This window comes from Rhodococcus sp. C26F, assembly GCF_053345925.1.
Genome location: NZ_JBKFBA010000036.1, coordinates 1 through 57,671 on the forward strand (window position 1 = coordinate 1; position 57,671 = coordinate 57,671).

The 57,671-nt window shown below is 63.0% G+C and carries 42 protein-coding genes and 1 pseudogene; 28 read left to right on the top strand and 15 right to left on the bottom strand.

Translation table 11 applies throughout. The features are described 5' to 3' along the window. Positions 1-348: 348 nt before the first annotated feature. Positions 349-621, bottom strand: a complete 273-nt coding sequence (locus tag ACLBYD_RS24825) for a hypothetical protein (RefSeq protein ID WP_447818509.1) — start codon at positions 619-621, stop codon at positions 349-351. A gap of 151 nt (positions 622-772) precedes the next feature. Further along, positions 773-1,840, bottom strand: a complete 1,068-nt coding sequence (locus ACLBYD_RS24830; protein WP_447818510.1) for a potassium channel family protein — start codon at positions 1,838-1,840, stop codon at positions 773-775. An 896-nt stretch (positions 1,841-2,736) separates the two neighbouring features. Between ACLBYD_RS24830 and ACLBYD_RS24835 the strand changes: the two genes are divergently transcribed. Continuing rightward, positions 2,737-3,096, top strand: a complete 360-nt coding sequence (locus ACLBYD_RS24835) for an amphi-Trp domain-containing protein (protein WP_447818511.1) — start codon at positions 2,737-2,739, stop codon at positions 3,094-3,096. 258 nt (positions 3,097-3,354) lie between these two features. Here ACLBYD_RS24835 and ACLBYD_RS24840 read toward each other — a convergent pair whose 3' ends face one another. After that, positions 3,355-5,340 carry a cutinase family protein gene (locus ACLBYD_RS24840; protein ID WP_447818512.1) on the bottom strand — a complete coding sequence of 662 codons (1,986 nt, stop codon included), beginning with the start codon at positions 5,338-5,340 and terminating at the stop codon, positions 3,355-3,357. A gap of 1,218 nt (positions 5,341-6,558) precedes the next feature. Here ACLBYD_RS24840 and ACLBYD_RS24845 point away from each other — a divergent pair. Further along, positions 6,559-9,072 (top strand): LuxR C-terminal-related transcriptional regulator, encoded by a 2,514-nt coding sequence (locus tag ACLBYD_RS24845; RefSeq protein ID WP_447818513.1) that lies wholly within the window; start codon positions 6,559-6,561, stop codon positions 9,070-9,072. A 734-nt stretch (positions 9,073-9,806) separates the two neighbouring features. Here the strand turns inward: ACLBYD_RS24845 and ACLBYD_RS24850 are convergent. The 3 genes and pseudogenes from ACLBYD_RS24850 to ACLBYD_RS24860 all read right to left on the bottom strand — a co-directional run bounded on the left by ACLBYD_RS24850 (position 9,807) and on the right by ACLBYD_RS24860 (position 12,948). Then, positions 9,807-10,133: a hypothetical protein gene (locus ACLBYD_RS24850; protein ID WP_447818514.1), complete on the bottom strand. Its 327-nt coding sequence runs from the start codon at positions 10,131-10,133 to the stop codon at positions 9,807-9,809. 2,058 nt (positions 10,134-12,191) lie between these two features. After that, positions 12,192-12,479: pseudogene (locus ACLBYD_RS24855) on the bottom strand (IS5/IS1182 family transposase); the annotation flags it as partial. Positions 12,480-12,609: 130 nt separating this feature from the next. Further along, positions 12,610-12,948, bottom strand: a complete 339-nt coding sequence (locus ACLBYD_RS24860; RefSeq protein ID WP_447818515.1) for a histone-like nucleoid-structuring protein Lsr2 — start codon at positions 12,946-12,948, stop codon at positions 12,610-12,612. A gap of 6,461 nt (positions 12,949-19,409) precedes the next feature. On the opposite strand from ACLBYD_RS24860, the gene ACLBYD_RS24865 reads away from it, so the two are divergent. The 7 genes from ACLBYD_RS24865 to ACLBYD_RS24895 all read left to right on the top strand — a co-directional run bounded on the left by ACLBYD_RS24865 (position 19,410) and on the right by ACLBYD_RS24895 (position 26,615). After that, positions 19,410-20,105: a nucleotide-binding protein gene (locus ACLBYD_RS24865; protein WP_085470918.1), complete on the top strand. Its 696-nt coding sequence runs from the start codon at positions 19,410-19,412 to the stop codon at positions 20,103-20,105. Beyond that, positions 20,105-21,031 (top strand): ParB/RepB/Spo0J family partition protein, encoded by a 927-nt coding sequence (locus tag ACLBYD_RS24870; protein ID WP_447818516.1) that lies wholly within the window; start codon positions 20,105-20,107, stop codon positions 21,029-21,031. Before ACLBYD_RS24865 ends, ACLBYD_RS24870 begins: the two co-directional genes overlap by 1 nt. Before the next feature lie 54 nt (positions 21,032-21,085). After that, positions 21,086-22,897, top strand: coding sequence for a hypothetical protein (locus tag ACLBYD_RS24875; RefSeq protein ID WP_447818517.1), 1,812 nt, complete (start codon positions 21,086-21,088; stop codon positions 22,895-22,897). Further along, positions 22,898-23,692 carry a hypothetical protein gene (locus ACLBYD_RS24880; protein ID WP_447818518.1) on the top strand — a complete coding sequence of 265 codons (795 nt, stop codon included), beginning with the start codon at positions 22,898-22,900 and terminating at the stop codon, positions 23,690-23,692. 381 nt (positions 23,693-24,073) lie between these two features. Beyond that, positions 24,074-25,252 (top strand): site-specific integrase, encoded by a 1,179-nt coding sequence (locus ACLBYD_RS24885; RefSeq protein WP_447818519.1) that lies wholly within the window; start codon positions 24,074-24,076, stop codon positions 25,250-25,252. Between the two features lie 5 nt (positions 25,253-25,257). Further along, the gene (locus ACLBYD_RS24890; protein WP_447818520.1) at positions 25,258-26,271 is read left to right on the top strand and encodes a hypothetical protein; all 1,014 of its coding nucleotides are present in this window, start codon (positions 25,258-25,260) and stop codon (positions 26,269-26,271) included. 113 nt (positions 26,272-26,384) lie between these two features. Beyond that, complete coding sequence (locus ACLBYD_RS24895) at positions 26,385-26,615, top strand: DUF2188 domain-containing protein (RefSeq protein WP_447818521.1); 231 nt, start codon at positions 26,385-26,387, stop codon at positions 26,613-26,615. A 212-nt stretch (positions 26,616-26,827) separates the two neighbouring features. Here ACLBYD_RS24895 and ACLBYD_RS24900 read toward each other — a convergent pair whose 3' ends face one another. Next, entirely contained in the window at positions 26,828-27,481 is a 654-nt protein-coding gene (locus ACLBYD_RS24900) for a DUF6338 family protein (protein WP_447818522.1), read from the bottom strand. A 532-nt stretch (positions 27,482-28,013) separates the two neighbouring features. On the opposite strand from ACLBYD_RS24900, the gene ACLBYD_RS24905 reads away from it, so the two are divergent. From ACLBYD_RS24905 to ACLBYD_RS24915, 3 genes are read left to right on the top strand one after another with little or no spacing between them, the layout of a single operon-like run. After that, positions 28,014-28,280: a hypothetical protein gene (locus ACLBYD_RS24905; RefSeq protein WP_447818523.1), complete on the top strand. Its 267-nt coding sequence runs from the start codon at positions 28,014-28,016 to the stop codon at positions 28,278-28,280. A gap of 54 nt (positions 28,281-28,334) precedes the next feature. Then, positions 28,335-28,943 carry a helix-turn-helix transcriptional regulator gene (locus tag ACLBYD_RS24910; RefSeq protein ID WP_447818524.1) on the top strand — a complete coding sequence of 203 codons (609 nt, stop codon included), beginning with the start codon at positions 28,335-28,337 and terminating at the stop codon, positions 28,941-28,943. Then, positions 28,940-29,380: a hypothetical protein gene (locus ACLBYD_RS24915; protein WP_447818525.1), complete on the top strand. Its 441-nt coding sequence runs from the start codon at positions 28,940-28,942 to the stop codon at positions 29,378-29,380. The genes ACLBYD_RS24910 and ACLBYD_RS24915 overlap by 4 nt, the downstream gene beginning before the upstream one ends. Before the next feature lie 647 nt (positions 29,381-30,027). On the opposite strand, the gene ACLBYD_RS24920 is transcribed toward ACLBYD_RS24915, so the two are convergent. Together ACLBYD_RS24920 and ACLBYD_RS24925 are read right to left on the bottom strand one after the other, a co-directional pair. Continuing rightward, a complete protein-coding gene (locus tag ACLBYD_RS24920; RefSeq protein ID WP_447818526.1) occupies positions 30,028-30,972 on the bottom strand; it encodes an amidohydrolase family protein in 945 nt (314 codons plus the stop codon). A gap of 1 nt (position 30,973) precedes the next feature. Beyond that, complete coding sequence (locus tag ACLBYD_RS24925) at positions 30,974-31,618, bottom strand: TetR/AcrR family transcriptional regulator (protein WP_447818527.1); 645 nt, start codon at positions 31,616-31,618, stop codon at positions 30,974-30,976. Between the two features lie 129 nt (positions 31,619-31,747). On the opposite strand from ACLBYD_RS24925, the gene ACLBYD_RS24930 reads away from it, so the two are divergent. The 8 genes from ACLBYD_RS24930 (at position 31,748) to ACLBYD_RS24965 (ending at position 42,378) form a co-directional block, all read left to right on the top strand. Then, the gene (locus ACLBYD_RS24930) at positions 31,748-33,358 is read left to right on the top strand and encodes a bifunctional 3-(3-hydroxy-phenyl)propionate/3-hydroxycinnamic acid hydroxylase (protein WP_447818528.1); all 1,611 of its coding nucleotides are present in this window, start codon (positions 31,748-31,750) and stop codon (positions 33,356-33,358) included. Beyond that, a complete protein-coding gene (locus tag ACLBYD_RS24935; RefSeq protein WP_447818529.1) occupies positions 33,355-34,218 on the top strand; it encodes an alpha/beta fold hydrolase in 864 nt (287 codons plus the stop codon). The genes ACLBYD_RS24930 and ACLBYD_RS24935 overlap by 4 nt, the downstream gene beginning before the upstream one ends. Beyond that, a complete protein-coding gene (locus ACLBYD_RS24940; RefSeq protein ID WP_447818530.1) occupies positions 34,215-35,222 on the top strand; it encodes a VOC family protein in 1,008 nt (335 codons plus the stop codon). The genes ACLBYD_RS24935 and ACLBYD_RS24940 overlap by 4 nt, the downstream gene beginning before the upstream one ends. A 70-nt stretch (positions 35,223-35,292) precedes the next feature. Further along, entirely contained in the window at positions 35,293-36,429 is a 1,137-nt protein-coding gene (locus ACLBYD_RS24945; RefSeq protein ID WP_447818531.1) for an amidohydrolase family protein, read from the top strand. A 39-nt stretch (positions 36,430-36,468) separates the two neighbouring features. Beyond that, positions 36,469-36,849 carry a hypothetical protein gene (locus ACLBYD_RS24950; RefSeq protein WP_447818532.1) on the top strand — a complete coding sequence of 127 codons (381 nt, stop codon included), beginning with the start codon at positions 36,469-36,471 and terminating at the stop codon, positions 36,847-36,849. An 83-nt stretch (positions 36,850-36,932) separates the two neighbouring features. Continuing rightward, positions 36,933-38,765 (top strand): acyl-CoA dehydrogenase, encoded by a 1,833-nt coding sequence (locus ACLBYD_RS24955; RefSeq protein WP_447818533.1) that lies wholly within the window; start codon positions 36,933-36,935, stop codon positions 38,763-38,765. A gap of 156 nt (positions 38,766-38,921) precedes the next feature. After that, entirely contained in the window at positions 38,922-40,541 is a 1,620-nt protein-coding gene (locus tag ACLBYD_RS24960) for an MFS transporter (RefSeq protein WP_447818534.1), read from the top strand. A 601-nt stretch (positions 40,542-41,142) separates the two neighbouring features. Next, positions 41,143-42,378, top strand: coding sequence for a YhgE/Pip domain-containing protein (locus tag ACLBYD_RS24965; protein WP_447818548.1), 1,236 nt, complete (start codon positions 41,143-41,145; stop codon positions 42,376-42,378). Between the two features lie 283 nt (positions 42,379-42,661). Here ACLBYD_RS24965 and ACLBYD_RS24970 read toward each other — a convergent pair whose 3' ends face one another. From ACLBYD_RS24970 to ACLBYD_RS24985, 4 genes are all read right to left on the bottom strand, one after another. Beyond that, positions 42,662-43,603 carry a 3-carboxyethylcatechol 2,3-dioxygenase gene (locus ACLBYD_RS24970; protein WP_447818535.1) on the bottom strand — a complete coding sequence of 314 codons (942 nt, stop codon included), beginning with the start codon at positions 43,601-43,603 and terminating at the stop codon, positions 42,662-42,664. Positions 43,604-43,607: 4 nt separating this feature from the next. Then, positions 43,608-44,480, bottom strand: coding sequence for an alpha/beta fold hydrolase (locus ACLBYD_RS24975; RefSeq protein WP_447818536.1), 873 nt, complete (start codon positions 44,478-44,480; stop codon positions 43,608-43,610). Further along, positions 44,477-46,372 (bottom strand): bifunctional 3-(3-hydroxy-phenyl)propionate/3-hydroxycinnamic acid hydroxylase, encoded by a 1,896-nt coding sequence (locus ACLBYD_RS24980; RefSeq protein ID WP_447818549.1) that lies wholly within the window; start codon positions 46,370-46,372, stop codon positions 44,477-44,479. Before ACLBYD_RS24980 ends, ACLBYD_RS24975 begins: the two co-directional genes overlap by 4 nt. Before the next feature lie 89 nt (positions 46,373-46,461). Then, on the bottom strand, positions 46,462-47,163 hold the full coding sequence (locus tag ACLBYD_RS24985; protein WP_447818537.1) for an IclR family transcriptional regulator domain-containing protein: 702 nt from the start codon (positions 47,161-47,163) through the stop codon (positions 46,462-46,464). A gap of 215 nt (positions 47,164-47,378) precedes the next feature. On the opposite strand from ACLBYD_RS24985, the gene ACLBYD_RS24990 reads away from it, so the two are divergent. From ACLBYD_RS24990 to ACLBYD_RS25005, 4 genes are all read left to right on the top strand, one after another. Then, on the top strand, positions 47,379-48,818 hold the full coding sequence (locus ACLBYD_RS24990) for an MFS transporter (RefSeq protein WP_447818538.1): 1,440 nt from the start codon (positions 47,379-47,381) through the stop codon (positions 48,816-48,818). Between the two features lie 32 nt (positions 48,819-48,850). Further along, on the top strand, positions 48,851-49,789 hold the full coding sequence (locus ACLBYD_RS24995) for an amidohydrolase family protein (RefSeq protein WP_447818539.1): 939 nt from the start codon (positions 48,851-48,853) through the stop codon (positions 49,787-49,789). A 13-nt stretch (positions 49,790-49,802) separates the two neighbouring features. Beyond that, positions 49,803-51,362 carry an acyl-CoA synthetase gene (locus tag ACLBYD_RS25000; protein ID WP_447818540.1) on the top strand — a complete coding sequence of 520 codons (1,560 nt, stop codon included), beginning with the start codon at positions 49,803-49,805 and terminating at the stop codon, positions 51,360-51,362. 107 nt (positions 51,363-51,469) lie between these two features. Further along, complete coding sequence (locus ACLBYD_RS25005) at positions 51,470-52,042, top strand: MarR family winged helix-turn-helix transcriptional regulator (RefSeq protein ID WP_447818541.1); 573 nt, start codon at positions 51,470-51,472, stop codon at positions 52,040-52,042. Positions 52,043-52,084: 42 nt separating this feature from the next. Here ACLBYD_RS25005 and paaI read toward each other — a convergent pair whose 3' ends face one another. Then, positions 52,085-52,522 (bottom strand): hydroxyphenylacetyl-CoA thioesterase PaaI, encoded by a 438-nt coding sequence (gene paaI / locus ACLBYD_RS25010; RefSeq protein ID WP_447818542.1) that lies wholly within the window; start codon positions 52,520-52,522, stop codon positions 52,085-52,087. 330 nt (positions 52,523-52,852) lie between these two features. Here paaI and ACLBYD_RS25015 point away from each other — a divergent pair, with 330 nt between their 5' ends. From ACLBYD_RS25015 to ACLBYD_RS25030, 4 genes are read left to right on the top strand one after another with little or no spacing between them, the layout of a single operon-like run. Next, positions 52,853-53,758, top strand: coding sequence for a VOC family protein (locus ACLBYD_RS25015; protein ID WP_447818543.1), 906 nt, complete (start codon positions 52,853-52,855; stop codon positions 53,756-53,758). Next, positions 53,755-54,264: a flavin reductase family protein gene (locus ACLBYD_RS25020; RefSeq protein ID WP_447818544.1), complete on the top strand. Its 510-nt coding sequence runs from the start codon at positions 53,755-53,757 to the stop codon at positions 54,262-54,264. Before ACLBYD_RS25015 ends, ACLBYD_RS25020 begins: the two co-directional genes overlap by 4 nt. Before the next feature lie 40 nt (positions 54,265-54,304). After that, on the top strand, positions 54,305-55,195 hold the full coding sequence (locus tag ACLBYD_RS25025; RefSeq protein WP_447818545.1) for an alpha/beta fold hydrolase: 891 nt from the start codon (positions 54,305-54,307) through the stop codon (positions 55,193-55,195). Next, positions 55,192-56,361 carry a hydroxylase gene (locus tag ACLBYD_RS25030; protein WP_447818546.1) on the top strand — a complete coding sequence of 390 codons (1,170 nt, stop codon included), beginning with the start codon at positions 55,192-55,194 and terminating at the stop codon, positions 56,359-56,361. The genes ACLBYD_RS25025 and ACLBYD_RS25030 overlap by 4 nt, the downstream gene beginning before the upstream one ends. Before the next feature lie 648 nt (positions 56,362-57,009). Here ACLBYD_RS25030 and ACLBYD_RS25035 read toward each other — a convergent pair. Further along, positions 57,010-57,147: a hypothetical protein gene (locus ACLBYD_RS25035; RefSeq protein ID WP_447818547.1), complete on the bottom strand. Its 138-nt coding sequence runs from the start codon at positions 57,145-57,147 to the stop codon at positions 57,010-57,012. Between the last annotated feature and the right edge of the window lie 524 nt (positions 57,148-57,671).

The following is a 57,671-nucleotide window of genomic DNA, read 5'->3' on the forward strand; positions in this document are numbered from 1 at the left end:
CGCCCCGTCCTCCCTCGAGGGAGAACGGGGCGCCCCAGAATGGTCCGAATCGCAGGGGTGCATCGGACCGCACCCAGAATATCGCATACCGCTACTCGGAGTTACAGCAACTCTCCCTGGCAGACAATGTCGCCGCCGCGATCCTCGCAGTAGTGTTCGGATGCGCCAGGAGCATGTACCACCAACGCGAGGTGCGCCCGGTCGCAACAGAAGTCGTTCCGAACCTCCCTCCGTGTACCTGCTAGCCGGATGGAGCGTGAACAATGGCCGGACCACCGCCAGGTTCGTCGGAACACCACTGACCGCCCGCTCACACTTCTCGGGCTCTCCCCTACCCCACCAGCGGCATCACGCCATCAAAGATGCGGCGAACATCAGAAACACCACGAACAACGCTGCCATCCCCAGACCCGCACCGAGCACCGCGTCACGCTGATTGGACGCCACACCCTTCTCCACGCGGCCCACGCCGATCCACCCACAGACCACCGCGACCAGGCCGGCAGGGATAGTGACGACATCTCCGACGAACGGAACGAGGGCAAAAACCACTGCGATGATCCCGGCGATCAATGCCGCGCTACCGGCCCCATTTCGAAAAACAAAGCCGTCGTCGGTCATTGCGCCTCCCGTTGCACGACGATCAGATGGTCACAATCAGTCCCATGACAGCTGTGAGCCCCGAATGAGTCACATACGGCCGGGAACCGAGCGCACACCTCGAGCTGGCTTCGACACAGCGCGGTGACCGGCCGGCAGACCGACAAGGACATCACGTGGACACCAGACGCAGATACAACAGCTTGTCGTCGGCGGCGATGACACCGAGCTCAGCAGAATCCACCCGAATCAACTGTCCGTCACGGACGACTCCGAGCACGATGACGGGTAGCTCCCGCGGCAGGAGACCGACCTCGTGTGGTTCGACACCGCGTTCGGAGACAACGAAGCCGTCCTCGGGGGTCAACAGGTCCTCGATCATCTCCACCACAGTGGGAGTGGCAGGGGCCAGCCCCAGCAACCGGCCCGCCGTCTCGGCGGAAACCACGACCGTATCGGCACCGGACTGGCGCAACACATGGGTGTTCTCCGACTCGCGCACCGCGACGGCGATGCGCGACTGCGGCGCAAGCTGGCGGGCGGTGAGGGTGACCAGCACGGCGGCGTCGTCACTGTTCACGGCCACGATGATCGAGCCGGCATGCCGGGCTCCGGCCAGTTGCAGCACGTCCGACTTTGTGGCCGAGCCCTGCACGGTCACCAGACCCTGACGCGACGCGATGTCCAGACTCATCGGATCGGTATCGACCACCACGATCTCCGACGGAGCGAGTCCGTCGGCGAGCAGCGCATCGACAGCGCTACGGCCCTTGGTGCCGTACCCGACGACCACGGTGTGACTGCGGGTGCGGCGACGCCACCGCTGGATCTTGAATGCTTGCCGGGAGCTTTCGGTCAACGCCGACAAGGTGGTGCCGACCAGCACAATGAGGAAGAACACCCGCAGCGGCGTGATGACCAGGACATTGACCAGCCGGGCCTGCGGTGTCAGGGGAGTGATGTCGCCGTACCCGGTGGTCGACAGCGACACGGTGGCGTAGTAGATGCAGTCCAACAGCGACAACGGGTTGTCCTGTACGTCACGGTAACCGTCCCGACCCAGATACACCACGATCACCGCCACCATCAGCGTGGCAAGGGCGTAACCGATCCGGCGGACGATCGCCCGGCCCGGGCTGGTCTGCTCCTCCGGTACCCGCAGGACCCCGACCAGGGCGAAGTCGGGACGATCGGTGAGAGTATCCGAGCGCCGCAGCGGCACCCGCAACTTCCCTGCCATCACGACATCCCTGACTCAGCAGCAGTGCCACAGCATCGGCAACTACGGCGTCGAGCGCCCACAGCCGCCTTCGGACCGGCAGCACCTTTGCACCGGTCCATCGTGACACCGACTGCGGAGTTGTAGTCGGCAATCAACTCGGTCCCGGGAAACGCCGAGCCGGCGAGAATGACGCGCATAGTCGTACACCGCTGCGCGAAGCGCTCACACCACCGTGACGTCGGTAACAGCCCTCGTCGTGCTCGCCCGGGTCTATTCGCCCTCACCGCGATGTACGGTGACGACGCGTCGTATCGGGTGTGTCGGATTTCCCGGACGGTCCTGCAGCTCCCCGACTGTTTCCTCGCTCGACAGCATCTGCGTCCGTAGGTCGGCCGGTCAGCGCTTGCACCACCATTTCGAGGTCGTGCGCGGTCACCTCATCAGCCGACGAGCCACCCTCATCTCGAATGGAACGGGCCATGACAACTCCTGACGAAAGAACCGGCGACCGCACTCGACGTCGCAACACGAACAAACCCATCACCGCACACGAACCGGCGCCGGCAGGCACCGGGACCCGACATCATCGGCGGGCCTGCGGCAACAGCGAGTCTAATGCCTGCTCGGAGGTACGTTCGGCAGCGACCAATCGGCCGCACGTAACTCACATCAAGCGACGGAACCCGAACTCGACCAAGCCACAGGCGGCCGCACTCGGCAGGAGGTGCACGTGCGGCGGCTACCGGCATACTCCCCATGTGCGGTCGGCGACACTCTCCGACGAACGCGTCGGGAGGCCCAGCGATCGACCATCTCACCGCACAAGCTTGTCGTCGAGACACCCTCGTTCGTGACACCTACCCACACCGCCGCGGATCCCGTAGATGCATACTGCATCGAGGTCAGGAGTCGCTGTGCCGAAGGTGCAAATCAAGCAGAAGTCACAACTCTCCCGCCCGCAGGTGTCCGAGCGGTTGATTTCGCTCGGACGTGCCTTGGCGACGGGCTCCGAAGTGGACCTGAGGTCGGACGGCGACTCGATTTCGGTCGTTGTCGCCGACCAGCTTCGGTCGGAACTCGAGATAGAGGTGGACGGCGACCAGGGCGAAAAGAAGGCACGGCGTGGCCGGTCCGCACTAGCGCGCCGCCGACTGATCTACTCGCAGCACCCAGTACCGCCTCTGTCACCTGACGTCGATCTCAGTGCTCGACTTTGCCACGACGCCCATTCCGGAACTCGACGATTCGATATGACACGCAACAGAATTGAATAATTTCACCCCGTCAGATTCCTACCGTTCGCACGGCATGTGAACGAAGACGGCTCCGGTCGATCTCCCCGATGCTCGAGGCATCAGCCCGGTGGCCGATATGGAACAAACCCTCGGTGTGGGGGCAGGCGAAGACCGCCATGCCCTTCACTCCCCGGTGGCGTTTACGGACCGTCTTCGCGTCTCCGCGGGTCAGATATCCCCGGTGCTGACAACGACCGCACCAGATCCAGCGGGTAGACGGGTTGTGGGCACGGGGATTCATACGGCACGTCCGATCTGGAGGTCGAGCCAATCCGACAGCCATCGGATGGCGCTGCGGCCGGCATTGTCGACCACGAGGGTGTTGTAGTTGGTGTGAGCATTGGAAGTGAGGAAACTTGCCGCGCTGAGGCCTTCGCTGACCAGCATGGCCAGATCTTCGGCGCCTCGAGACTGTGAGAGCGTGACGAGCGAATCCGACAGTTGGGGCAGATCCGGGTTCGCAGCCTGGCTCGTGATGTTCGTCTGTGTGGCGTTCGTGTGCTTGCCCAGCAGCTCGGGAGCGGTCTTGGTGGCTTTGCCCGAGAGCATGTCGGCGGCCACCGATGCCAGATCCGATCCGACCGGTAGCAGACCGGTCATCGCCGCAGCAGCCCCTACCGGATCGGGAGCCACACCGGGAGGGGGAAGCAACTTCTCCGCGGCCGACCATGCGATCTCCTGAATCCGACCGACGATGTCGGCCAGCCTGATCACGTCGACCTTCGCCAGGATCGAGGCCGCCAATGCGGCGATCTGCGTGGCGCCGGACGGATCCGGGATCACGGCGAGCATCTGGGACACCCACCCCAAGTCCACGGCTGCGGCCATTTCGACCAGGGGCGAGAACTGATTGTTCAACTCGCCTGCAACCTGATGCGCGCCGTGTGCGTCGAGCGCGGCCACCTTCTGCGGTAACACCGTCAGGTTGTGCAGGATGCCCGGCATATCCAGTGAACTCATGCCGGTCGCGACGTTGAGGACCTGGTCGATCATCACCGTCGGTTTGAGCACCGACAACACCCCCGTTGCCGAACCGAGCACGTCGACGGGGGTCGATGCCAGGGGCGCGATCTGCCCGATCAAAGCGTCCGCATCCGCGGCGAGGGCGCGCACCTCCGGAGCAGTAACCGGCAGGTTCAGCGAATCACCTCCGGCCAGCCCGTTTGCTCGGTCGGCAATCTCGCGTGCAGCATCCAACGCGCCCTGAAGGCCGGATTCGCCTGCCCGGCTGAGCACTTCGGCGGCGTTACGTTCCGCTGATCCGTAGGGTGCGCCACCGAGTTGCCCGCTTGCCGCCGGGTTCACGGCGCCGGAGCCGAGGAGGTCGGCTACCGGAACGAGAGTCATAGCGATCGTCTGTGAAGTAGCAGCGACCTGCCCGACGTCGATGTTCGGGGCGGTGAGTTCCCGCCCGAGAGCGTCGACATGGGCGCCCAGTCCCGGTAGGTCCGCTTCGGAAAAGTCGACTGTCAGTGAACCGGCAAGCTGCGTGGTGCTATCGGACACAGAGGCATCGACCGCGCTGGGGGTTCTGCTCAGGATCGAGCCGAGTGAACCAATAAGTGGGTTCGAGCCCTTGTCGATCGAGCAATACAGATCGCCTGGGTCACAGATCGACGCGACCCGCCCGGACAAAACACCCATTCCTTGGGGCCGTGGATCGGCGATGCCCTGTCCGGACGTACGTGGCCCGACCGTAGCCACTCCTTCCGTTCCGGCGCCGGGATCGGCCAGCAACCCCACCGCGAGCACACGGCTCGCGTCGATCGGCCCGTTGCCGTTACCGATATCAGAGGCGATGTCCCCTGCAGCATCAGCGCCCTGCGAGTAACCGATCATCGTGAATTTCGTACCGGGGCACGAATTCGCGACATCCTCGAGTACCCGTTCGGCCTTGGACACTGCGTCAGCCTTGCTGTCCGCGTAGGTGTGGCCGTTGTCGAAGGCCCGGGCCATGTACGGCAACGTGTAGACCTCTACCGCGCTGCCGTGAACGCTCCTCAGTGCGTCCGCCACAGGTGCGAGCATGCCCGCCGGTTGGGCCGGGTCGGCGTTCTCATGAGTCTCCCACGTGCCGGGGATGAACAGATTGAACGTCGGCTTGCACTCGGCCGGCACGGCCCGAGCGGCCGCAGGCGCGGTGACCAACGTGCCACCACCGGCGACGATCATGGTGGTGATCAACGCAACGGTGCGGCGGGACCTCGAACGTCGGGCAGGCATTGGCACCTCTGATGACCGAAAGGGCATGTACGTGCCTACATTCACCTACCACTGCGATTTCACCAACGCAGTGAGCTGCTGTCTTCGAACCACCTTCTACCCTGTGATCAGCGCAAACAGCAGGCCTTCGGATACCCCTACGGCACAGGCAAAGAAGTCATCCCTACGGATGCATCCCGGCAATCGTTCAGCGGGCGGTCCTTTCGATCCACTCCGCCGGTGCCGCGTGGGTGATGTAATCCGGCATGGACGACGACCGCCGGTGCTGTGAGCTGTTCACGGGCCGAGGGTGACGACGCGGACAGCCACTTCTTCCGGACCGGGAAGGGCACCGATGCCGCGCCTGCCGGGACACTTCACCAGGGGGGAAGGTGCACCGTGGCAGGTGTTCACCCGTGCGCGGTAGAACGCAGGCACGAACGCGCACGGGAAACACTCGAGATGACACCCATTCGAGCGCCGACAGGGCTCGTCGCGGCTGAAAATCCTGGGACGCACGTCAACGCCCCTCGGCAGTCGACCAGCTATGCGATCGCGCGCCACCATCGGTCTTCTTCCTCCTGCTTTTCCAGCGCGACAGAATATTCCGCGGCACAGTCGGGTGAGCACAGTCCGTCGTACTCACCCGTGGTGGTGATGTGCTGCCGGCACACCGCGCATCGGGGAAATGAATCACAAGCAGGGAACCGGGTCATTCTCAGTGTTGCACTGACGACGATCAGGACTGCCGCAGCGCAGCCGAATACGACGGCAACACTGTGTTCCCGGAACAGGACAGCAGCCACTGCACACATGACGGCCGAGAAAGCGACGGCGGCCGGCGCTTGGTGAAGGTTCACGAATCGTAGGTCGAATCAGCGACCCTGTCTGTTACCGGTGAGCAGATGGGACGCGAAGTCCAGGCCGAGGCGGGGCGGGCATCGACATATCGGCGCCCATCGTGACCTCCACTTCCCGTAGTGGACCCCGCTCCTTTCCACGTGACGCGGCATCGTACGCATGCGAGGAACCCGTCAGACGTCGATAGCCACCGGGAAATCATCCGACGACCCCGCGAGAGTTGCGCCACTTTCCAACTGTTGCACCGCCCGAGCCCTGAACCCCACGATAAAATGTGTATTGCTTTTTGTATTAGCCAGATGGGTCTGCGCAGGTTGTCGGGGTCTGCGCTCATCCACCGAATGGAAGCTGAGGTTCCCGACAGTGTTGGACAGCGACATGTCCCCTCGTGCTCGGTTGTTCGCAACATTGTCGGGCACGACGCAGCTGGTCGTCGTACAGGGCAACCGGTTCTCGGGAAAAACGGTCCTGGCGCGGTCGTGGCTGCTGAGCAAAGCAGATCCCGACGCACTCGTCGTACCCGTGACTGCTCCCGCCGGCACCAGCACCCCAGACGCGTACTGGACGGACGTCCTTTCGGCGGTATACGCGCGAACCGGCGCCACACGAGCGGAAAGCGGACTTGCCTCGTTCGATGCACTCGCCGCCGTGCTCTCTGCACTGCAGCAACAGATCGTGTTGATCCTCGACGCTGTCGACCGCGTCCACCGGATCGAACCGCACGTCGCCGCTCTGCTCGATCTCTGCCCCCACCTTCGGATCATCGCCACCACACGGACACCCGGAGATTGGCAGCAGGTGGTCGACGCGGCCGCCCACCGCACAATCCTCTCGGCGGCCGAGCTTGTATGCACCGACGAGGAAACCATCGCGATTCTCGGCGCAGCAGCGGTGCCACAGACTCAGCGCACGGTGCAATGGATCACTCGTCGCACTACAGGACTACCGGCTCTGGTCGACGCCGTGCGCGAGAGCTTGCAACAACACACTGCAGGCTCCCTCGAGATCGTCATCGACGACCTCGACGAACTTATCGATCATGCGATCGATCGAGCGGTGCTGCGCGCTCTCGACGATCCCGACGTCACACCGCTGCGGCGATCGATCCTCGCATCCTCAGCCCTGGCCGCACTCCCAGAAGAGCCCTCGAGCACCGACCGCTCGGACTTCTCACTGCCAGGTGTCTCCGACATTGTCGCCTTCACCCACACCATGATCGCTGCCGGCTTCCTCGACCCCAGCCCGCACGAAGGGGAGGACAGCGGTCCGCGGAGGTGGTGTTATCCCGAACCGGTCCGTGCCTCACTGCGACGCATCGCCGAGCACCGACATCCAACCGACCTGCACGTCACCGAGACCGCAACGATCGATGCACTACTCCGCGCAGGGGATCCGCACACCGCACTGACCCACGCCATCGACGGCAGCCACTGGGAGCGTGCTCTCGACATCGTCGACGAACACTGGACAACGCTGTACACCGGCGGTTTCCTCGACACACTCGGTGCAGCACTGGTCGAACGCATTCCCACAGAGATCGCCGACACCCACCCCACGATCAAAGCCATCCGTCGATTACACCGGCAGTTCTCCGCACCGCGCGATGTCCCCGTGGTCACCGCCGAACCCGACGTCGCGGTCGGTATCGGACCCGAACCTGCCGAAGTCGTCATGCGCGCAATGATGCTGCGGATCGACGGCCAGTTTCTCGAGGCCGCCAAAGTCTGCGATGCCGCCTCCGGCCACCCGTTGCCGGTCTTCGACGAACTCGACGAGCACATCCGCCACGCCTACGCCTTCTACTACCTCCATGTCGGCATCACCTATCTGCTCGTCGACCGAACCGACGATGCGACCGCGATGTTCCGGCGCGCGCACGTCGCCGGAGCAGGGACGTTCGTCGAACGCGACGCCGCCGGAAAACTCGCGCTCACCTGCGCGCTGGAAGGCACGCTGGTCGATGCTCACGCATGGATCGACGAGGAGCGACGCCACCCACCCTTATCGGGCGACAGCGAAAAGCTCGTCCGTACCGCCGGCTGCGTGGCCGCCGCGCTCGTCGCACTCGACGAACTCGAGCCTGACACCGCGCTCGACATCCTCACCGAGCTCGGCACCCCTGCCGACAACGAGGAGTTCTGGGCTTACGTCCTCTACACCCGCGGACACCATGCACTGCTCACCGGTATGCCGACCGACGGCCTGCGGTTCATCGAGTCCCACCTACAGCGCTACTCGACACTGCGCACCGACGGCTTTTCCGCAACCCTGATCGACGCAGTGCTGGCGGATCTGCATCTCGCGTGCGGCGATTTCGATCGAGCCGAAGACCTGATCGCAACATCCACCCACTCCTCGGCAGTGCCGGTGCGTGCGCGGGCGCGGTTGCTCGCTGCGGATCCGGCCGGCGCCCAGCAGATCGTCGACCAGTACTTCGCCACCTCGGCCGGTCCCGTCCGCACCTCGATGGAACTGGCCGTGCTCGGTGCCGCCACAGCCGCTGCCCTCGACGACGTCGACGACGCTCGCGGGCACCTCGAACGGGCCGTCACCTTGTCACGGCACTCCGGGACGCTGCGCCCCTTCGTACTGCTGCCGTCGGCAATGCAGACCGCACTGGCAGACCTCAGCGTCGAACTACCCCTCGACCTGAGCCGCACCGCCACACGCTTTCCCACCTTTCCGGTCTACCGACCGCTGCTGACACTGACCGCACGCGAGCGCGCCGTGCTCGACGCTCTGCTCTCCGGACGAACAGTCACTGCCATTGCCGCATCACAGTTCGTCAGCGTCAACACCGTCAAAACCCAACTGCGTTCTCTCTACCGCAAACTCGGCGTCCACAATCGCAAGGACGCCGTCGCTGCCGCACGGCGCCTACACCTCGACTAGAACGGTCTCCGGTTCGACCTCGGGATCGGTGTCCTTCGGTGAGCGGGGTACGCGAGATCGACCAGCAGCGTGCCGAACTGTTGGCGGACGGATCTATGCAGTTTCGCGCTTACCGCAGCCGCTTACGCCTCGGCCGGACAAGCACACAGAGGACACGAGCATCGAAAGTTCACCACCGCCTCGCTTTCGAATCCGGCAGTCTCGTACCGATCGGTCACCTTCGCGGCACGCTGTGCGTACGCATCGGCGGCACCTTCAGTGATGCCGCCGGACATACGGCCGCGAACCTGTCTCGATGGATGATCTCATCGAGATCCGTATGGGCTTCGGAGATGATATGTGCCCGATGCTGAGAGAGACGATTCCGGGCGCAATCGAGAGCATGGTCGCTCCCGTCCGCGCGACCCATGCATCCCCCTCCATGTCCGAGCACCGAGCAACCGCCGCCAGCGGTGCAGATTCCTCTAGATGTGTGGCATGACTTTGTCGAGGTGCAGCACGACGCCCGACCACGAGCATCATCTCCAGCAACACTGCCGAGAGTGATATTCTCAAACATGTTATGTTGCAATTGAATACATTGATTATGAACCAGCCCAGTTGACGCCCTGATTCTACGACACGCAGATCCCCCCTCTTTCCGACATGGCTTACAAATAACTTTTTCGTCACCGTGACACTGGTGCAGTGACGTGGACGGGTGGAGGTGCGAAAGTCCGTGCGTTCCTCCACCGTCAAAAGGTCCAAGATCCGGGCGGAAGAGTCCCCATTCCTTCCGAGGGCTGGTTTACCGCGGTAAACCAGCCCTCGCCGAGCATTCTTACGTCACCGTAAAGCGCTCCGAGTGACAATTGACCGCTCGGTTCGACACCTACGTAGCGGCCGGTGGCCCGCAAGTGCACATAGTCGACCCGCCCCGCCGGTTCTTTTCGGACAACGTTACCGATACCGCAGAGCTTCAACCCTTTACGCCCCTGCAGCAGCTTCATATTTACTTTGCACAGGCATCTATAGCTGGCGTACAGCTTGGGCGCTTCTTCGGTCGAGTCCAGCGATGCCACGTGCTCACACCATTGCAGAGCCGAAGAAGTGCAGGAATCTTCGGCTCCCCAACGGGTGCACCGGATCGGAGCGGGCCGACCTTATGCCGCGCGTGTGCGCCAATGCGGCGACCCCTCAGCGCCTGTGCCGTCCCCACGACCTCGTCCATTGTCGGGCCGTTCGATCATGCCGGGAAGTCCGTTCCACTCCCCGCAATCGGGCATTGCGAAACGACCGGAATCCGATGGTGGGGGTGACTATCAAGAATGGGCGGGGATCTGGCATATGTCGCGATTGGCGGCTGGTGCGTGACCTACCACAGCCATGGCATTGCGAGTACTTGAGGTCGCAGCCGATCGCGGGGCCCGAGTGGACCAGGTCACTTGCGGCGCAATCTGACTCGGGTCCTTTCCGCCATTCCAGCTCAGGTACCCGACGAACTCGTATGCGCAAGCCTGCGCTGCTATGCGCGGTACTGGTGCGCAAACCCGAGTTCAGGGTCTCGCGCACCCGCAGACCACGGCACTGTACGCACTGAACCGACAGCTGCTCAGACGCGCCCGATCGGGAAGTTTTGCCTTCGGTCGACCGCCGTCCCGGCTGCCGTCACGCAAACTCGGCTTGATTTTTGGCACTGAGTAGCATAACTATGGTTGAACACTAGATGACAGTTGCCGTCGCTTGGGCTGATCCGCCCCGGCGATTGCTTCCGGCACGCGAGTGGTGACTCCATCACGAGCGGCAGGCACGTCCTCCCGCGGGATGTCCTCGACTCAACCGGACGGCGCACAAACAAGGAAGAACGTTTTCTTATGATTTCCACCCTCGTGATCCGTCCCTTGGCTCGCGCGATCGCAGTCGTCCTGATCGTTGCCGATACCGCCCTCGCCACTCGGGTGCCGGCGTTGCCCGATTGGGATGAATCGGGCGCAGCTGTCCGCAACTGACGTAGCGTCATCCGTCCTCTCGAGGATGATCGCAAAGAACAGCGGAGCAATGCCTCCCCCTCGTCTCACGTGTAGCCCCTACCGTCTCCATAAGCACGGAGCCGCCACGAGGACCGTTCTGCGGTCGGGAACCCCAGGCGCGGCAGCGTGGGTGAATTCGGAACGCCGTGCCCACTCGACGTTCTCCATCAAGAGACCCCGCGAGAGCCCTCTGCTCGAACCGGATCGTCGGCTACTCGAGGTCTTGCTGGTTCTGAAATCTCACCTGATCGGCAAGGATGACCAGCGGACGGAAGCCTATCCGTCCCAGACGAGTAGCTACGCGCCACCGTCCCCGGTCTCCCGCCGCACGACATATCCTTGACGGTCTGGCCTTGTGCGGACATGAGCACCACGATGGCTCGTCGCAGTTTGATCGGGTCCTTGGCGGTGCGGCTGATCTTCTGCAGCCGTCGCCCTTCCTCCATGGTCAACGTTCGGACGAACACACTGGGTTGACGTGCCACGACCACCTCCTTGTCTCGACTCGGAGACAGTCTGACGTGGACGCGTCGGTCAGCCGCGGATTACCCGGTCAACAATCCGTGACGAACCACTAGACCATCGACCGCGGCGCTGCCTGCCCGTCAACACAGCCCCAAAACCCCGCTCCGGACCGATTGCCGACGACGAGCATCGACCTCCTCTCGTCCGAACCCACAGGTGACGTCGTCAACGCGCGGCGACAGCAGACTATCGCTCCGTAGTTCGCGGTCTTCACTCGCGGCGCCGGGGCCACGACGAGAAACGATAGGACGGCCCGCTCGTCGTCAGGTAGTTCGCCGTCGCGCTCCTTACGGACCTTGCGGTACAACCACTCCCGCCTGCTCACCATCTCGGGTGACATATGTACTGGGAACTTCTCCGCCATCGTACTTCTCACTGTCGCCTGCGCGTTCAAGCACGATCGTGTGGTACCTCCTGTCGATGTACACCGGAGGCCAAGCTGGTCAGTCGAAACCGATTGCGTCCAAAGCGACTTCGCCTCCCTTCGGCAAGTTCTGGATAATGCGGCGATCCGCTGCCGATCAACCCATCGACCGAGACGGAAGCCGTCGTCAGTGACGAAATCCCGATCGACGACAACTCGATCCCATGTTCGAGCACTTCGTGCAGGTCAAGGGCGTGCGCAGCGATCACGTCGATGCCTTCGTGCAGGTAGCGGTAGGCGGTGGCCACCGACACGCGGGCATCGCGCGCGAGGGCGGCGATATCGGTGCCGTCGCGGAACCACCGCAGCACCATCACAGCCTGGACGTAGACGGTCGCGGCCCGCTGCCACGGCCGGCGATCGGTCCTGCGGCGGTGGGCGCTCAGAACACGGGCGACGAAGGCCAGGGTGTGCTCGGGCACGTCGAGCGTGGCACGATAGGTGATCACGTGGGGTCCTGCTTCGGGAATGAATTTCTTGGTCGAAACCACTCCCTACCAGGCCGGACCCCACGTCCTTACTCCACCCTGGTCCCCGACTCGGCACGGCTCTCATCAGCGCACTTCTAGTGAGAAAACCTCAGTGAGCAGCGACATACTCGTCGACGAGGGACTGAGGCAGACGTCCTCGAGCAGGAACCTCGAAGCCTTCCTCAACTGCCCACTCTCGAATCTCCTTGGGGCTCGGAGAATTCGAATCGGATGAGCGAGCCGATCCGGCGCGCCTCTTACGTCCTCCGACACGGGTCGCATGCTCGACGTAGTAATCGATCTTCTTCCGGAAGTCGCGAGCGTTCTTCTTGTTCAGGTCGATGGTGTACTCCACCCCATCGACAGCGAAACTGATGGTTTCTCCGCCATCCTCCAACGCAGTTCCATCGATGTCGTCGAAAGTCTCCACGATTGTTCTACGCGCCACAGGTTGATCTCCTCTTCGAATGCATCCGACCGGACTCCAAGTAGCCTCTTGTCACCAAAGGCAAACCAACTCCGAAACCAACATCACCGACCTGAACAAGTCTACTCAGAAATTATCGCACGACTGCGACAATCCAGCGCCCCAGAACTCATCGCCGACAAGCGGCATAGAGGTCCGTAATCCCTTGCCCGTCGCGGTCCGTCACCCGTATACGGCATCAGACAACCAGTCCCCATCCCCTTCATACAGCCGGCACACGCCACCTCGGACGGTTATCGCACCGTGGTCCGCAATACCATCGAATAGACCCGTGACCACATAACAGCGGCAGCGGTCCGGATCGGGTCAGTTGCACACGACACCCCTCGGACATGACACCCAACATCCGAGGGTTCATGCGACCGACTGCATCGCCCCTCAGTCCTACAGCCATATCCGCTCCCTGGTGATGCCCCACGAGTCAGCAAGCACGACACCAGACTTCGAACCCAAGGTATGACTCGTGAATTCTCTGGCATCACATCGGCCACGAGAGCGTTCGGTGCGGCGCCCCCGTGGTAACACCATCCTTACCGGTCGGAACAAGCCCGCAATTCGGTTCGCGCAGCGGTTCATCGGTGCCGTTCGTACCACCGACAGAGTGATGCCGTCCGAAGCGACCGACAGGCTTCGGCTTCGTTTCACGTGCCCACGACGGGTTTCACCGACGGACGGGTGGCGATTCTGAACACATTCCTCGCACGCACCCCTAAACATTGAGAGTCCGACCTGGTGAGCCGATCCTGGTTCGAGCCGACCTCCCCGTCGGTTAGCCCAGCACCGACCGCGACCTGACGCTTGGAACAACACAGTGGAGAAACCGTCACGGTCATCGAGGCAACGGTACGTGCGACCTACGAAAGCCGGCCATATCACGTCAAGATCGCGCACTGCTGCAGCCGCATCCCGCCAAGGACCACAGACAACGCAGCGGTTGCCCTACCGAATCCGCACCGTGCGAAGCCCCACCCGACGGCCGCGGCGGGTTGATGGAGGACCTTCCTCAGCACCATGTAGAAAAGTACTCTCTACGACGCGTGATTCTGGCAAGGCCGATCCTGGCGCAGGTCCCACGCCGTGAAGACCCCTTCGTGAAACGGTCAGCATCCGTCCGCAGTTGCGCGTACTGAACCCCTCCCCCACTCGAGTCGACACCGACCCACTCGAAGTTGCCCTACGTCTCACTCGCGTGCTCATCCCCGGCCGGTCCCCCGGTGCCCAGGATGCCGCGCGACGAACATCAACTCTTCCCGGCGCGCGACGCATCTACGGGTGAACCTGTCGGCGACGCGCAATTCACGATCACGCCCCGACCCGCAGACGCCATGAGCGCCCGGGATCCATGTCAGCTCGCCCGCACGTCACACAGACGACTCGAGAGCGCCATGACGATCGTGCGCAAGGCACAGACCGTACGCCTGGACACTCTGCGCACCCCGTGTAACTGAAGCACGCTCCATCGGTCACCGCACAGCGCCTCATCCGAGTCGACGCGCTACCCCTGGGCTCATCAACGCAGTTACACCCGGTCACGGCGTGCAGGGCACGGGGGCTTGCTCGGAGAGTCCAAGATGCCTGTCTCTGCCGGCATCCGCCGCGTGAGGGAACTTGTTCTCGGCCGCGACGTGCACGTCTGGGACCTCGTCTACGGCCACACGTTCACCCCGCTTCACCCTGCTGTATCTACCCGCCGCGCCTCTCCGATTCAAGAACGTCGGAAGCGGTCCGATTGCGTGATCGAACCCTCTCACTGCCAGCAGTACCTGACCCTCGGCGGCGGCTCCTACAGTCTGCGCGGTGCCACCCCCGAGTGCGCAACACGCCGGATGTCACCGAAGAGAGGGCCCACGGCACGCCGGGGACGGTAGACACCGACCTCTACTCCAACTCCCCTGATTTCACCCGGCTACGCGAAATCGTGGATCTGAGGGCACGATTCGTAATTACGGCCCGCCCGCGTTTCTGCCCACGTTTCACGTGCCATCGACTCGAGAAAATAAATTCGACCCGGTACGCGACATGAGGAGGATGATGTGATGAAATTACTGCGAACAATATAAACCGACCGGAGGAGATCGAACCGTACCCATCGCACACAACTACATGACGCTTGGACAGCACATGACAAAGCCCCCTTTCGGGGGCTCGTCATTCGGTCGAATTTTGCCGAGATCGACCGGAACTCCGAACACCTAACGGCGTTAGTTTTAACCGTCACCGTCAGGTGTCCTTTAGGGGCCGAAGTTGCCGCTTCGACTCCATTTTGTGCTTTCACCAGGGATTTCCTTGCCGAGATCCCCGATTCCCCGAAGGGACTTACCTTGCCTGGTACGTCTCAGGGTACCCCATGCCCTGAACAGCAAACAACCTTTTCGACGACCTCTGATGGACAGATCACACGCCCGGAGGTAGAAATCGTCGCTTCTCCCCTCTCCGATTTCGGCAATATCCAATATTCCAACGCGGTGTCTCGCGCGAAATCGAATATCGAACGAGTCGAGAGAATTAATGAGGAAAGCGACCAGCGCGGCCGCACGTGGTCAATTCCTGTCTCACCCCAATTGCAGGCCAGAACCCCCATTTGGTCGGGACGCGCACAATGGCAACGCCAAGTCCGCGAAATTCTCAACCGGGAAGAAGGCAAAAGGCTCTGCCGGCACCATCACGCCGATCCCGAACGTGTCTTTGCCGTCGCGGTGAGCATGGCGTCGTTTGCGGATCAGCGGACAGGCCGGCGCGTCACAGCGTCCCGCGAGGTAATTGCAGAACGCGCAGGGGTTTCCGTCACTGTTCTCAAGCGCGCTCGACGAGTGCTGGCCGAGCTCGGCCTGGCCCGCGAAATGGTCCGAGGACGTTTCCTACGTACCCTCGAACAGTGGGCAGCTGAAGCGCATCACGGACGTAAACAGGTCAAGGCCACCAGTGTCTGGGCTCTAGTCTCCCCCGCGGCAGTTGTCCTTCGGAGCACGCGCGATCGCACGGCTCAGGCGACGCCCCCCGCGCGTCGCTGCACCAGAGCGCCCGCGACAGCCAACGAAGCTCGTCGGGTGCGTTATCCACAGAATCGTGAGCATGGCCCCCAATCTGTGGCTCTATCTTTTGGTATTTGTACTTCTGTTAAGAAGTACAAGACAACGCGCGCGAGCGCGCGCGGCCTCGATAACTCACACAAACAACCTCGGGAACCGCGCTCAATCGGCCTCCAGATGGCCGCTGCGGGCCTAGTTGCGCATGTTCCATGTCTGGACACTGGCGAGCACATCGGATCCGTCTGCGAGGCTCTCAGGGACCATTACGTCGATCCTGAGCGTTGGACTGGTCGCGATATCGCAGTTGCGCTTACCGAAGACACCCGTCGACGTGGATGGACTTGGCCTACACGGGAGTCGCTGAAGCATCCCGTCCGGTACCTTCGATGGAGGCTTGCCGCTATCGACTGGTCACTCCCCTCCCCTACCGAGCGTGCCGAGGCCGCGAAACGACACCGCGACGCCGAACGCCAAGCAGCTGCCTCCGCCATGGCGGAACGAATCGAGAAGACGGCGTCGGAAGGCGTTCGGATCGCCGCCATGGCAAGGATCCGGGGTCTGCTACAGGAAAAACGTTCAAAGGAAACGATCCGGGATCGTACGAGCTGACGCCAAGCATGAGACCTACAATCGGCGGAAACGTCGAGTCGAACGGGACGCGTGCTTCCGAGGTATGTCGGCGCAGCGATTGGCGCGCACCGCTGGTTTACCGCGGTAAACCAGGAGACTCTCCTAGCGCTGCAGAGTGAACCACTGCTGAGGCAAGTACCCGCGTTTGACTCCAACATGCGGTTTACCGCGGTAAACCGCGCTTGTATTCCCGCCTCTCGTCTGATGAGTTCATCGCGGGCCCCACTACGTCGTGATGGCGATCACCTGCGTGCCCACCATTATTCTGTGGATCACAGTGACGCCGGGGAGCGGCAATGCAATTCAAGTATGCGCCTCGGGTGAAGCACCGCTGCTGGCGGCATGTCCGTGGTTTACCGCGGTAAACCACAGATTCGAAGGACCCTAACTGCATTGCTCCCGCTGCCCGGCACTAGGCATCACCTAGACTCCCTCGTCGGTTTAGCGCGGTAAACACAGATCGTGAACGGGCCGGAGCGCAGATCGGTGACGACCCGTGACGATCACACGGACTTGTCCGTCCCTCGGCTGGCCGAACTTCAGGCCCGAACACCCCGCACAGCGTGACTCGCGGTTTACCGCGGTAAACAAGGAGTGCGCTCCATTGACTTTCGCCTCGAACCGCCCCGGTTTACCGCGGTAAACAACGAAACCGTACCCGCTGATTCGAGGACCAACGTGCGAGCTTCGTTCGCGATGACATGACGTTGGTTTACCGCGGTAAACCAACGAGTCGCGCATGCGGTGACGTTTTGTTGAGGCGCACCCTGGCGACCGAAACGCATTGGTGGTTCCGCCGCATTCTGAAGCCGACAGGTAGGGGAGAAACTTCCGTCGATCAGGCACATCTGTCGCGGGGACGTTCCCTCTACCGCGATCGACGACCGTCGGGTTATAGAGGACTCCACCAAGCGGTTTACCGCGGTAAACCGTCGAGCGATTAGAACTGGGCTAGCGCCACGGCAATGAAGGGACGATCGGATAGTTCAGCGTCTTTATGGTTTACCGCGGTAAACCTCGGCTGCTCCTGCGGCGCCTCCTGCTGAGATTTCTGGCTGAACAACTGTATCCCTCGGCCAGGAAACGGATCCCGCACGTAAGTATGGATAGCGACCTAGGGGAGTAATGAGCTAGGTGGGCGTGGTTAACCGCGGTAAACCACGCCAGTGGGTAGAAGGGGCACTCGGAGGGAACACCCGACGCGAGTCAAAGTAAGCCTTGTGCCTCCAGCGCCACAGTTAGGACTCTGTCGGGACGGGTCGCCGCACATCTCTTCCCGCTCAGGAGCAAGGAAACTGGTTTACCGCGGTAAACCCGCGTAGGCCACTCACGTCCGTGATACCTCCCGACTCGCGCCTGCCGGGAAACGGCAGTGACGCGAGCGGGGGAGGACTTGCCGATGGCGAAAAGGGGATGGTTTACCGCGGTAAACCCGCCTAGCCACTCACGTTCGTGATGCTTCCCGGCGTGCGCCTGCCGGAAACGGCAATGACGCGAGCAGGTGAGCGCTTACCGACGGACGAAGAGGGGATGGTTTACCGCGGTAAACCATCCTTGGGTGCTACTTCTCAGAGGACGGGGCTGTGTTGATGTCGAGAGTCGCGAGCTCAAGAAGAGAGCTAGGGAGACAATCTCGATCGCCCTGTTTACCGCGGTAAACAGAGTCATTCTTCACAGGCCCTTGGAAGCGATGGCTCTCTGCTGCTTCGACGCACACACCCCTGCTCCGCGGGGGAGGAACGCTAGTGGTTTCGGCGGGGGAGAGGTCGAAAGACAGTGCTCACTTCAGATCAACACATCTCACCAGTGACGGCCTCCGCGACTATCTGGCTGCAACCATTGCAGAATTCGAGACCGCTCATGGGGGTGTTGCGAGAATGCTGAGCCAGCCTGTGCATGAGCGCACTACATGCGGAACGTCGCTTCAATGTTCCAAAAGCAGCGCCATGGGCGATCATCGATCCCACGGACTTCGTCCGCCGATGAGCGAAGCGTCGACGTCAGGATCTGCTGCAGTTTACCGCGGTAAACCACAGAGTCAGCACGCGGCGCCGGACGATAGTCAGAGCAAGGCAACGACTGTCCTCAGCACCGCCAGAACCAGAATCTTGGTCAAACTCCGGCGATCTCGGTCGTAGCAGCGCTATTCCTGTCGCAAAACAGAATCGCGACCGTCATCGAGTGGAACATGGGCAGCACACAATCGTCACAGTGACGAAATAACACCAGGGTTGGGATACCCGAAGAATCGTACGATCCGCGTTGTCTCACGCTGCTCGCACGATCCCATCACGACGACGACGCCGACACGCCGAAGCAATCAAAGATTTCTCTGCCCAGAACCTAGTCGGACTCGAGTTGGGGGAGTGCCCTTGTGTACCCGTCGACCTCGACCCGGCCTCGTTTCCATCCACGCGTCGACAGTCTCAGGGAGCCAACCGAACCGAAGTCCGATCGACGCATCAGCTTGCGGCAGAACACCTTTCCGTAGATAGCCCTTGGCGGTGTTGTAGGTGATGCCGACTCGGTCGGCAACTTCGTGCAAAGTCAGGTAGCGAAGCACATCTGCGATGATACGGCGAAAGCTTGTTCGGTAGACCTGTAAGGGTCTATTGTACGAGTTGCGCGCCTGATGCAACTGCATCGAAACCGTTACAGTGGTGCGGGCGCAATCGTCCTCTCCGCCAAGAGGTGACGATGCGAGTCCGAAGTAGCCCCACCGTGGGGTGAAGCATACGGAGGTAACCTGTGGCTGTTCATGTCATGCTCAATCAAAAGGGTGGCGTCGGAAAATCCACCCTCACCATGAATCTCGCCGCTGTCAAAGCGGATGTTCTCACCGCCGGCGACGATGACGATGTCCAGTCCCCGGTCGCGGCGATCTCGGTCGACCCCCAGGGCTCTGCGGTGTGGTGGGCTTCGCGCGTCGAAGAGTTGCCGTTTCTGATCGATCAGGTTCACGACAACCTCGATGTGCTGCGTAATCTCGACAAGCTTCCCGGCATCAAGCACGTCTATGTCGACACTCCGGGTTGGATCGATCTGTCCGGTTCCGACGACGGCACCGATGTTCTCGGCACCGGCAGCTCGGCCGACGCCTTGCGCGCGGTGCTCGAGGTCGCCGATCTGGTCATCGTCCCGATCGAGCCCGAACCGCTGTGTTTCGATCCTACTGCTCGGACCATCAAGCAGGTCATCGAACCGCTCGGCAAGAAATTCATTGTCGTGGTGAACAATTGGGATCCGCGGGACGGCAAGGTCGATCTCGAGCAGACCCGCGAGTTCGTCCAGGCCAACGGCTGGCCCCTGGCTCGAACGGTGGTGCGGCACTACAAGGTTCATACCCGCGCTGCGGCCGAAGGGCGAGTGGTCACCGAGTACGAAGCCAACCGTGTCTCGCTGCAGGCACGGGAGGACTTCTACAAGCTCAGCCTCGAGCTCGCGGACGGTGGTCGCTGATGGCGCCCAGGGGTGGGCGCGCGAACTTCGCCTCCCTGGTCGGAGCAGTAGGCGAGCACTCTCCGGTCGACCGTAAGCGCACCCCCACACCCACGAAGACGAACACGACCTCGAAGACGACGATCGCGTCGCTCGAAGGTCAACTGCTCGCCGATGTTCCGGTCGACCAGCTCATCGCCAACCCGCGGAACCCGCGTGATGAACTCGGTGACCTGTCGGATCTGGCGACGATCGCCGATCGGCAGCTGCAACCCGGCACTGTCGTCAGCCGCACCGCGTGGCTGAAATTGTGGCCCGAGGACGAAGACGACCTCGGCGCGGCGCAGTACATCGTCGTCAACGGCAACCGTCGCCTGGCCGCTGCTCAGAAGTACGGCCGTGCGGGACTCGATGTGGTGCTGCGCGACAGCATCGCCGTCGACAAGGGCGAAATTCTGTGGGCGGCAACGAGTGAGAACATCGACCGCCGTGACTTCGATGTGCTCGAAGAAGCCAAAGCCGTCGAGTTGATGGTGTCCGAGTTCGGGAGCGCGGACGCAGCGGCGAAGAAGCTCGGCCGCTCCAAGGGCTGGGTCTCCCAGCGTCGCGCGCTGCTCAAACTCGCACCGGAACTGCAAGCAGCCCTGCGTGCAGGAGATCTCGCCGTTCGGCAAGCCCGGTCTCTGGCCCGTGTCCCGCTCGAGGAACAGGTCGCCGCGTGGCAAGCGGCTCAGAATCCCGAGCCGGATCCCGACGTCGAGGCACAGGCTTCGGAACCCGAAGAGCCGCAGCCGAAAGAGCCTGCCGGCAAGCTCGAGCCGGTGGACAAGGTGGCGCAGGCGCTCAAACGGCTCGGTGCTGATCCGGATGTGCTTGCCGCGGCAGTGCGTAAGCACTTCACCGACGACGAGCGCCGCAAGCTCATCGATGCACTCGAGCTCCGGTAGGTTCGACTCGGAGACGGGTCCGGTGGATCGCAGAAGGACTGTAGTGGTAAGCCGATGAGCGGAATCGACGACCAGATCGCCCTTTTCGACCTCGACCCCGAACCCGAAAAGCCGCTGAACGATTCGGCCACACCCGAGAACACAGCGATCGAGGAGCCACCACCGCCGGCAGCGGAAGCCCTGCAGCCGGTTGATGCCGACACCGCCCCAGCCGACACGGACAACGCTGCCGGCACCGATGAGGCGAAGAAGCCGATGGCACAGGTCCGGCCGTGGGAGTCCCTCCCTGTCACCGAGGAGGCGGACGGCCACGCGATCATCGTGACCGCCGAAGCCACCTACACACCGTCAGGTGCCCGGTTGACCGGACCTGTCGACTCGATCGAGAAGCTGGACAAGCTGCTGCACTGGGCCGCGCTGACCCCGCACGGACTCACCGCCCAGGTGTGGTTCGTCGGGATCGATTCGTGCGCCCAGCTCGGTTGGACCATCGACCCCGGCAGCGAAGACGACGTCGACGACCTCGAACAACTCCGCCAACGCGCCGCGACCGAACTGACCCATACCATTGCGGCAACCTTGCCGCCTCTGATCGCCGCCGGCTGGGAACTGCGCGGCGACCCGGGTTACGTCGTTCACCTCATCCGCAAGGTCGGCAAGGCCACCCAGATGGTCGACCTCGTTCTCGAACCCTACGTGTGGACCTACTGGAACAAGGACTTCGGCTGGGGCAACCGCGTCGGAGACATGGGCATCCTCGGCAACCCCGCCGCCGGTACCTACCTGCCCGATGAGGATCTATCCGCCGCCCGTGAACTCGGACGCCGCCTTGCCTGGTCCGTCAAACACCTCGACACATTGCCCGGACCGACCCCGGCCCGCACCGGTGCTGCGGTGCTGGACAAGATCCGCCGCGAACGCCTGCGCACCGGCAAAGGCATCGTCGTCACCGCCGGCGGCCCGATCCCGCCCATCGACGGCGCCCCACGTGGGGACTTCGAACCACCCGCCGGCTGGTCCCGCATTCCCGATGCCGACGATCTCGACGGTGCGACCGCGCTGGTCACCATCGACCAGCGCGCCGCCTATCTGGCTTCGGCGGGGATGCTGTCCTTCGGCTACGGCCGGGTCCGCAACCTGCTCGGTGCCGACGCCGCGGCCGCAGCGGCAGCAGACAAGCCCCCCTTCGGGATCTGGCGCGTAACCCTGCCCGCTGCCGGGCAATACGCATTGCCGGAAAAGCTACCGCTGCCGCACCCGGCGATGCTCGACGACCAACCCGTGCAAACCTGGATCACCACCGTCAGCCTCGACGGATTGTGCGCCCCCATCGCAGACGGGGGGATGGGCCTGGACGTCGACGACCTGGACATTACCGAGGCCTGGATCTACGAGGAACAGGGTCGTGCCCTCGACAAGTGGGCCAAGGTCCTGCGCGAGGCTCGCACTGTCGCGGCCGAGACCGGCGATGCGGCGATGAAGCGCTTCCTAGGCGCCTGCTACAAGGGCTACGTCGGCCGGATGGTCAACCCGGACATGTGGACCGCCACCCGCATGCAACACCACCACCAACCATTGTGGCGAGCGGCGATCATGGCGCATTGCCGCTGGCGTGGCCGCCGCGTCGCGATGCGCATTGCCCGGGAGACCGGACGCTGGCCGATCCGCACAATGACCGACTCCTGGGTGTACCTGGTGGGGGAGGGACAGACCCTCGCCGACGACAGCGACGCATTGGGCAAAATGGTCCTCGAAAAGCACGTCGAACTCACCGACGAGACGCTGTTGGCGTTCGCAGAGGCCGAGACCACCCATGAGGTGCGTCTGGCAATCGCCGCAGCGTACGGCACCGAAGAGGGGGAGTAGATGGCGCTGCATCTACCGAAACCCCGATCGAAAGCCGTGCCGCAGAAAACCGTCGGCCTCGACGGCATGAAGGTCACCGTCGCCGCCGCAGCGGCCGCCGGTGTCGCCAAGGCACAAGAAACCAGCCGAGGCCTGACCGGGCTGACCTCGCGGGTCTCGGTCAAGCAGATCCGCACCGAGATCGGCAACGACGGACTGCGACAGGCCGCCATCGACGCCGGTCGCACCCCACCATCGGACCGCACCCTGCGCCGTTGGGCGCAACAAGGACGCATCCCTCATGCCGAGGTCGCCGAGCTGGCTCAACGCCGCGCCGCCATCGCGCGACTCGGGGGAGTGAACGAGGTGGCACGGAAGATCGGCCGCAGTCCCTCTTCCGTGCGCAAGTACATCTCCGGCAAGACCAACGAGTTGCGCAACGACGCACGGTCGAAACTCAAGGACGTCAAGGCCAAGGATGTCATGGACAAGGCAGGTGTCCTCAACCCGGACGGCACCCCGAAGATCGCCACCATCCGCGTCACCGGCCGTGTGCACGTACGCAACGGCGACGAGACCGGCTACGACTACCGCACTCGCACACTGGACTTCGGCAACTCCGACGTCCCATTTAGCGCCGCAGAATCACAAGCACTGGCCGCAGCGCTCGCCAACGACGACCAAGCCCGAGTCGTCGCCATCCTCGAACGTCACGCAACCATCGACTATCCCGAAAACAAGGGATTCGACGTCTACAGCGACCAGTTCGGGTTTCACTTCGACGCCATCGACAAGATCGATGTCACCTGGCACTGAAGTCGATACGTTCGATTCGCAGCATGAACGTAGGCGCAAATCTAATTCTTGGCGACGACTGCGGAAACGTACCGCCGCTCAGTCGAGTGAAGGTGAACGGAGATCGTGTCCTCGAGTTCGTCGACCGTGGGCCGGAAGCTGCCGCCACCGAATCGAGAAGCGACACCCTGTTCACAGGACACCACGAAGTTGACGTCGAAAGCAGGAATCACCGAGAAGGCTGTAGAACTGCATGACGGACGGGGTCCTACGAGCAGTCATTCATGTTTCTTACGGGGTTAACATCGCTAATTGGCATTAGCGCACCATCTCGTCTGAAACCCCTGTTGAGCGCGTTTCCCTGCCCGAGAGCGTCGGTGCGGGCCGGTAGGCTCCCGTTCCGTGCCCGACGACCTGCTGATGCGCCATCCGGACCCCTCCGACGCCCCTGCGCCGACCGTCTCGGAGCCCGCTGCGCCATCCGTGCCGACTTTGCCAGCCGAGGCTCTTACACAGGTGGCCGGGACGGCGGCGCGGTCGCGATCCGAGTCGACCCGCCGCAACTACGCCGCCGACTGGCAACGCTTCACCGCCTGGTGCCAGCAGGAAGGCCATGCGGCGTTGCCGACGCATCCGCTCACCGTCGCCGCCTACCTCCATGCGGCCGCCGCCACCGTGACGGAGGCGGGGGAGCGAGCCTACTCGCCCTCGACCTTGGCCCGGTGGGTGGCGGGCATCGGTTATCACCACCGCCGCGCCGGCCATCCCGCGCCCGGGGCGGACGAGCTGGTCACCGCGACCCTGTCCGGGATCCGCCGGGACTACGCCGCGGCGGGGGAGCGGCCCCGCACGCCGCGGGCGCCGCTGCTCACCGCCGACATCGTCACCATCGTCGAGAAGATGCGTGCCGACAGCGGCAGTTGGGCCGCGGAGGTCCTCGAACGCCGCGACTCCGCCGTCTTCTTGTTGGGGTTCGCCGGGGCGTTCCGGCGCAGCGAACTCGTCGCGCTGGCCTGCAGTGACGTCTCGCTGCACCGGCTCGACGGCCTGCACATCAAACTCCGCAAGTCCAAGACGGATCAGGAAGGGCGGGGGAGTATTCGGGCGCTGCCGTTCACCCACTCGCACACGAGTTGTCCGCCGTGTGCGTGGCTGCGGTGGGCACAGGTCGTCGCCGCCTTCGACACCGGGGGCCGCCCCGCCGTCATCCGCCTGCTCCGCACCGCCGAACCCTTCGAGGCGCACGTGTGCCGCGGAGTCCGCCCCCGCATGGTGCCGTCCTCGCCGTGGTTGCGGTCGATCCGCAAGAACGGCAACCTCTCCGACACACCCCTGTCGGGAGCGGCGGTGCACAAGGCCATCCGTCGCCGGGCCGCCCAGGCCGGCTACGACCCCGAGATCGTCCAGCAGCTCGGTGGGCATTCGCTGCGGGCCGGGTTCGTCACCCAGGCCTTCCGCAACGGCGCGAGCGCGCACGCGATCATGCGCCAGACCGGACACAGCACCCCCGCGATGCTCGAAACCTACGCCCGCGAACACGCCCCGCTCATCGGCAACGCCGTCACGAATCTCGGACTCTGAGCGCGATGGCCCGCACCGATCGGAATATGCACCGCCGCAACGATGTTCACGATGCGGTCCAGGGCCTACGGATCCCCGCCCGCTACCGGCACGACTGGATGCTGTTCGCCGACTGGTGCACCGCCGCCGACCACCGCCCCATCCCCGCCACGCCCGACACCCTGGCACTGTTCCTGCATGAGCACCCGGCCACGGTCGCGACGCAGCGACGCCGTCTGTCGGCGATCAACGCCGTCCACACCGGGCACGGCTATCCCGCCCCGGGACGCACCGAGACCGTGCGCCGGCACCTCGATGCTGCCCGTGCTTCGCGCCTCGACCGGCTCGGACGCCTGCTGGTGCAGAGAGCGGCCGAGTTGCCCATCACCGGCTGGCCGAGCGGACTGTTCGGCCGCCGCGACGCCCTGCTGCTGGTCCTCGCCGCCACCGGCATGACCTTTGTCGACATCACCCGATTGCGCCGCCGCGACCTCCGCCTCGACGGCAACACCCTGGTGGTCACGACCCAGTCCGGCGAAAGGTTCCGACTCGGACCGGATTCCGAAACCGGAGACAACCCAGCTGCCGCGATGTATCGGCGGTGGGCGGAGATCCAGGCGTTTCTTGACCTGTACCCGGGCACGCATCTATTGCGCCATCACCTCACCGACCCGACCGCGATCATCTCCGATCTGCTCGATGCGGAACAGGCCCGGCAACCGTTGCTGTGTCCGATCGACCGCTGGGGACACCTCCCACACGGCCAACCCATGACTGCGCAGTCGGTGTCGGCGCTGGTGCGAGCACACCTGTCCGGCCAGGTCCCGATACGTAGGGCTCTGCCCGTTCTCCCACAGGACGACACCGGTGCACCGGTTGAGGCCGACATCATCCTCGACCCCGGCTACTACGACCGCGGCACCACCGCCCGGCACCGAGATATTGAGGCCCTCGAGGACCTCAACGACGTCTTCGACGAGATCGAAGCCCGCACCGATGCGCTGCTGGAGAATTTAGTGGGAGTGCTGGAGGGACTGTGACTGTGTTCGCTTGAACGAATTGAGGTCGTGTCGGTGGTTCCTGCTAGACACTTCATAATCCGCAGTGCCGTGGAGGTAATCTTGTTCTCAAGATCGAGACTCAGGGGGATCGAATGGCTAAGGGTGACATCCATACGAGCAAGCAGGGCGACAAGTGGGTGAACAAGGCAGAAGGGAACACTCGCGCGTCCAACAGTGCACCCACAAAAGCGGAGGCTCAGGCCAAAGGACGCGAGATGGCCACCGCGCGGGGCGTTGAACATGTCATTCACAAGCAGGACGGCAAGATCGGAGAACGCAACACCTACCCGCGCAGCCGCGACCCTCGATCCTCCAAAGGCTGAAGTTCATGGCAGGTCGTGGCCGGGCACAGCCTTCGCGCACCGAGACTCGCGGCGCAAAGCCGCGTAGCGGGTCGAGTCCAGGAACTCATGGTGCACAGCCGGCCTCGCGGCCGACGGCACCGCTACCCCCTCCACCTCCGCCGCCGCGGGGAGGTAGTGGGCAAGCCAACGCTGAGTGAGGTCAACTAAGTTCCCCTGGGTAGGACCTTGGGTCACGTTGAAGGACTGCTCGGCATGACCCATTCCACTCGTTCGGCGCCGTTCAACGGGACGTACACGCCGAGCGTGCCTTCGATCTCCGATAGAAACTCGCCTTTGGAAGACATCTGGAACTGTTGGGGAATGAAGATGTCACGTTGCTCCGGATAGGTAGAGACGAACCCTACGCGTTCAGGTAGGTATCCACCGACCCATTTTCCGTCGCTTGTGTGGATACGGACATAGCAGCCCGCATTCGTGGCTGCTGCATAGTCCCAGGCAGTCGGAGTGGAATGTCGCCGTTCAGCGAAAACGAAAGGCCACCAGTTTTTTCGAAGCCGTACATGGCCGATCACAGCAACGACTGCTGGGAATACGACAGCGAGTGCGAGCACCATGAGACCGGTTGTTCGTGGGTGCGTCAGAGCGCTGGGCTCTGCGGAATTTCTATCCCCAAGGAGCATCGACACCAGCCAAGGTCCGGCAATGATCATGTACACGCAGTCGAAGACGACACTCGCTGCCACTGCATGGACCAATCGAACACTGAAGTCCTTGTCGTCCGGTCCGGGGCCACGGAGATACCGACGCACGGCAGTGAAGACGATTCCCGGGACAACCAACAGAAGCAGAGCTAGCAGCTGAAACACCGTCTGAGGCAACGCCATGCAAACCACTATGGCAGGACACGCTGACAGACCATGGGTGCGTCAACTCATGTGGAGAAATACGACAACGGAACCAATTCGCGAGGGCACACGTGGACCGCAACAACTATCGGAGGGCGGTCTCACCGCCAGTTCTCTGCAACGAGCTGCTCGGCTTCGTCAATGCACGAGTCGCATCGACCTCCCGTTCGCAGGGCCCCGTCATAGAACGAACCCTCCTCCTTGGGCCTGCATTTCGTCGAACTCGACGAAATCGCCGCCCGGTGTCCCTTTCCCCATCGTCTCCGAGGCCGCTAGGCCCGTGGCCTCACGTCACCGGTGAGAAAGCTGTCCAGATGGCTCCTATCGGTTGTCCTTCGTATCCTGGGACGAGGTTGCGCCTTACACTCCTTGCTTGGAACAGCAGGGCCGAGAGCTTTCCCGGCCGATGCCTCGATGAAGGGGAGTAATCCAATTAATCGCGGATGCGATGGGCAAGAGTGGTCCGTAGGCAGCCGGCGCCGTTGTCCAGTGATTGGCTCGGAGGACGTAGATGGGTGAAGGCTGGGCTGAGGCGAGCCTGCCGGATGCCCGGGACTCACTCAATAAAGAGGTTTACGCCGTCGTCGAAGACCTGGTGAAGAAGCAAGGCTGGCGACTGCGAAAGCAAGGGCACGCATACGCTCTGTACTGCCCCTGTGAAGACGAGCGGGCCAACTTCATCACTGTGCCAGGGACGTCAAAGAACCCGGGAAACGCCGCCAAGCGGCTCAAGCGCTCCGCCTCTCGATGTCCGGATCGCCATGAGCTTATGAAGTGACAAGCGGTACTGTTGTCATTTGACAACAGCAGCGGCTTAGCCCATTCTGGGGTCATGACCCCGACCGAATTCGAGCTTATTTTTGTGATCCCAGAAGTCGCCGATCCCGGCGATCCACGGATCTCGCAGGTCGAGGAGCACCTCGACGTCGTGGTCGAATCCCACAGTGGCCTCACTCTCGCCACGGTCACCGCCGAAGGCTCCGACCCGGTTACCGCCGCATTGAATGCCGCAGAGATCCTCTCGTCGTGCGGTCTGCCCCCTGCCAGGTCGTATCCAGACTTAGTCACCCGTCAGGACATCGCAGACCGAGTCGAAGTCTCTCGGCAAGCCGTCGGCAACTGGGTACGCGGTCAACGTTTGCAGTCCGATCCTTTTCCCTCCCCGGTGCATCTCGTCGGCGGCGGTGTGTGGCTATGGAAGGACGTCGTCGACTGGCTTCGCCGCAATAACTATCAGATCGACGACCTGCCTTCACCCTCCATAGACGAGCACGCCCGCATCGACAATCTCCTGCTCGACGCGCACACCCCAGTTGGATTCAGTGGCCACGTCGAGATCGCATCTGCACGGATACGGACTGTCTACGCGCCTTCCGTGGTCGATCTTGGCCGCAAGTGGGCAGGGGATAGTTTCCAAACCGACTACGCACTTGCCATATGAGCGACGACAGAGCGCCTCGGGCAATTACCGACGCGCGCGAGTTGCTCGAGCTGACCGAACTCACGGACATTGTCTTCTACGAGATCGGTGCGCGACGCAACCCGGACGTCGAGGACACCCCTGTCTCTATTGATATCGCTTTGCGTCGGGAGGAACTCCTTCTCGAGATCCGGTGCCGAGCGACAGTCCTCGGTGGGGGAGGTGAGTACCTTGTTGATGCGTCTGCAGTGTTCACACTGCAGGAACCGGTCCAGGCTTCAGAAACAGCCGTCGCCGAGTTCGTCGAGCGTGTCGGGGTGATGTCGGTCTATCCGTACCTCCGAGAGGCCATTACCCAATCCGCAGCCAAGCTAGGCCTCGACCGCCCTGTCCTGAGGCTTCTCCGCCCTGGAGACGTGCACGTCACGAGCAGCCGAAAGGGCGACGTCGACAGTTGACGTAAGAACGCCTATCGGCATGCGGTGCGTGCAAGCATTGCACGCACCGCATGCACCGCATGCATGGGTATGGGACGGCCGGGTTTCCTGCCGGTTCCCTAGGCAACCGGCAGGTGCGAGCCGTAGGACTCTTTCAGCGGACCGAGGAGTTCAGAACGGATGCATGAAGATACATCCGGACTGTCATGTATCCGAATTCCGTGACGCTGAGGGAGCCTGTCTCGGTGTTGTGTCGTGGTGTCCGGTCAGTACTTCGATTACCGTCGCGAGATCGTCCGTGGTGAGATGTTCATTGCTCGGGATGGGGATACGAGTAGAACGTCTTTCTACCCGTGGATTCCGTGGTTGCTGTGATCTGCTTGGTCCCATGGTCGTTGTTTCTCCTGATAGGGGTCGGGTAGTTGCCGCTTGACGGGGAGTATCGGCTGGGTGCATCAGCCCTCCGGCAACAGGGCGTGCGAGTGAAAGGGCGGATAACGATCTCACGCCTATCACGGCCACGGTCTCGGGGCTGTGCATCGGTGGAAGCGTCGACGAGCTCAGTGGACGGCGCCGATGTGCAATTGCGCGGCCGCACAAATGTATTCGACACCTGCGCCTTCCCTTCCGGTGTTTCGGGGGAGGGCGACAGTGACCTTCGAGTGATGCTACGACAGCTTCTTGTCCACGGTGGTTCGGGCGAAGAGGTTTTCGGCATTGGTGTGATTGATCGCTACTCGGGTGGCGTCGTCGAGGGTCTCGTGGCCGTCGAGCAGGTTGTTGAAGTAGGTGCCGGCTGCGGCGGGAGCAAACGGCCAGTCGCTGCCGTAGAGGACGTGCCCGGGATGTGCGAAGGCGAGCAGGCTCGGTAGTGCGGCAGGACTGCCGGATAGTGCGGTGTCGTAGTAGAAGTCGGCGAAGTCGTGCAGTGCCTCGAAGGGATCGCGGGTTCCGGTCGCGACCATCGCGAGCGAGATGCGATGTGAGGCGTAGGGCAGAAAGCCTCCGGCATGCGACAGGATGAACCGCAGGTTGGGGTACCGGCGGGGAACGTTGTGCTTGACCAGGTTGAACGCCGCGCGGGTGGTGTCGAGCAGGAAATCCATCGCGAACGAAGGAATTCCGTCTACGGACGGGCCGGGCAGTTCGCCGGGATGGACGAAGACGATCGCATGGTGACGGTTGAGTTCTTCCATCAGTGGATCGAAGGTGGGGTCGCCGAGATAGCGGCCTCGGGAATTGGCGATCAGGACGACCCCGTCCGCTCCGAGGCTCGTCAGCGCGTACTCGGCTTCGGCTATGGCGCCGTCGACGTCGGGCAGGGTCAGGGTGGCGAAGAAGCCGAAGTTGTCGGGATGGGCCGTGGTGAGGTCGGCGGTGTAGTCGTTGACCACGCGGGCCATGGCGCGTGCTTCGGTGTCATTACCGAGGTGCACACCCGGGGTGGATACCGACAGGATGGAACGGGTGATGCCGAACTGTTCGGCTGTTTCGAGGGCGTCGGCGGGGCTCCAACGCGGCAGGTCGATGCCGCCGGCGCGGGCGACGTCGTGGGTGTTGAGCCAACGGACGTATTCGGGGGGGAGCACGTGCTGGTGGACGTCGATGCGCACGTCAGTGCCTTTCGGGAGAGCTCAGCCGTTGGGCGGCGTCGTAGAGCGAATGGGCGTGTAGTTCGAACAGGGCAAGGAGGTCGATGCTGTCTCCGCCGATCTCCTTGGCGATGAAGAGTCCGTCGGCAGCGGCCATGGCGTAGGTGGCCAACAGTTCGACGGCATCGTCCGGTACGTCGGAGAACTCGGGTGCGTCGGAGAACAGTGTGCGGGCTGCGTCGACGAGTTGGCGTCGGGCTTGTTCACGCACCTGAAGGAACATTGTGCGTGCACTCGGTTCGACGGGTCGTCGTTCGAGGGTGAGCATCAGGCCCAATCGGAGGAAATCCGGCGACTCGAGCAGGGTCTTGGCGACCTGTCTCGCCAAGGCTGTGAGGCGTTCGCGGAGGTCGTCGCCGTCGGGGACGATCCATCCGGACATCCACGAGCTGAAACTGCGTTCGATCACCGCGGCGATCAATTCGTCCTTGTCCTTGAAGTGCCAGTAGATCGAACTGGCCGGTAGGCCGCTTTTCGTGCTCACCAGAGCGATGCTGGTGCCCTCGTAGCCGCGTTCGGTGGCAACTGCGACGGCCGCATCGAGGATGCGGCGTCTCGATTCCTCTCCGTTGGCGCGGCGCTTGCGGGTGTTCTTCTGCTCGGGCACGAGCTGCTCCTCGAGTTTGTGAGGGGGACACGTTGACTCTACTCGCAAAACCAGCTTACTGTAGTGATCACTCCAGCAAGTTTGGGTCCGGACGACCCCGCTAGCGCTCTCCGATCGACACGTTCCCCCATGAGAGGCCTCGACGTGCCCGACATCCCGCACTACGACGTCGCCGTCATCGGCTACGGCCCCACCGGCGTGACCGCCGCGAATCTTCTCGGCCAACTCGGTTTGAAAACCGTTGTCATAGAACGCAACTCTGATATCTATGGACGGGCCCGCGCAATCTCCACCGACGAGGAGGTGCTGCGGATCTGGCAGCAGGTCGGTCTTGCGGATCGCTTGCAGAAGGACATGCTCCCGGGAGGGGCGGTGGCGTTCGTCGACAGCGGAGGCAATCCGATCATCGAAACCGCGGCCGTTCCCCGCGGCTCCGGTCACCCGCCCCAGCAATTCATCTACCAGCCCGCCCTCGAAAAAGTGCTACGGGACGGGGTCGACCGGTTTCCCGATGTCGAGGTCCTACTCGAACACGAATGCCTGCGGGTGCTGCAGGACGGAGCCGGGGTCGAATTGATGCTCGCCGACCTGCGCACCGACTCCTTCGTGCGCATCCGGGCGTCCTATGTGATCGCTGCGGACGGGGGCTCGAGTCCCACCCGTGCTCAGCTCGGTATCGGATACGAAGGCAGAACCTATGCCGAGCGGTGGGTCGTGATCGACACGAAAGTGCTTGAAGAGTGGCCCGGACACGACCGATTGCGGTTCCACTGCAACCCCGCCCGTCCGACCGTGGACTGTCCGACTCCGCTCGGCCATCACCGGTGGGAGTTCCCCGTGCGTGACGACGAGGACGAGAACGAACTCGTCTCCGAGGCGGCGATCTGGCGTGTGCTCAACGGTCAGGGCATCACCGACACCCAGGTGAAGATCCTGCGCGCGGTGGTCTACAGCCATCATGTGCGTTTCGCCGACCGCTGGCGGGTGGGTCGGATCTTTCTTGCCGGGGACGCTGCCCACGCGATGCCGCCGTGGATCGGCCAGGGCATGTCGGCCGGGGTCCGTGATGTGGCGAACCTGTGCTGGAAACTCGCCGCGGTGCTCGAGGGCAGCCTGCCCGAGTCGATTCTCGACAGCTACCAGCAAGAACGACTTCCTCACGTGCGGGAGGTGACCGACCGCGCCGTCAAGGTCGGCAAGATCATCACGCAACACGATCGCACGCTCGCCGCGGTGCGGGACCGACTCTTCCCGATCATTCTGCGTATTCCGCGAGTGGCCGACTGGCTGCGGGACAACCGCTGGATTCCCCACGCCTTCTACCCGCACGGATTGTTGGCGGTACCGAAAGCTGCCGAGACCGCTGCGGTGGGCTGGTTGATTCCGCAGCCCTGGGTACTCGACGAAAAAGGCGATCGCGCACGTCTCGACGACGTCGTCGGTGGCCGTTGGACAATTTTGCACCTCGGGCCCGCACAGGCGTGGCCCGGATGGCGCACTGCAGGGGTGCCGAGTGTGCGCTTGGCTTCGCCCGGAACGATTCCCGTCGCCGGCGCTGTCGTCGACCTCGACGCGATCCTGATTTCGTGGATGCACACCAAGGGTGCGACTGCAGTGGTACTGCGACCCGATGGTGTCGTCTTCGCCGCCGCCGGAGCCGACGGCAATCTTGCCTCTCCACCTCCCGGCATGAAAGTTGCTGCCCCGGTGACCGATCCTGAAACGGAGAAACCCGCATGACCGAGACGTCCTTGTCCGAACGCACTGTCACCGTCGGTGGCCGAGAGATCTTCTTCGCCGAGACCGGGGAAGGACCGGCCGTGGTGTTGCTGCACGGCGGCGGCCCCGGAGCCTCCGGGGTGTCCAACTACTCCCGCAACATCGATGCCCTCGCCGGGCATTTCCGGGTGATCGTGCCGGATCTGCCCGGCTACGGACGCTCGACCAAGGGAGTGGATCAGTCCGATCCGTTCGGCTTCCTCGCCGACAACATCTGCGGTCTGCTCGACCGCCTCGACCTCGACCGAGCGCACCTGGTCGGCAACTCCTACGGCGGGGCGTGCGCCCTGCGCCTGGCGCTCGACAGCCCGGACCGGGTCGAGAAAATGGTTCTCATGGGACCCGGTGGCATCGGTACCACCCGTGCTCTGCCGACGCCCGGACTGCAATCGCTGTTGTCGTACTACACCGGCGACGGCCCGTCGCACGAAAAACTCGAAACGTTCGTTCGCAAGTATCTGGTCTTCGACGGTTCAGCGATTCCAGCCGAGGTGATCGATGAACGCTACCGGTCGAGCATCGACCCCGACGTGGTGTCGGATCCGCCGCTGCGTCGCCCGTCCGGCCCGAGTGCTCTACGGACGTTGTGGCGCATGGACTTCACCCGGGACCACCGATTGCGGCGGCTTCCCACCCCGACCTTGGTGATCTGGGGTGCGGACGACAAGGTCAACCGCCCCAGCGGCGGACCGATGCTGGCCAAGGCCATGCCGAACTGCGACCTGTTGCTCACCGCGAACACCGGGCACTGGGTGCAGTGGGAACGCGCCGACCTCTTCAACGCTGTCACCACCGCCTTCCTCGCCGGGAACGTCCGATGACTATCACCGACACTCTGTTCGGCTCCGTCCACCTCGGTTACATCGTCATCGAAACCGACAAGTTCGCCGACTGGCACCGTTTCGGCCGCGACGCCATCGGCCTGCACGTCGACCGGTTGTCGAACCAGGCCATGCGTTTCCGGATCGACGATCACGAATGCCGGTTCCTGCTGCGACGTGGCCCTGCCGAGGACGTCACCGCTCTCGGCTGGGAGATCGACGATCACGAATCCTTCGACCGTGTCGTAGCCCGGGTGCGTGACCGCGGTGTCCCGGTCACCGAAGGCACCGATGAGGACTCGGCTCTGCGCGGAGTCGAGCGTCTGGTGCGTTTTCCCGGCCCGAAGGGAATCGATCAGGAGATCTTCACTCGCCCCCACCTCACCACCGAACCGCTGGTGATGAGCAATTCCGGATTCGTCACCGGCGCTTCCGGCATGGGACATGTGGCGATCACCTCCACCCGGCCTCACCAACTCCGGGGATATTACGACACCGTCTTCGACGCCCGGTTGTCCGACTACATCGACGAGACCATCAACGGCGCCCGTCTGAAAATCCGGTTTCTGCGGGTGAACGAGCGGCACCACTCCATCGCGGTCGCCGCGGTGCGCGGGGTACCTGTCGACCCGATCCGCACCCGCATCCAGCATCTGAACATCCAGGTGACCGAACTCGACGACATGACCCGGGCCTACCAGCGGGTCAAGCAACTCGGCTTCGACATGGCACTCGGTGTCGGCCAGCACACCAACGACCGTGAACTGTCCTTCTACGCACTGACCCCCTCCGGTTTCGAATGGGAAGTCGGCTGGAACCCGATTGTCGTCGACGAATCGACGTGGGAGCCGGCCACCCACCGCGGCATCAGCATCTGGGGCCACACGCCGGAAGGACAGACGATCGTCGACAAACTTGCCCAGTTCAAACAGGCTGCCCTGTCACTGCGCCGCCCCGAGCAGACCGTTCCTGCGCTCAGCGGCCCAGGCATCGCCGACGACTGACCGGCGGACCCGACACTCTGCACCCCCGCTTGCCCATCTGCCCCTCTACTTCCCCACAGGAGAGACCGCCTTGACGTCCGAATCACCCGACCGCAGCCGTGTGACGCTGAGCAGAAGAAGTGTGCTCCGTGCCACCGCCGTCGCCTCTGCCGGTGCGGGCACCCTACTCGCAGGCACAGGCGTGTCGGCGGCACAGCCGGCACGACGCCAGAACGATCCGCTGCCCTCGCAGCCGTATCGGATCGACCTGCACGCGCACTTCCTGCCACCCGAATATCGAGCATCCTTGCTCGCCCACGGTCACTTCACCATCGGTGGCTACCCCACGCCGCAGTGGTCTGCCGAGGCAGCAATCGACTTCATGGACCGCTACGGTATCGCCGCCCAGGTGTTATCCGTCTCCGATCCCGGCGTCGATTTCCTCCCCGGTGGTGAAGCGAAAGACATGGCGCGGTACTGCAATACCTACGCAGCCGAACTGTTCACTCGGTACCCGACACGTTTCGGTGGTCTCGCGGTGCTGCCCATGCACGATATCGGGGCTGCCCTGGCCGAGCTCGACTACGCCTTCGACGTTCTTCGTCTCGACGGCGTAGTACTGCTGTCCGCCTACAACGGGGTCTATCTCGGTGATCCCCGTTTCGAGCCGCTGATGCATGCGCTCAACGCCCGGAACGCATACGTCTTCGTGCATCCTGCCGCCATTCCTGCCGACGCCAAACCTGAGCTTCCTCTGCCGGACTTTCTTGCCGAGTTCACCTTCGATACCACTCGAGCGGCCACGCTGCTCATGGCCGGGGGCACTTTGGCTCGATACCCGAACATCCGGTTCCAGCTCTCCCATGCAGGCGGCACCCTGCCGTTTCTCGCACATCGCATCGGGATCGCATCGCAGACGCCAATCGGTGATGTGTGGCCTGACTCGGTTCCCCGGCCGTCCGTACTCGACGTCGCCCGCTATGTGAATGGGTTCTTCTACGACACCGCGCTCAGTCCTGCACCGTCGGCGATGCGCAGCGTTCTCGCTGTCGGTCAGCTCGACCGCATCGTCTTCGGCAGCGACTGGCCGTTCAGTGCACTGACGTTGTCCGGGTCCGGAGATCCGCAGCCCGAACTGAACGAAACGTTCGACACCGCCTCCCGTCTGCGCATCGAACGCGAGAACGCACTGCGCGAGTTGCCGCGACTGGCCGATGCGCTGACGTGACACCTCCTCGCCCACATCACACAACCATCGGAGATGGGTATGACAGTCAACAGGACGCTGGCTATCGCGTTGAGCATTGCCACCCTCGTGCTCACCCCCGCCTGCGGCGTCGGGGATGATTCCGCCGATACCACCAAAGGGTTCAAGCCTCCTGCAGAGGCTCTCGACAGTGCGATCGACAACGCGCGTCTGAAGGCGTTCGTGGGGGCTTTCCGCACCGGATTTCCGGACTTCGCCAACAACCGCACCGATACCGACATCGAACGGATCGCCCGAGTGTCCTGCACCGATATCGCCGCCGATACAGACCGAACCGCGGTCGACGACCGCATTCGCGACACCGTCGCGCACGACGGCCGCGTTCCCGACGAGGCCCAGATCGATCGGATCTATCGGCTCATCACCCCCGTATGCCCGTGAACTCGGTCCCACACCGCGATCACCGATGCATAGGACGTTGACACACCCAATCTGCACGACACCGAGCCGAAGGACGGCCACCGATGCATTACAAGAGCAACATCCGTGACCTCGAGTTCAATCTGTTCGAAGTTCTCCGCCTGCAGACCCTGCTCGATGACGGTCTATGGGGCGACCTCGATGCGCTCACTGTCTCGGATCTTCTTTACGAGGTTGCTGCCCTGGCCGAAGGCCCCCTAGCCGAATCTTTCTCCGAAACCGACCGCACTCCACCGGTGTTCGACCCGAAGACGCACTCGGTGGTCTTACCGGACGGGTTCAAGAAGTCGTTCCGCGTGATGTGGGAAGGCGGATGGAACCTCATCGGAGTCAGCCCCGAACTCGGTGGCACACCTGCGCCCAAGGCGGTGCAGTGGGCAGTAGGGGAACTTCTGCTCGGCGCCCAACCCGCGGCCTTCATGTACGCCTCCGGACCGACCTCCGCCGACATCTTCTATCGACAAGGCACCGATGAGCAGAAGAAGTGGGCAATCCACATGGCTCGACGCCGTTGGGGCTCGACAATGGTGCTCACCGAGCCCGACGCCGGTTCCGATGTCGGCGCCGGTCGCACCAAGGCGATCAAGCAGGACGACGGTTCCTGGCACATCGAGGGCGTCAAGCGGTTCATCACCTCGGGCGACTCCGACGACCTGTTCGAGAACATCGCCCATTTCGTCCTCGCCCGCCCCGAGGGTGCCGGCCCCGGCACCAGGGGCCTGTCGCTGTTCTTCGTCCCGAAGTTCTTGTTCGACCGCGAAACCGGAGCGCCACTCGAGCGCAACGGAGTCTTCGTCACGGGCGTCGAGCACAAGATGGGCCTCAAGGCCTCGGCGACCTGCGAGCTCACCTTCGGCGGCCACGGCGTTCCAGCCAAGGGCTGGCTCGTCGGTGAGGTCCACAACGGCATCGCGCAGATGTTCGACGTCATCGAGCACGCTCGCATGTTCGTCGGTACCAAGGCCATCGCGACCCTGTCGACCGGCTACCTCAACGCCCTCGACTACGCGAAGGAGCGCATCCAGGGCGCCGACCTGACCCAGATGTCCGACAAGACCGCACCGCGCGTGTCGATCATGCACCACCCGGACGTGCGTCGTTCGCTGGCGATGCAGAAGGCCTACTCCGAGGGTCTGCGCGCCGTGTACCTGTACACCGCGGCGCACCAGGACGACGCCGTCGCCGAGCAGGTCTCGGGTGCCGACGCCGGTCTCGCCCACCGCGTCAACGACCTGCTGCTGCCGGTCGTCAAGGGCTGCGGTTCCGAGCGGGCCTATCAGTACCTGAAGGATTCGCTCCAGACGCTCGGCGGTTCGGGTTTCCTGCAGGACTACCCGATCGAGCAGTACATCCGCGACTCGAAGATCGACTCGCTGTACGAGGGCACCACCGCCATCCAGGCGCAGGACTTCTTCTTCCGGAAGATCGCCCGCGACCGCGGTGTGGCGCTGGCCCACGTCGCCGGCGAGATCAACAAGTTCATCGAGAACGAGGAAGGCTCGGTTCAACTCAATACCGCTCGGGCACGGCTACGAGCTGCACTCGAGGACTTCCAAGCCATGACGGCCACAATGACCGGCTATCTCATGAGCGCACAAGAACAATCCACCGAGTTGTACAAGGTCGGTCTCGGCTCCGTCCGTTATCTGATGGCATTCGGTGATCTACTCATCGGTTGGCAACTGCTCGAGCAGGCCGAAATCGCACAGCGAGCGCTCGACAACGGTGCCGTTCCGAAAGACAGAGCTTTCTACACAGGCAAGGTTGCTCTGGCGAAGTTCTTTGCCAGGAACGTCCTTCCTGACCTCGCTGCAACGCGCAGCGTAGTGGCCGATATCGACCTGGACCTGATGGGCCTGGACGAAGCGGCGTTCTGACCCCTCTCGGCAGGACGCGGTGCAGTCCTGCCGAGCAGCGGCAACACCGCCGCGAGTCCGTCCACCGCGACGGATACGGGACGAATGGTCCGGATTCATACTCTCCGAGGGAAGGCAGTGCATATGCCGTTGATAGCGCGACGTTCGGTGGCGGACATGGAGGAACCATATCCCCGCCGCTGGGGTGCACTGACCGTATTGTGCTTGAGTTTGCTTGTCGTGGTCATGGCCAACACCTCGCTCATGGTCGCAGCTCCTGCCATGACGAAGGATCTAGCGTTGTCCAGCCGGGATCTTCAATGGGTGATCGACGGTTACACCGTCCCGTATGCCGCCTTGATGCTGGTGCTCGGTGCAGTAGGTGACAAGGTCAGCCGCCGCGGAGCGTTGTGGGTCGGACTGGCCGTCTTCACGGCCGGCTCCCTCTGGGGCAGCATCGCCGACGAAACGATGCACGTCATCATCGCCCGGGCGGTGATGGGAGTGGGTGCCGCCCTCATCATGCCTGCGACGCTGTCACTTCTGGTCGCCTCCTTCCCTCGCACGGAACGCGCTCGTGCCATTACGATCTGGACGGCGACGTCCGGTCTTGCCATCGCCTTCGGCCCGCTCTTCGCTGGTGCACTGCTGGAACACTATTCGTGGGAGTCGACGTTTCTGATCAACGTCCCGATTACCGTCGTCGCCGCGCTGGCCGCGCTGTTCCTGGTACCCCCGTCGAAAGCCGACGATGCCGACCGACCCGATGTCCTTGGAGCTATTTTGTCCGTAATGGCGATTGGCGCACTGGTCTACGCGATCATTGAAGGAAGCCACTTCGGATGGTCCACCGGCCCGGTGGTTGCCGCTGTCGTTGCTGCGGTCGCCTTGGTTGCCTTCGTGCTGTGGGAGCGGTGGACCGGCGCGCCCATGCTCGATGTCCGTAAATTCCATGACCGCACCTTCACCGGGGCAACCTTGGCGGTGTTGCTATTTTTCTTCGCTGTCTTCGGCGCCATCTACTACGTCGCTCAGTACCTCCAGTTCATTCTCGGATTCGGAGCCTGGGACACCGGTGTCCGGTTGCTGCCGCTTGCTGGCGCAGTCTTCCTCGGCGCATTCCTGACCGGAAAGGTCACTCCGCGCTTCGGCGTCAGAGTGTCCGTCGGCACCGGTCTGGGGTTGGGTGCTCTCGGGGTATTGTCGATGTCTCGTATCGACACCAACGCTTCCTACCTCGACTTCGTACCTGCCTTGGTGTTGCTCGGAGTGGCGATCGGGCTCGCGGTTGCACCGTGCACCGACGCGATCATGGGTGTTTTTCCCGAGGACAGACTCGGTATCGGGGGTGGTGTCAACGACACCGCGATCGAGCTCGGGGGGTCTTTGGGGATCGCGATCCTCGGGTCTGTTCTGGCAACCGCTTTCACCACGAATATCGACGAGTTCGTGAACACGATGCAGGACCGGTCGGCGCAACTACCACCCGGACAGATGGACCGCGCAGCCGAGGCGACACGGGAATCCGTTGGTGGCGCAGCAATTGTGACAGAACAGCTGCAACAGGGTGCAGATCAACTCGCCGCCACACCCGCCGGCGGAATGCAGGCGCAGATACTGACCGCGCAAGCCGATGCTCTTTCCACCGCCAGCACCGATGCGTTTTCTGCAGCTGTTTCACACACTTCGACAGTCGCTGGGATGATATTGGCGATCGGAGCCATCACTGTCATTGTGATCTTTCCTCGCTCCTCGCAGAGAACCCCTGAGCGACACGCTGTTCGCACGGTGAAATAGGCGCAGTTCGGATCGGCCCGACGTGATCGATCGTATAGGGCAGCCACTGCAACGAATTCGCTTCCGAACTGGAGGTTGGCACCTCGATAGGTCACCGTCTCCGGTGCGGAGGCCACGGAATGAAAGGTGAATGTTCTTCACACTTGTGGTCTCGCGATTCCGGCGGGCCGAGGATGACGGAATATGCTGCAAGAACGAGTATTTGGTATGTGTACGTGTGCGAACGGAATCATGATTCTCATGGCGGTGCAGTCATCGATCTGTATCGTGGCTTGGATGATTCCCTGCGTCCTCAAGGATCGGCCGAGTGGCACGCGGGTCGGGTAGGGTCAGTATGGTTCGACCCGGCCCCCAAGTGCTGGCATCTGAGGGTCACTCTATAGGAGGGAAGGCGCGTCCCGCTCATCGGAACATTCATTCGATGTGAACGAACGACTTTGGCGTGGCGGTGTTCTGAGCAGTTCTGTTTCACTTCTGAGGGGTACGAGCCACCAACGACCGATATGTCATTATTCAACTAGAACGTCGGGAGCAATCGGTGACCGTTAACACCTCCACCAGGCCGTCACTGCGCCATCCCCGGGTATGGCTTGCTCCCGGCATGGTGGTAGTCCTACTGATGTCGGTGCTGGCCGCACTGTATCTGGGTAGCATGCTCAGCCCGAAGGATCATCTCCATCGATTTCCCATCGCGATCGTCAACTCCGACGACGGTGATCAGCTCCCGGATGGCTCAGAAGAGCGCCGCAATCTCGGGGCCGAGATCACCGCACGTCTAGTGGCTTCTACCGATCGGCAGAAGATAGACCTCCATGAGACTGGCATCAGCACAGCGATGTCGGACTTGTCCACCGGGAAGATCTACGGCGCGATCGTCATTCCCAGCGACTTCACCAAACGTGCCGCCATCCTTGCTCAGAGCTCCGTCATCCCGGGAGATGTGGAACGACCACAGATCACCGTTTACACCAACCCCCGCGCCAGCACCATCGGTGCCGGACTGGTGGAAAGCTACACCGATCAGGCACTCGGCACAGTTACCACGGAGGTCGGTGCCGTGTTGACTGCTACCGTCGAGCAGTCTCTAGGCGCCACCGCAGCGGCATCCGAACTGTCCGGCGCCACCAGGCTGACGTTGGCGGATCCGATCGACGTTCGGACACTTGCTCACGACCCGTTGCCGGACCACACCGGCCAAGGCCTGTCTGCTTTCTACTACACCCTGCTTCTCCTTCTGGCCGGCTTCACCGGGGCGATGATTGTCAATGCTGTCGTCGATGGAGCACTCGGCTTCGCGCCCACCGAATTCGGACCATGGTTCGTTCATCGACAAGATCCGGCGATCTCACGACTGAATACGCTGGTGCTCAAATGGGGCATCATGGTGGTTCTCGCACCGACTGTCTCAGCCCTGTACTTGGCGATTGCGACCGGCCTGAAGATGCCTGTGGACCGGCCGGCTGCATTGTGGCTCTACGGAGCCTTCGCGATTGTGGCCATCGGGGTAACCGCGTTGTCCATCTCCGCTGCGTTCGGCACGCTCGGATTGCTGATCAACCTGCTGATCTTCATCGTGTTGGCGTTGCCGTCTTCGGGCGGTGCCATCCCTCTCGAGGCGACGCCGCGGTTGTACGCGTGGCTGGCAACCTTCGAACCCATGCACCAGGTCTACCTCGGTGTGCGAGCAATCCTCTATCTCAACGGTTTCGGTGAATCAGGACTTGAGCGATCCCTGTGGATGACCTTCGTAGGTCTGCTGGTGGGACTAGCTCTCGGATCGGTGAGCTATTTCTACGATCGGAAAGGACTGGATCGGCGTCGATCCTCAATCGACTGAGGGGGAACCTGGAAAAACGGGTGTCCCGAGCCTTCCGTGCGTCTCGACGAGGGTGCTGTGCCCCTCGGTCCGGCCGTTCATCCACACACTGTGTCCATGTGGCTGCACAGTGTGAGGGCGGTGCGTTGTTCGACGGTCCGGCGGTGCCATTCCAGTACCTACTCGGTGGTCTTCGTCGGATGGTGCGGGGATCATCCGTTCCGGAGCGTCTGTTCCACCGGAGAACGGCGGCGGGCACCAGGCGCAGTTTCTGTGCTCCGGTTTTCTCGGTCACCGGTCGCTTTCAACGTGTCACCGCGGTGGTGACGGCAAAGCCTGCAATGTATTCCTTGATGGGCTTGTAGAATTCGTATGTGATGTCGTATTCGCCTGCTGCGCGCAGTGCGGAGTAGGCGGCGACCCAGGTGCGCACCTCGTGGGAGGAGTGTCCGGCAGCGGCGTCCATGGCATCGGCGGTATAGGCGTCGAAATCCTGGATGCGGCCAGAGCGGCAGACGGTGAGGAACGCGCGGTCCCATTCCGGGTTGAGGTCCATGATGTCGGCTTCGCCCGCGGCGAACTTGCGTGCCGTTTCGATGGTGTTGGCCTGTCGCGCGGCTCGTGCCTCGGGTGTGGGATTGCGACCACAGGTGAGGAATTCACGTTGTGCATCGGTGGCGGTGGCGAACTGGGGTACCGGGGGGTCGTGCGAGAGCCCGCCCGAGCCGAGGTACAGGACGCGCTTGTCGAGACCGGCAAAGTATTCACCGATGGCCTGGCCGAACATCCGTACTCGTGCCATCGGGACGAACGGGCGGGCGACGGAGTTGACGAACACCGGCAGCACGGGCTTGGCGGCGGCGTTGCCGTCATAGAGGATCTCCATCGGCTGGACGGCGCCGTGATCGACCTCCATGCGGCGGGAGATGGCGAGATCGATGCCGCGATCGATGACGAACTGTGCCAATCGCTCTGCGATATCGACAGGGACGTCGAGGTCGCCAGCGTAGGAGTCGTAGTCGCCGGCGCCGTGGGCACGGTAGCCGACACAGAACGGCGGCATCAGGTCGTAGAAGAAGCCGTTGAAGTGGTCGGGGCCGAAGTTGACGATCAGGTCCGGGTCGAAGTCGTGAACGAAGGTGCGGGCGTGAGTGAACGAGGCCCGCACCGCTGCGACGACCTCGGCCGGTGGGTCGGCGTGATCGAGCAGTGGACTGTGGGACATGCAGAGCAAGGCTTGGGGCATCTTGTCACCGTCCCGGGTTGACGCCGTGGCGGGCAAGATAGTCGGAGATGACGGTGTTGAACTCGTCGGATCGCTCGACCTGTGACCAGTGCCCGCAGTGGCTGAAGATGTGCGCATCGGCGTGGGGGATCACGTTCAACAGGTCCCAGGTGCGTGAGACGGGGATGACGGCATCCTGGGTGCCGTGGACGAGCAGAACCGGGATGTCGAGTGTTGCCAAGGCATCGAAGTCCAGCGGCAGGGCGTGGCGGTCACGGTCGCGGGCGGCGACGACGCGGGCGAGCCGGTCCGAGGCCGTGTCGTTCAGCGCGGACCGAAAGCGCAGCTCGACGAGTTCGTCGGTGACCAGCGACTTGTCGACGACGAACATCTCGAGGGTTCTGCGGATGCCGTCCTCGGTCAATGTCGGGTTCGAGTGTCCGGCAAGGGCTCCGGTGAGCTTGGCGCCACCGGTTCCCATCGACACGATACCGAGCAGGCGTTCGGGGAAGTCGATGGCGAACTGGAAGGCGAGCCAGCCACCGAGAGAGTTCCCGACGATCCACGTCTTCTCGATGCCGAGGGCGTCGAGGACGCGGACAGCGTGGCGGACCCATTCCTTGATTCCGTATTCGGCGTCGTCGGCGACGACGGTCTGGCCGTAGCCGATGGAGTCGATGGCGATGCAGCGGCCCTGTTCAGCGAGTCGGGGTAGGTTCAGCCACCAGTTGGCGGCGGCGGTGACGCCGGTGCCGGAACCGTGGAGGAACAGGATGGGGGTGCCTGTGCCGACCTCGTGGTAGTGGGTCAGCTCGCCGTCGGCGGTCTGCAGCCACTTGTCCTCGAGGCCGAAGAACGTGTCGGTGGTGTAATCGGGGATCGCGACGGTGGTGGTCATACGGTGTGCTCCTGGAGAAGGACGGGGGCGGGCGGGTGTGCGGTGGCGTCGGCGGTCGGGCCGCCAACGAAGTACATGGACTCGAGGATGGCGTCGAGCGTTGCGGGGGCGTGCTGCGCCAGGCAGGCGCCGGCGACGAAGCGATCCGGGCGCAGAAAGACGATCGGGGTCGGCCGGTCGTCGAACCATTTCTTGAGCCGTCCGGTGTGATCGCCAAGCACGAGGACGCGCGAGTCCATTCCTCGTGCGGCCCATTCGCGTTGGGTCTCGGGTACGACAGCGACCAGCCGCGCGCGCAGCGCGGCGAGCTTGTCAAGTGATCCGGGTGGGAGCAGGTCCGTCGGGTCATTGCCCCATACGATCACCGCCCACCAGTTGCCGATTGCGTCGTCGAGCAGGACGTTAGTTTGTTCCGAGGTGTTGACTCTCGGCTGTGGGAACTGGACGCCGACGGGGGAGACGGTGCTGTTCGCCGTCCGGACCGGGACGAGTTTGCTGGTGAGGGTCGCCGTTGCCTGTCCTGAGGCCTGTGTGGTGGGGTCGGCAAGGACTCCGCGGGTGTAGCGCGGCATCGGCTTGAAGCGCATGTCCGCGAAGTAGTCTTTGACCTGAGGGAACAGATTGAGTGCGGAGCTGACAGTGTCGCGGGTGGCTGCGGCGAGCGGGTTGGTGACCTTGATGAACTTACCGAATGTCAGGGAGAGATCGACCATCGCTTTAGCGTGGTCTTTGCGCTCGTCGGTGTAGGTGTCGAGCAATGCGGCACCGGCTTGGCCGGAGAGTACCGCAGAGAGCTTCCAACCGAGGTTTGTCGCGTCCCGCATGCCGGAGTTCCAGCCCTGTCCCAGCCACACCGGCATCAGATGTGCCGCGTCGCCGGCGATGATCTGTCTGCCCTTACGGAAGTGGGACGCGACCCGGCCGTGGTGAGTGAAGACACGGCGCCGAATGAAGTCGAGCGACGTGGGGTCCGGAACGTGTTCTGCGAGGAGACTGTTGACGAACGCCGGGTCGGTGACCTGCTCCTCGACCTCGTTGTCGTGAAGCATGAACTCCCAGCGACGCACCGCGTGTGGAAGGCCGATGGAGACGTACGGCCGCTTCGGATCGGCGCCCAGGAAAACGTTCGGTGTTCCGAGTGGATCATTGTTCACGTCGACTACAAGCCAGCGGGTGGAGGGAGATTCGCCCTCGAAGGTGACGCCGAGACGTTTGCGGGTAGGAGATTTGCCACCCTCGCAACCAATCAGGAACTGTGCGCGGATGCGCCGTTCGTGTATCTCGCCGTCGGCACCAATGACTCGGGCAAAGGCGGTCACCGAGTTCGCGTCCTCCTCGACGTGCTCCACCCGGTGCCTGAACAGGACACGCACATCGGCGAATCGAGAAAGTCCTTCGTACAGTGCGCGATCGACCTCCGGCTGAATGAAGGCGTGCTTGCGTTCCCATCCGAATTCGTCTGTCCGAGGGTTGTTGACGAGGATGGTCCTTCCTTTGCCGTTGACCAGTCGCATGATGTGCTGCGGGCTGGTGTGTGGGCGAACGGAATCGACGAGGCCGACGGTCTGGATGGTGCGGAAGGACTCGTCGTCGAGACCCACGCCCCGTGGATAGTCGATCAGGTCATCGAGAGCCTCGAGAACGGTGACCGAGTGGCCGTACATGCCGAGGATGTTGGCAAGCATCAGCCCGACCGGTCCCGCACCGACGATGACGACATCGCTCTCTTCGGTGGTGTTCATCGCGTTCTGTCTCCGAGAGTTCGCAGTTGGTGTCCGCTGTCCTTGACCGTTGCCCACGGCTGGACCGGCGTTCATGTCGTGAGTGTTCACTATTTGCACGTTTCCAATCGATAAGTGCACGATCCTTTTTCTATGTGAACGCAGGCACATCCCTGATGTCAAGGAGGTGGCAATGATCGCTATCCGAAAACGGCGAAACCCGCACCGTGATCCGGTGCGGGTTTCAAAGAAGGTTCAGGTCACATTGCGAAACTGCTCAGTTCGTCGGCTGCACGGACGGTGGCGTCGATGGAGTTGTCGATCAGATTCTTCGACGCGCTGATCAGAGTCAGGCAGGCCGGAGGCTCGTTCTGGGGCCGTCGCAGCGGGACGCCGAGACCCCAGTAGCCGGGCTCGACCTCGCCGAAACTGAGCACATAGCCGGTCCGGCGTCCCTCGGTCACCCGAGAGTCCTCTCCGTCACGGGGCGGTAGCGCCGCGAGCAGGGCATATCCCGCCGCACCCCGACCGAGGGGATGCCTGCCTCCCTGGCGGAACGAGACCCGGACCGTCGAGTTCGCAGGCTCGGCGACTGCGACCGCGACGGCGTCGTCCGCTTCTGCGACGAACAGTGCGACGCTGGCGCCGAGGCGGTTCGCAAGGTCTTGCATCAGTGGTGTGGCCTGGTCGCGCAAGCCGGCGTACACCTCTCGCGCCAGCGCGGCGAGTCCGCCTGCGGCGCGATAGCGGCCATCCGGTCCGCGGTTGATCAGCCGTCGGTCGGCAATGGTGGCGAGCAGACGGGTGGCGATGCTGCGATGCACGCCGAGACGGTCCGCGACTTCCTGAATCGTCAGCCCGCCAGGGGAGTACGCGACGAGTTCCAGCGCAAGCAATCCGCGTGCGAGGGTCTGCGTGCCTGTGGCGGGTGTCGGATTCGAGTTCGCATCGGGTGTGGCCACACCCCACTGTAAGTGCGAATCCCGGGTCGGCAACGCTCGGCGGCCCCTGTCGCGCCGGCAGCTCGGCGGTGTTCTGGGACGCTACCGGCGCTCGAGTGCCTATCCGGCGTTGCATTGTCGGACTGTCTCATCGATCGCGGCCCCCGCCTGTGCGGACGGAGGCGACCGCATTGATCGAAAACAGACTGTCAGAGAGTTGACAGAAAAGGTGAGGGGTGTCACTGTTGGGGCCGCGCACCCGCCTCCGCGTACAGATGCGCCAAGTTCCCCATCCTCCCGCTGAGCCGAGCATGAGCTTTGGAGCCCTGATGTCTACAGAGATACGTTTTGCGTCCCGCGGCGCGGGCAATTGGTCAGTGATCGCCCTGTGTTTCGCGATCCTCATTGCTGAGGGCTACGACCTGGCCATGTTCGGCAGTGTCGTGCCGTCCCTTCGTGATTACGAGGCCTGGTCGTTGACTGCGAGCATGGTCGGATATATGGGATCGGCGTCGGTGATCGGAATGTTGTGTGGTGCTCTCGGTGCGGCCGGCCTGGCCGACCGTATCGGGCGGCGGCCTGTCATCATCAGTGCGGTGTCACTGTTCTCTGTGGCGATGGGACTGTCGGCTCTTGCTCCCAGCCCTGAAGTGTTCCTCATCCTGCGCTTCTTCATCGGCCTCGGTGCCGGAGCGGTGATGCCGACCGTGGCCGCGACGCTGCTCGAGTTCGCCCCCGCCGACCGGCGTAATCGCAATACCGCGCTGGGATTCATCGGTGTCGGGGTCGGCGGAATGCTGTCCGGGGCGCTGGCTATGTGGCTCGTTCCGGCATACGGATTCCGGGCCATGTGCGTGGTGGGCGCGTTGCCACTTGTGCTGGTGGTCCCGTGGCTGGTGCGGTATCTGCCCGAGTCAATGTCGATCCTGGTCGCCAAGGGTCGAACCGACGAGGCTGAGGAGCTGGCGCAACGTCATCACGTGCCGATGCCGACGCAGGTGGCCGCGAGTACGCGTCAGAGTGGTATCCCGACCGAGAAGCACAACCGGTTCGGAGTGGTCTTCAGCGATGGGCGCTCGGTCGGAACGGTGCTGTTCTGGATCGCCACCTTTTTCTGCCTGCTCGTCACCTTCGGTGTGAGCACGTGGCTACCAGAGTTGATGCGTTCGGCGGGTTACGGACTGACCACCTCCCTGGGATTCCTCATCGCTCTCAAAGGCGGAGCCGTCGTCGGGGTGCTCGGTGCTGCACAGCTCGCGGATAAGTTCGGGCAGAAGCTCGTGGTGACCGTGACGTTCCTGGCCGCTGGCGCTGCCTTGGCGGTGTTGGCGATGACACCCCCGGTCGTCATGGCCTATGTCCTTGTCGGCATCGTTGGGCTGGGCACCACGGGTCTGCAGACCCTCATCAACGCGTACGTCGGCACGTACTACCCCTCGGAAGTTCGCGCCACGGGACTCGGCTTGAATTTGTCCGTGGGCCGGATCGGCGGGATCATCGGCCCGATGTATCTCGGCTGGCTGGTCGCCGCCGGCCTCAGCTTCGACGCCAAGTTCTATGCCCTCGCCGTCCCGGCGCTGATCGGCGGGCTGATCATTTCCCTGGTTCCGTCGAGAACAACGCCCTCTTCGGTAGCGGCGAGTCAACCTACCGCCGATGCCGAAGCCGCACGCTGACAGTTTTAACGACGTACGAAAGAGAAAAGACTGTGCCTGGTCGCATCGACACCCACCAACACATCGTCCCTCCGCGGTACCGCCAGTGGTTGCTCGAGAAGGGGCTCACCGCCGGAGGCCGCGCGATCCCCGAGTGGTCGGCAGAGAACGCACTGGAGTTGATGGGGGACAACGAAATCGACACCGCGATCGTCTCGGTGTCCACCCCGGGCGTCGAACCAACTGTCGATCTCTCGGAGGGGCGGTCTCTTGCACGTGAACTCAACGAGTTCACCGCAGGAGTGGTCGCTGATTACCCGGGTCGATTCGGGTTCTTCGCCACGCTGACGCTGCCGGACGTCGAAGGTGCACTGATCGAGACCTCCTATGCACTGGATGAACTCGGCGCCGACGGAGTAGTGCTGTTGGCCAACTCCAAGGGGATCTACCTGGGTGACCCGGCGTTCGATCCACTCTTCGAAGAGCTCGACCGTCGCAGCACCGTCGTATTCGTCCATCCGTCGCACCTGCCGGCCGATCCCGTCCCTGGGCTGCCTCCCTATACCGTCGACTTCCTCCTCGACACCACACGTGCAGCCGTCAATCTTGCCCGCAGTGGAACCCTGGATCGGTACCCCAACATGAAGGTCATCCTCTCGCACGCAGGGGGCTTCCTTCCGTACGCAGCGCAACGCGCCGCCAACGTTGCCTCCCCTCACGACGACGGCGACGATGACGGATTGCGCGTCATGCGCAAGTTCTACTTCGACACCGCGCTGTCGAGTTCGCCGTATGCGCTTCCGAGTCTGCTGGCCTTCGCCGATCCAACGCACATCACATACGGCAGTGACTGGCCGTATGCCCCGGCAGCGCGTTCGGCCAAGTTCACCACATCACTCGATGACTACAGCGACATCGATCATGCCGCGGTCAATAGAGGCAATGCGGAGCTGCTCTTTCCGCGCTTCTCGCTGACCGAAATCACTGAGTAGGGGATCCGAGACCATGACTGCACCGGACATCAGTCTGGGAAGTTGGTTCGCGGCTCGGGCGAACCGATCCGCCGCCAACCGAGCACTGACCTTCGAGGGCACCACCTACACCTTCGGTGAACTCTTGGACCGGATCGACAGATTGGCCACGGGTCTGAAGGAGGGGGGCCTGCGCCTAGGGGACCGGGTGGCCTTTCTCGGGATGAACCAACCTGCGTTCCTCGAGACATTGCTCGCCGCCGCCCGGATCGGCGCGGTGTTTGTACCCTTGAACTTTCGCCTCGCCGCTCCCGAACTGGCCTTCATCATTTCCGATGCTGACGTTCATACGCTCGTGGTGGACGAACCTCACCGTTCGACGATCGACGAAGTCCGTGACGCGCTGCCGATCCGGCGACTACTGACGGTCGGGACCGAGACCGGCGAAGACGTCGAAGCGTTGATCGCGTCTCGACCGCCGATCGATGTCCCCGAGGACGTGGCAGCCGACGACACCGCAATCCTGATGTACACCTCGGGCACCACCGGGCGTCCGAAAGGTGTAATTCTCTCGCATGCAAACCTGTGGTGGAGCAATGTCAATCTGCTTTCGCAGTTCGACGTTCACGCAGATGATGTGACGTTGGTGGCGGCACCTTTGTTCCATATCGCCGGCTTGAACGTCACGACCTTCACCACCTGGTTCAAAGGTGGCGAGGTGGTATTGCAGCGTTCCTTCGATGCCGAGGAGTGCTTGTCGCTGATCGAGAAATATCGGGTGACGACGATGTTCGGTGTTCCCGCCATCTTCGCGTTCATCAGCCAGGCCCAGAGTTTCACTTCAGCAGATCTGCGCAGTGTGAGAATGGCGATCTGCGGTGGTGCGCCGGTCCCGGAGCCGCTGCTTCACCTGTACGGTGAGCGCGGAATCCAGGTGCTGCAGGGCTACGGTCTTACCGAAACCGCACCCAGCGCCACGTTTCTCACCGCCAAGTACGCGCTCAGCAAACTGGGATCTGCCGGAACGGCTCCGCTCTTCACCGAGGTGAAGATCATCGATGCTGAGGGATCGCCGATCACCGCACCGCACGAGCAGGGCGAAATCTGCGTTCGCGGGCCGAATGTGACCAAGGGCTACTGGAATCGCCCTGCGGAAACCGCACGGGCGATAGATCCGCAGGGATGGTTTCACACCGGTGACGTCGGATATCGCGATGGGGACGGGTTCATGTTCATCGTCGACCGAATCAAGGACATGATCATCTCTGGTGGTGAGAACGTGTACCCGGCAGAGATAGAGAACGTGCTGTACGGGCATCCGGCCATCGCCGAGGTCGCAGTCGTCGGCCTTCCGGACGAACGCTGGGGAGAGGCGGTAACTGCCGTCGTCGCCTTCCGCGACGGCGCCGAGCCCGTGGATCTGGACGAGCTTCGCGACTTCGCCGGAACTCGCCTGGCGCGCTACAAGCTTCCGACACGCATGCGGGTCATCGATGCACTCCCACGCAACGCATCCGGAAAGATCTTGAAGTACGAGCTGCGGGATCGCATGGGCACTACGGCATTGGCGAAGGCAGAAGGGAGCCGAGCATGACAAGACCCGCAGGTACGGTGGTGGTCGGAGAGAGGCGCACTTTCGGCCGAACCTACACAGGCGAAGCGGCTACCTCCGCCGGTGCTGTTGCAACTATCATGCAGTCCATGGACCAACCGGATCGCAGCGCGCTTGAAGTGCCCTCTCGCGGCCGGGTTTCTCCCTCCTCGGTCAGCGGATTCGGATTCGGGGACGTCGCCGCCCGACTGACACGGGAACGCTATTCGGGTCTCGACGACCAAGCAGTAGCCCTGGGGCTGACCATCATTCGTGCATCGAATGCCCATATGCAGGAGTCCGAACGTCGGATCCACCGTCCACACGGTTGGAGCTGGAGCGGATTCCACATCATGTACATGATCTGGCTGTTCGGGGAGATCGAGGCACGCGATCTCGCCCGACTATCCGGAGTGAGCCGACAGACGACGTCGAGCGTGCTGGCCAACCTCGAAGCAAACGGCTTCGTCAACCGTGAACGCACCTCCGACACCGACAAGAGACTGGTCACAGTCACACTCACCCCCAAAGGTGCTGCGGCGATCGACGAGGCATTCGCCCAGCAGAACGCCCTCGAGACCGAGTGGTTCGGATGCCTCAGCACCGAGGAGCGCGATCAGCTCAAGAACCTGCTCGACCGCGTGACCCGGCAAATCAAGGACTCCAAACACAACACGCGGTGACGTTGCCAGGCCGTGTCCGCCGGGGTCGGTGCGCGCACCGAGTCACACGATCTGCGCACCGGTGCGCAGCACGTTTCCGCGAAATACCGCCACCAAGACGTCCTGCTCGTTACGCACCTCGACGTCGTAGATGCCGGCTTTGCCTGCCTGATGCACGACCCGGCATTCTGCCACCAGCAAATCACCGGTCCGTGCGGCGGCCGGATAGGAAATCGTGGCACTGGTCGTGACACTCGCCTGGTTTTCCGCACTCGCCGCATAAGCAAGGGCTGTATCGGCAAGGGTGAAAATTATCCCGCCATGGCAGATACCGAGTGTATTGGCCATGTCCTCGCGCACTGTCATTGCCATCAATGAGTACCCCTCGTCGATAGCTCGGCACTCGATCCCGTGGGATTGCGCGCAACGATCGCCCGTGAACAGCGCCCGTGCCACATCGCTGGGCGTGATGAGAGAGGTAGTCATGCCGTCGTCATCCATATTGACCAATCCTTCATATTGTCAGGGTGCTGACAATCTACTGACTATCTGCGGCGAATGACCACCACCCACCCGCCCAAGCGATCGGCACGCACAGTGCGACCGCACACCGCCACCGCAAAATCAAGGAGTGAGGATGCGGCCCTTTGCCCCGTTGACAGTCGAAACGAACTACTGCAACGACGGCGAGCGGCATGCCGATGACACGGGCACCGCACGACTGCTGTGCACGGTGGCGGCACCCGCTCCAGCGCAGTGAAAGAACAATCGGCGCAACTCATGTTCAACGCGCTTCCGGCTCGTGCGCCGGTCGCCTGCAGTAAGGAAATCATGATCAGATCATTGTCTTACCTGGGTATTTCGACTCCAGCTGCCCAAGCATGGACATCTTTCGGTCCGGAGGTGCTCGGACTTCAGCTCACATCCGACGGCCCGGACGGAGCAGTGCGTTTGAAGATGGACGACGCGGCCTATCGACTTGCGCTGCACCCGGGCGAGAAGGACGACGTCGACTACATCGGCTGGGAGGTCGCCGATGAGACCGCCACCACCGAGATCGTCCGGACAGTCGAAGCCCAGGGCATCGAGGTGCACCGATCGACTCCCGAGCTCGACGAATTACGTGCTGTAGACGGCCTGCTCTGGTTTACGGACCCTTTCGGTTTTCGGCACGAGTTCGCTTGGGGACGAATGACATACCCGGCAAGCTTCCGGCCGGGCAGGGCCTCGTCCGGGTTCCTGACCGATGAGCAGGGGATGGGTCACGTGGTCCTCCTGGTGCCGAGCATCGCGCAGGCTGACGAGTTCTTCAGCGGGGTCATGGGCTTCAAGCTCTCCGATCGGATCGTCGAGGGACCGATCAGCGCCCGCTTCTATCACATCAACGGACGCCACCACTCGCTCGCGGTGGTCGAGGCTCCGGTGATCGGAATGCACCACCTGATGCTCGAGGTGAACTCGCTCGACGACGTCGGAACCGCTCAGGACTTGTGCGAAGCACGTGGTGTGCCGATCACTCAGACCCTCGGCCGGCATACCAACGACCGAATGACTTCGATCTATCTGCGGTCTCCGTCGAGCTTCGACATCGAGTACGGCTGGGGTGGGCTGCCCGTCGACGATTTGTGGACGCCGAAGACCTTCGATCGGATGAGCATCTGGGGCCACAAGCGTCCGGCCGCCGCTGCCGAGCTGTCCCCGGGTCTGATTCGATCGTTCGTCGAGGTCGCGCCGTGACCACCACCTCGATCGATGACCGGCAAATCGAGTCCGCACGGCTACGACAGGTCCTCGCGCACTATCCGACAGGAGTCGCGGTGGTCACCACCGTGCACGAAGGAAAACCCGCAGGGATGGTGGTCGGTACATTCACCTCCATCTCACTCGACCCTCCGCTGGTGGGGTTCTTTCCCCGCACCGGATCGGGCACACTCGCGCAGGTATGCGCGTCGGAGACCTTCTGCGTCAACGTTCTCGGCGCGGACGATGAGGGGCTGTGCCACCGCTTTACATCGGCGCCAGCAAACGACCGTTTCGACTCCGTCGATTGGAGTCCGGGTGCGCACGGGGCACCTGTTCTCACCTGCGCCACAGCCTGGGTGGACTGTCACCTGGAAGAAACACGCGACATCGGTGACCACACCCTGGTCGTCGGACGCGTCCTCGACCTCGGTGCACCAGCGGAGCCCATCGCCCCGCTCATTTTCCATCGCGGGAGCTACGGCACCTGCGCCGCGTCATGAGCACCGACCCGTGAACGACACAACCGAAGGAGTCAACTCCGTGACCAGTACCCACACCGAAGCTCTCACTGAATCTGACACCAGTCGCAGCGTCACCACGCAAGACTGGACGCTGCACTACCACGAGGCAGGCACCGGACATCCGGTAATCCTGCTGCACGGCAGCGGCCCCGGCGCGACCGGGTGGAGCAACTACGAGCCGAACATCGCAGCCCTTGCACAGCACTTCCGTGTTCTGGCGGTCGACATGCCCGGCTGGGGCGGATCGGACGCCGTGGGCGCCGCCGACGCCGATAAATACGACCATGTCGCGACTCTCGTCCAGTTCATGGATGCGCTCAACATCGACCGTGCAGCTGTGGTCGGTAACTCAATGGGCGGCATCACAGCCGTGCGCTTTGCCGCCGAGCATCCCGAACGGATTTCGCATCTGATCACCATGGGTGCTGTCAGTGGGCCACGCCCGAAACTGTTCGGCCCCGCCGACGGTCCCACCGAGGGCCTGAAAGTCCTGTTCCGCGGCTACTTCGACCCATCTGTGGAGTCCATGCGCCAACTCGTCAACGTGATGACGTTCGACCCCGCGTTCGCGACGGACGCACTCGTCGAGCGCCGATCCCGGGACGCGCAGGCGCGGCCGGAGCACCTCGCCAATTTCCTCGCTCTCGCGAAACAAGGGAAGGGCCCGATTCCGGCATGGGCGTCCTGGGAACAGATCGCCGGTATCACCGCGCCCACACTTCTGATCCACGGACGCGACGACCGTGTCGTGCACTTCGAAAACTCCCTCGAACTCGTCTCGCTGATCCCCAACTCGCGGTTGCTGCTGCTCGGACGGTGCGGCCACTGGGCGCAGCTCGAACATGCGGCGGAATTCAACCGCATCGTTGCCGATTTCATCAACAACCAGTTCCCCCCGGAAGGAGCGTGAGCACCGTGCACGAAGTCGCCCAGCGGATCGACCAACTGGCCGATCGGATCGCCGAGCAGTCGGTTCCCAACGACGAACTCGGTCACCTGACCGACGAGTCCACCAAGTTGCTCAAGTCGGTTGGCGTGGTGCGGATGTTGCAGCCGCGCGACCGCGGAGGTTACGAAGCCCACCCCGCCGAGTTCCTCGAAACGGTCATGAACACCGCCGCGCTGTCCCCTTCGGCCGGGTGGGTCGCCGGCGTTGTCGGCGTGCACCCGTGGGAGCTCGGGCTCGCTGATCCCCGACTGCAGGAAGAGCTTTGGGGTCAAGATCCGGACACCTGGATCGCGTCACCGTATGCACCAATGGGCCGCGCCCACATCGTCGACGGCGGATTCGTCCTGTCCGGGCGGTGGAGCTTCTCCTCGGGCACCGATCAGTGTGACTGGGTAGTCATCGGCGGGCTCGTCGTCGATGCCGACGACAAGGTGACCGGGATCCGGCACTTCGTCCTGCCCCGCGGCGACTACGAGATCGTGGAGGATTCTTGGGAGGTCGTCGGGCTCGCAGGCACCGGCAGCAAGGACCTTCTCATCACCGAAGCCTACGTCCCCGCCTACCGGACGATCGACAACGCCGCGCTGATCGACGGATCCCTGGCGAAGAGTTCGCGGCCCGGCAACGCCCTCTATGCCCTGCCTTTCGGTGTCCTGTTCTCGTACGCCATCGCTTCGGCGACGATCGGCATCACCGAAGGCGCACTCGCTTCCTTCGTCAACTACACCCGGGGGCGGGTTGGGCTCGATGGCAGCCGTGCGAGCCAGTACCCGCACCAGCTCTCGGCGCTCGGTGCCGCCTCCGCGGACATCAACGCCAGCCGCTCACACATCCTGACCAACATCAGCCGCATGTACGACATCGCCGGCTCCGGACGAAAGTTGTCGGAGAACGAACGTATCGCCTTCCGCAACGACCAGGTGCGTGCCTCCCGACGTGCCGTCGACGCCGTCGACACCTTGTTCACCCATGCCGGCGGCGGATCGCTGCGCCTCGACCAACCTTTTCAGCGATACTGGCGTGACTCACACGCCGCAATGAACCACCTGTGCAACGTGGCCGACCCGATCTACCAGGGTTACGGCGCTGCTCGGTTCGGCGGCTCAGTCGGCGCACTGTTCTTCTGAGATTGCCGCGCAACCTTCCACACTTGTCCGCTGGTCCCTTCGAGCAACGAGGTCCGAAGGGACCAGCGGGTACCTGCTTCGAAGAAGACAACGCCCCTTGGGCCAACGAGCGATCTAGCCCCGCCCGTAGTTGGCGGTGACTTGGTTTCTCATTGTGCGCGCTGATCTCCGATGACGGGCACAGATGTGGCAAGGACTGTCGGATAGTTACAACGTGGATAATCGCCGTTATCCATGCAAAACACGTCGAGGAGGCCGGCCTACGGCAGGGAGACGTCCGTCGGTGATCTGACAGCGACGAGCACCGTGGTCGACTGTCGCGTCCTCGGCCGGCCGGCCTGCCACCGCCGATGGTCGTGTCGTCGGCGCGATATATCGGTCATTTGCCGAGGCGCACACCTCAGGCTGCGGAGCCGATCGACGTCCGTCCAGGACTGCAGGGATCTAGTGACCGGGACCCTAGTTCCTGCTAACAGGCCGCGCGATCGAGACGCTCAAGCGCCCCGTCCGCAGCGAAAAGAGGCGGTCGAAATCGGTAGTTAACATAACGAAGGATATCGGCCGTGACAGCCCAGAGATGCGGGACGTGTCCCAGTGGGGCTTGGATGTCCCATCAGAGTCCGTGTCACGGATGGTGCGTGTCGGGTTTCAGGCGACGGACCAGGTCAGCAGGCCGAGCAGACGCACGTCGGTCAGGGTCGCGATCCGGCGCGCGTGCTCGGTCTCGGACTGCGTCAGGCGGCGGCGGAACTGCAGGGGAGGGCACCGCTGTTGACATCGGTGCACACCTCGTCGTGGGTGGTGGAGTCGCCCGTCCCTCTGCCGAGCGGAAAACCATCGGATGCGGCTGCACCGCGGCGGTGACCGTCAACCAACTGCGCTCTACACATGGTCTGTGGCTGCCGCATGCGCTACGACCAACGAACGAAGGGCCACATAAGCCGCCGCACCGCGCAGGGACTGTCCAAGAAGACGCTATGTACTGCGTCAACGCTGCATCGCCAGCGCTACATGGCCAGCGAGGTCTTCCATGCCCTCAGAGCCGACCTCATAGGTCCTTGGCATCAATAGGACTGTCCTGGCCGCCACAGGAGTTGATCCGCCAACTCGGGATGCCGCGCCGGTTGATCTGGGACAACGACCCGGCATCGGCCGTGCTCACGCCGCGCTATGCCGGAACATCAGGTCAACTACCAACGGCGGCCGTATCCTCTATGACTCTAGTGCCGCATCACGCAACGTTTGCCCTGTCGACGATCTCCCGTAGCTGTTGATCCTCGGCGTGCTTGTTGCGCCAGATGATGTAGCGA

Bases quoted from the DNA above. Each gene is read 5' to 3' on its own strand.
- ACLBYD_RS24825 (WP_447818509.1), bottom strand. From the start codon at position 621: ATGACCGACGACGGCTTTGTTTTTCGAAATGGGGCCGGTAGCGCGGCA.
- ACLBYD_RS24830 (WP_447818510.1), bottom strand. From the start codon at position 1,840: ATGGCAGGGAAGTTGCGGGTGCCGCTGCGGCGCTCGGATACTCTCACC.
- ACLBYD_RS24880 (WP_447818518.1), top strand. From the start codon at position 22,898: ATGGCGCTGCATCTACCGAAACCCCGATCGAAAGCCGTGCCGCAGAAA.
- ACLBYD_RS24960 (WP_447818534.1), top strand. From the start codon at position 38,922: ATGGAGGAACCATATCCCCGCCGCTGGGGTGCACTGACCGTATTGTGC.
- ACLBYD_RS24840 (WP_447818512.1), bottom strand. From the start codon at position 5,340: ATGCCTGCCCGACGTTCGAGGTCCCGCCGCACCGTTGCGTTGATCACC.
- ACLBYD_RS24930 (WP_447818528.1), top strand. From the start codon at position 31,748: ATGAGAGGCCTCGACGTGCCCGACATCCCGCACTACGACGTCGCCGTC.
- ACLBYD_RS24980 (WP_447818549.1), bottom strand. From the start codon at position 46,372: ATGTGCCTGCGTTCACATAGAAAAAGGATCGTGCACTTATCGATTGGA.
- ACLBYD_RS24895 (WP_447818521.1), top strand. From the start codon at position 26,385: ATGGCTAAGGGTGACATCCATACGAGCAAGCAGGGCGACAAGTGGGTG.
- ACLBYD_RS24875 (WP_447818517.1), top strand. From the start codon at position 21,086: ATGAGCGGAATCGACGACCAGATCGCCCTTTTCGACCTCGACCCCGAA.
- ACLBYD_RS24975 (WP_447818536.1), bottom strand. From the start codon at position 44,480: ATGACCACCACCGTCGCGATCCCCGATTACACCACCGACACGTTCTTC.
- ACLBYD_RS24950 (WP_447818532.1), top strand. From the start codon at position 36,469: ATGACAGTCAACAGGACGCTGGCTATCGCGTTGAGCATTGCCACCCTC.
- ACLBYD_RS24935 (WP_447818529.1), top strand. From the start codon at position 33,355: ATGACCGAGACGTCCTTGTCCGAACGCACTGTCACCGTCGGTGGCCGA.
- ACLBYD_RS24890 (WP_447818520.1), top strand. From the start codon at position 25,258: ATGGCCCGCACCGATCGGAATATGCACCGCCGCAACGATGTTCACGAT.
- ACLBYD_RS24865 (WP_085470918.1), top strand. From the start codon at position 19,410: ATGCTCAATCAAAAGGGTGGCGTCGGAAAATCCACCCTCACCATGAAT.
- ACLBYD_RS24900 (WP_447818522.1), bottom strand. From the start codon at position 27,481: ATGGCGTTGCCTCAGACGGTGTTTCAGCTGCTAGCTCTGCTTCTGTTG.
- ACLBYD_RS24970 (WP_447818535.1), bottom strand. From the start codon at position 43,603: ATGCCCCAAGCCTTGCTCTGCATGTCCCACAGTCCACTGCTCGATCAC.
- ACLBYD_RS24955 (WP_447818533.1), top strand. From the start codon at position 36,933: ATGCATTACAAGAGCAACATCCGTGACCTCGAGTTCAATCTGTTCGAA.
- ACLBYD_RS24845 (WP_447818513.1), top strand. From the start codon at position 6,559: ATGTCCCCTCGTGCTCGGTTGTTCGCAACATTGTCGGGCACGACGCAG.
- ACLBYD_RS24940 (WP_447818530.1), top strand. From the start codon at position 34,215: ATGACTATCACCGACACTCTGTTCGGCTCCGTCCACCTCGGTTACATC.
- paaI (WP_447818542.1), bottom strand. From the start codon at position 52,522: ATGGATGACGACGGCATGACTACCTCTCTCATCACGCCCAGCGATGTG.
- ACLBYD_RS24915 (WP_447818525.1), top strand. From the start codon at position 28,940: ATGAGCGACGACAGAGCGCCTCGGGCAATTACCGACGCGCGCGAGTTG.
- ACLBYD_RS24870 (WP_447818516.1), top strand. From the start codon at position 20,105: ATGGCGCCCAGGGGTGGGCGCGCGAACTTCGCCTCCCTGGTCGGAGCA.
- ACLBYD_RS25005 (WP_447818541.1), top strand. From the start codon at position 51,470: ATGGACCAACCGGATCGCAGCGCGCTTGAAGTGCCCTCTCGCGGCCGG.
- ACLBYD_RS24905 (WP_447818523.1), top strand. From the start codon at position 28,014: ATGGGTGAAGGCTGGGCTGAGGCGAGCCTGCCGGATGCCCGGGACTCA.
- ACLBYD_RS25015 (WP_447818543.1), top strand. From the start codon at position 52,853: ATGATCAGATCATTGTCTTACCTGGGTATTTCGACTCCAGCTGCCCAA.
- ACLBYD_RS25000 (WP_447818540.1), top strand. From the start codon at position 49,803: ATGACTGCACCGGACATCAGTCTGGGAAGTTGGTTCGCGGCTCGGGCG.
- ACLBYD_RS24965 (WP_447818548.1), top strand. From the start codon at position 41,143: ATGGTGGTAGTCCTACTGATGTCGGTGCTGGCCGCACTGTATCTGGGT.
- ACLBYD_RS24910 (WP_447818524.1), top strand. From the start codon at position 28,335: ATGACCCCGACCGAATTCGAGCTTATTTTTGTGATCCCAGAAGTCGCC.